Annotated in this window: 52 protein-coding genes and 1 tRNA gene (1 of these 53 only partly in view); 26 read left to right on the forward strand and 27 right to left on the reverse strand. The window is 74.2% G+C overall.

From position 1 onward, the window contains the following. Window positions 1-112, forward strand: the 3' end of a protein-coding gene (locus O4U47_RS00990) for a TetR/AcrR family transcriptional regulator (protein ID WP_270675156.1). 497 nt of this gene lie to the left of the window's left edge; the window shows 112 of its 609 coding nt (coding positions 498-609); the start codon falls outside the window, past its left edge; the stop codon is at window positions 110-112. A gap of 187 nt (window positions 113-299) precedes the next feature. Here O4U47_RS00990 and O4U47_RS00995 read toward each other — a convergent pair whose 3' ends face one another. Beyond that, entirely contained in the window at window positions 300-1289 is a 990-nt protein-coding gene (locus O4U47_RS00995; protein ID WP_270675158.1) for a malate dehydrogenase, read from the reverse strand. Window positions 1290-1623: 334 nt separating this feature from the next. On the opposite strand from O4U47_RS00995, the gene O4U47_RS01000 reads away from it, so the two are divergent. Next, window positions 1624-1697, forward strand: a tRNA-Met gene (locus O4U47_RS01000). Between the two features lie 107 nt (window positions 1698-1804). Here the strand turns inward: O4U47_RS01000 and O4U47_RS01005 are convergent. From O4U47_RS01005 to O4U47_RS01015, 3 genes are all read right to left on the reverse strand, one after another. Continuing rightward, on the reverse strand, window positions 1805-3238 hold the full coding sequence (locus tag O4U47_RS01005; protein ID WP_270675160.1) for an outer membrane protein assembly factor BamB family protein: 1434 nt from the start codon (window positions 3236-3238) through the stop codon (window positions 1805-1807). A 99-nt stretch (window positions 3239-3337) separates the two neighbouring features. Continuing rightward, complete coding sequence (locus O4U47_RS01010) at window positions 3338-4210, reverse strand: DUF1963 domain-containing protein (protein WP_270675162.1); 873 nt, start codon at window positions 4208-4210, stop codon at window positions 3338-3340. Window positions 4211-4318: 108 nt separating this feature from the next. After that, entirely contained in the window at window positions 4319-4807 is a 489-nt protein-coding gene (locus tag O4U47_RS01015) for a MarR family winged helix-turn-helix transcriptional regulator (protein WP_270675164.1), read from the reverse strand. A gap of 109 nt (window positions 4808-4916) precedes the next feature. Between O4U47_RS01015 and O4U47_RS01020 the strand changes: the two genes are divergently transcribed. After that, window positions 4917-5768: an NAD(P)H-binding protein gene (locus O4U47_RS01020; protein WP_270675166.1), complete on the forward strand. Its 852-nt coding sequence runs from the start codon at window positions 4917-4919 to the stop codon at window positions 5766-5768. A gap of 13 nt (window positions 5769-5781) precedes the next feature. Here O4U47_RS01020 and O4U47_RS01025 read toward each other — a convergent pair whose 3' ends face one another. Next, window positions 5782-6300 (reverse strand): O-acetyl-ADP-ribose deacetylase, encoded by a 519-nt coding sequence (locus O4U47_RS01025; protein ID WP_270675168.1) that lies wholly within the window; start codon window positions 6298-6300, stop codon window positions 5782-5784. A gap of 146 nt (window positions 6301-6446) precedes the next feature. Here O4U47_RS01025 and O4U47_RS01030 point away from each other — a divergent pair, with 146 nt between their 5' ends. Then, window positions 6447-7766, forward strand: a complete 1320-nt coding sequence (locus tag O4U47_RS01030) for a phytase (protein ID WP_270675170.1) — start codon at window positions 6447-6449, stop codon at window positions 7764-7766. Between the two features lie 106 nt (window positions 7767-7872). On the opposite strand, the gene O4U47_RS01035 is transcribed toward O4U47_RS01030, so the two are convergent. After that, window positions 7873-8052 carry a hypothetical protein gene (locus O4U47_RS01035; RefSeq protein ID WP_270675173.1) on the reverse strand — a complete coding sequence of 60 codons (180 nt, stop codon included), beginning with the start codon at window positions 8050-8052 and terminating at the stop codon, window positions 7873-7875. 118 nt (window positions 8053-8170) lie between these two features. Here O4U47_RS01035 and O4U47_RS01040 point away from each other — a divergent pair, with 118 nt between their 5' ends. Both O4U47_RS01040 and O4U47_RS01045 read left to right on the forward strand, forming a co-directional pair. Next, window positions 8171-9280, forward strand: a complete 1110-nt coding sequence (locus O4U47_RS01040) for an Rv2578c family radical SAM protein (protein WP_270675175.1) — start codon at window positions 8171-8173, stop codon at window positions 9278-9280. Window positions 9281-9395: 115 nt separating this feature from the next. Then, window positions 9396-10202, forward strand: coding sequence for an SAM-dependent methyltransferase (locus O4U47_RS01045; RefSeq protein ID WP_270675177.1), 807 nt, complete (start codon window positions 9396-9398; stop codon window positions 10200-10202). A 46-nt stretch (window positions 10203-10248) separates the two neighbouring features. Here the strand turns inward: O4U47_RS01045 and O4U47_RS01050 are convergent, their stop codons facing one another. The 6 genes from O4U47_RS01050 to O4U47_RS01075 all read right to left on the reverse strand — a co-directional run bounded on the left by O4U47_RS01050 (window position 10249) and on the right by O4U47_RS01075 (window position 15564). Next, on the reverse strand, window positions 10249-11070 hold the full coding sequence (locus O4U47_RS01050; RefSeq protein ID WP_270675179.1) for an alpha/beta fold hydrolase: 822 nt from the start codon (window positions 11068-11070) through the stop codon (window positions 10249-10251). A 169-nt stretch (window positions 11071-11239) separates the two neighbouring features. Then, window positions 11240-12037: an SDR family oxidoreductase gene (locus O4U47_RS01055; protein WP_270675181.1), complete on the reverse strand. Its 798-nt coding sequence runs from the start codon at window positions 12035-12037 to the stop codon at window positions 11240-11242. 388 nt (window positions 12038-12425) lie between these two features. Continuing rightward, entirely contained in the window at window positions 12426-12713 is a 288-nt protein-coding gene (locus tag O4U47_RS01060; protein ID WP_270675183.1) for an SKG-like transmembrane protein, read from the reverse strand. Between the two features lie 80 nt (window positions 12714-12793). Then, a complete protein-coding gene (locus tag O4U47_RS01065; RefSeq protein ID WP_270675185.1) occupies window positions 12794-13783 on the reverse strand; it encodes an LLM class flavin-dependent oxidoreductase in 990 nt (329 codons plus the stop codon). 135 nt (window positions 13784-13918) lie between these two features. After that, window positions 13919-14356 (reverse strand): RidA family protein, encoded by a 438-nt coding sequence (locus tag O4U47_RS01070; RefSeq protein WP_270675187.1) that lies wholly within the window; start codon window positions 14354-14356, stop codon window positions 13919-13921. Between the two features lie 380 nt (window positions 14357-14736). After that, entirely contained in the window at window positions 14737-15564 is an 828-nt protein-coding gene (locus O4U47_RS01075) for an NAD(P)-dependent oxidoreductase (protein ID WP_270675189.1), read from the reverse strand. 58 nt (window positions 15565-15622) lie between these two features. Between O4U47_RS01075 and O4U47_RS01080 the strand changes: the two genes are divergently transcribed. Together O4U47_RS01080 and O4U47_RS01085 are read left to right on the forward strand one after the other, a co-directional pair. Next, entirely contained in the window at window positions 15623-16552 is a 930-nt protein-coding gene (locus O4U47_RS01080; RefSeq protein WP_270675191.1) for a LysR family transcriptional regulator, read from the forward strand. A 548-nt stretch (window positions 16553-17100) separates the two neighbouring features. Next, window positions 17101-18972: an SGNH/GDSL hydrolase family protein gene (locus tag O4U47_RS01085; protein WP_270675194.1), complete on the forward strand. Its 1872-nt coding sequence runs from the start codon at window positions 17101-17103 to the stop codon at window positions 18970-18972. 241 nt (window positions 18973-19213) lie between these two features. Here the strand turns inward: O4U47_RS01085 and O4U47_RS01090 are convergent, their stop codons facing one another. Next, complete coding sequence (locus O4U47_RS01090; protein WP_270675196.1) at window positions 19214-20119, reverse strand: helix-turn-helix domain-containing protein; 906 nt, start codon at window positions 20117-20119, stop codon at window positions 19214-19216. A gap of 307 nt (window positions 20120-20426) precedes the next feature. Next, window positions 20427-20696: a DUF397 domain-containing protein gene (locus tag O4U47_RS01095; RefSeq protein WP_017627179.1), complete on the reverse strand. Its 270-nt coding sequence runs from the start codon at window positions 20694-20696 to the stop codon at window positions 20427-20429. Window positions 20697-21250: 554 nt separating this feature from the next. Here O4U47_RS01095 and O4U47_RS01100 point away from each other — a divergent pair. The 5 genes from O4U47_RS01100 (at window position 21251) to O4U47_RS01120 (ending at window position 25760) form a co-directional block, all read left to right on the forward strand. Further along, complete coding sequence (locus O4U47_RS01100) at window positions 21251-21799, forward strand: ATP-binding protein (protein ID WP_270675199.1); 549 nt, start codon at window positions 21251-21253, stop codon at window positions 21797-21799. 314 nt (window positions 21800-22113) lie between these two features. After that, window positions 22114-22773 (forward strand): response regulator transcription factor, encoded by a 660-nt coding sequence (locus tag O4U47_RS01105; RefSeq protein WP_270675201.1) that lies wholly within the window; start codon window positions 22114-22116, stop codon window positions 22771-22773. Window positions 22774-22835: 62 nt separating this feature from the next. Next, window positions 22836-24023, forward strand: coding sequence for a Rossmann-fold NAD(P)-binding domain-containing protein (locus O4U47_RS01110; RefSeq protein ID WP_270675202.1), 1188 nt, complete (start codon window positions 22836-22838; stop codon window positions 24021-24023). Further along, on the forward strand, window positions 24010-24369 hold the full coding sequence (locus tag O4U47_RS01115) for an NAD(P) transhydrogenase subunit alpha (RefSeq protein WP_270675203.1): 360 nt from the start codon (window positions 24010-24012) through the stop codon (window positions 24367-24369). The genes O4U47_RS01110 and O4U47_RS01115 overlap by 14 nt, the downstream gene beginning before the upstream one ends. Further along, window positions 24366-25760, forward strand: a complete 1395-nt coding sequence (locus O4U47_RS01120) for an NAD(P)(+) transhydrogenase (Re/Si-specific) subunit beta (RefSeq protein ID WP_270675204.1) — start codon at window positions 24366-24368, stop codon at window positions 25758-25760. Before O4U47_RS01115 ends, O4U47_RS01120 begins: the two co-directional genes overlap by 4 nt. A gap of 11 nt (window positions 25761-25771) precedes the next feature. Here the strand turns inward: O4U47_RS01120 and O4U47_RS01125 are convergent, their stop codons facing one another. After that, a complete protein-coding gene (locus O4U47_RS01125) occupies window positions 25772-26563 on the reverse strand; it encodes a glycerophosphodiester phosphodiesterase (protein WP_270675205.1) in 792 nt (263 codons plus the stop codon). Window positions 26564-26878: 315 nt separating this feature from the next. Here O4U47_RS01125 and O4U47_RS01130 point away from each other — a divergent pair, with 315 nt between their 5' ends. Next, window positions 26879-27649 (forward strand): DeoR/GlpR family DNA-binding transcription regulator, encoded by a 771-nt coding sequence (locus tag O4U47_RS01130; RefSeq protein WP_270675207.1) that lies wholly within the window; start codon window positions 26879-26881, stop codon window positions 27647-27649. A gap of 131 nt (window positions 27650-27780) precedes the next feature. On the opposite strand, the gene O4U47_RS01135 is transcribed toward O4U47_RS01130, so the two are convergent. Both O4U47_RS01135 and O4U47_RS01140 read right to left on the reverse strand, forming a co-directional pair. Then, complete coding sequence (locus tag O4U47_RS01135; RefSeq protein ID WP_270675209.1) at window positions 27781-28191, reverse strand: VOC family protein; 411 nt, start codon at window positions 28189-28191, stop codon at window positions 27781-27783. A gap of 238 nt (window positions 28192-28429) precedes the next feature. Next, entirely contained in the window at window positions 28430-29653 is a 1224-nt protein-coding gene (locus O4U47_RS01140) for an MFS transporter (RefSeq protein ID WP_270675211.1), read from the reverse strand. A 530-nt stretch (window positions 29654-30183) separates the two neighbouring features. Here O4U47_RS01140 and O4U47_RS01145 point away from each other — a divergent pair. Continuing rightward, window positions 30184-30912: a PhzF family phenazine biosynthesis protein gene (locus tag O4U47_RS01145; RefSeq protein ID WP_270675213.1), complete on the forward strand. Its 729-nt coding sequence runs from the start codon at window positions 30184-30186 to the stop codon at window positions 30910-30912. Window positions 30913-31095: 183 nt separating this feature from the next. On the opposite strand, the gene O4U47_RS01150 is transcribed toward O4U47_RS01145, so the two are convergent. Then, window positions 31096-31770 carry a class F sortase gene (locus tag O4U47_RS01150; protein ID WP_270675214.1) on the reverse strand — a complete coding sequence of 225 codons (675 nt, stop codon included), beginning with the start codon at window positions 31768-31770 and terminating at the stop codon, window positions 31096-31098. Next, window positions 31760-32293, reverse strand: coding sequence for a hypothetical protein (locus O4U47_RS01155; RefSeq protein WP_270675216.1), 534 nt, complete (start codon window positions 32291-32293; stop codon window positions 31760-31762). The genes O4U47_RS01150 and O4U47_RS01155 overlap by 11 nt, the downstream gene beginning before the upstream one ends. 399 nt (window positions 32294-32692) lie before the next feature. On the opposite strand from O4U47_RS01155, the gene O4U47_RS01160 reads away from it, so the two are divergent. Further along, window positions 32693-34249 (forward strand): sodium-dependent transporter, encoded by a 1557-nt coding sequence (locus tag O4U47_RS01160; protein WP_270675218.1) that lies wholly within the window; start codon window positions 32693-32695, stop codon window positions 34247-34249. After that, window positions 34249-34377, forward strand: a complete 129-nt coding sequence (locus O4U47_RS01165; protein ID WP_270675220.1) for a methionine/alanine import family NSS transporter small subunit — start codon at window positions 34249-34251, stop codon at window positions 34375-34377. The genes O4U47_RS01160 and O4U47_RS01165 overlap by 1 nt, the downstream gene beginning before the upstream one ends. A 119-nt stretch (window positions 34378-34496) precedes the next feature. On the opposite strand, the gene O4U47_RS01170 is transcribed toward O4U47_RS01165, so the two are convergent. After that, window positions 34497-34934: an Lrp/AsnC family transcriptional regulator gene (locus O4U47_RS01170; RefSeq protein WP_270675222.1), complete on the reverse strand. Its 438-nt coding sequence runs from the start codon at window positions 34932-34934 to the stop codon at window positions 34497-34499. A 168-nt stretch (window positions 34935-35102) separates the two neighbouring features. Between O4U47_RS01170 and O4U47_RS01175 the strand changes: the two genes are divergently transcribed. From O4U47_RS01175 to O4U47_RS01185, 3 genes are all read left to right on the forward strand, one after another. Continuing rightward, window positions 35103-35969, forward strand: coding sequence for a tryptophan 2,3-dioxygenase (locus tag O4U47_RS01175; protein ID WP_270675224.1), 867 nt, complete (start codon window positions 35103-35105; stop codon window positions 35967-35969). A 47-nt stretch (window positions 35970-36016) separates the two neighbouring features. Then, window positions 36017-37264: a kynureninase gene (gene kynU, locus O4U47_RS01180; RefSeq protein WP_270675226.1), complete on the forward strand. Its 1248-nt coding sequence runs from the start codon at window positions 36017-36019 to the stop codon at window positions 37262-37264. 534 nt (window positions 37265-37798) lie between these two features. After that, window positions 37799-38818: a hypothetical protein gene (locus tag O4U47_RS01185; RefSeq protein WP_270675228.1), complete on the forward strand. Its 1020-nt coding sequence runs from the start codon at window positions 37799-37801 to the stop codon at window positions 38816-38818. Between the two features lie 162 nt (window positions 38819-38980). Here the strand turns inward: O4U47_RS01185 and O4U47_RS01190 are convergent, their stop codons facing one another. From O4U47_RS01190 to pdhA, 3 genes are read right to left on the reverse strand one after another with little or no spacing between them, the layout of a single operon-like run. Beyond that, the gene (locus tag O4U47_RS01190) at window positions 38981-40549 is read right to left on the reverse strand and encodes a dihydrolipoamide acetyltransferase family protein (protein WP_270675230.1); all 1569 of its coding nucleotides are present in this window, start codon (window positions 40547-40549) and stop codon (window positions 38981-38983) included. After that, window positions 40546-41565 carry an alpha-ketoacid dehydrogenase subunit beta gene (locus O4U47_RS01195; protein ID WP_270675232.1) on the reverse strand — a complete coding sequence of 340 codons (1020 nt, stop codon included), beginning with the start codon at window positions 41563-41565 and terminating at the stop codon, window positions 40546-40548. Before O4U47_RS01195 ends, O4U47_RS01190 begins: the two co-directional genes overlap by 4 nt. A 3-nt stretch (window positions 41566-41568) precedes the next feature. Next, the gene (gene pdhA, locus O4U47_RS01200) at window positions 41569-42666 is read right to left on the reverse strand and encodes a pyruvate dehydrogenase (acetyl-transferring) E1 component subunit alpha (RefSeq protein WP_270675233.1); all 1098 of its coding nucleotides are present in this window, start codon (window positions 42664-42666) and stop codon (window positions 41569-41571) included. Between the two features lie 134 nt (window positions 42667-42800). Between pdhA and O4U47_RS01205 the strand changes: the two genes are divergently transcribed. Next, window positions 42801-43250: an Lrp/AsnC family transcriptional regulator gene (locus O4U47_RS01205; protein WP_017625813.1), complete on the forward strand. Its 450-nt coding sequence runs from the start codon at window positions 42801-42803 to the stop codon at window positions 43248-43250. Between the two features lie 69 nt (window positions 43251-43319). Here O4U47_RS01205 and O4U47_RS01210 read toward each other — a convergent pair whose 3' ends face one another. Then, window positions 43320-43658 (reverse strand): hypothetical protein, encoded by a 339-nt coding sequence (locus O4U47_RS01210; RefSeq protein WP_270675236.1) that lies wholly within the window; start codon window positions 43656-43658, stop codon window positions 43320-43322. Window positions 43659-43918: 260 nt separating this feature from the next. Between O4U47_RS01210 and O4U47_RS01215 the strand changes: the two genes are divergently transcribed. Further along, window positions 43919-44293 (forward strand): hypothetical protein, encoded by a 375-nt coding sequence (locus tag O4U47_RS01215; protein ID WP_270675238.1) that lies wholly within the window; start codon window positions 43919-43921, stop codon window positions 44291-44293. Between the two features lie 53 nt (window positions 44294-44346). On the opposite strand, the gene O4U47_RS01220 is transcribed toward O4U47_RS01215, so the two are convergent. Further along, a complete protein-coding gene (locus O4U47_RS01220; RefSeq protein WP_270675240.1) occupies window positions 44347-46425 on the reverse strand; it encodes an acyltransferase family protein in 2079 nt (692 codons plus the stop codon). A 176-nt stretch (window positions 46426-46601) separates the two neighbouring features. On the opposite strand from O4U47_RS01220, the gene O4U47_RS01225 reads away from it, so the two are divergent. After that, window positions 46602-46985, forward strand: a complete 384-nt coding sequence (locus O4U47_RS01225) for a VOC family protein (RefSeq protein ID WP_270675242.1) — start codon at window positions 46602-46604, stop codon at window positions 46983-46985. A gap of 33 nt (window positions 46986-47018) precedes the next feature. Here O4U47_RS01225 and O4U47_RS01230 read toward each other — a convergent pair whose 3' ends face one another. Continuing rightward, entirely contained in the window at window positions 47019-48323 is a 1305-nt protein-coding gene (locus O4U47_RS01230; RefSeq protein WP_333563626.1) for a TrkH family potassium uptake protein, read from the reverse strand. Window positions 48324-48735: 412 nt separating this feature from the next. Here O4U47_RS01230 and O4U47_RS01235 point away from each other — a divergent pair, with 412 nt between their 5' ends. From O4U47_RS01235 to O4U47_RS01245, 3 genes are all read left to right on the forward strand, one after another. After that, window positions 48736-50520, forward strand: coding sequence for an ABC-ATPase domain-containing protein (locus O4U47_RS01235; RefSeq protein WP_270675245.1), 1785 nt, complete (start codon window positions 48736-48738; stop codon window positions 50518-50520). A gap of 631 nt (window positions 50521-51151) precedes the next feature. Continuing rightward, window positions 51152-52069: a proteasome assembly chaperone family protein gene (locus O4U47_RS01240; protein WP_270675247.1), complete on the forward strand. Its 918-nt coding sequence runs from the start codon at window positions 51152-51154 to the stop codon at window positions 52067-52069. A 379-nt stretch (window positions 52070-52448) separates the two neighbouring features. Beyond that, on the forward strand, window positions 52449-53612 hold the full coding sequence (locus O4U47_RS01245; protein ID WP_270675249.1) for a quinone-dependent dihydroorotate dehydrogenase: 1164 nt from the start codon (window positions 52449-52451) through the stop codon (window positions 53610-53612). Between the two features lie 613 nt (window positions 53613-54225). Here O4U47_RS01245 and O4U47_RS01250 read toward each other — a convergent pair. Next, window positions 54226-54897 (reverse strand): DUF6461 domain-containing protein, encoded by a 672-nt coding sequence (locus O4U47_RS01250; protein WP_270675251.1) that lies wholly within the window; start codon window positions 54895-54897, stop codon window positions 54226-54228. Between the last annotated feature and the right edge of the window lie 274 nt (window positions 54898-55171).

Consider the following 55171-nt stretch of genomic DNA (forward strand, 5'->3'; position numbering starts at 1 on the left):
GCACGTCGCCGTGAACGTGTGGCAGGGGGCGGTGGAGGAGCGGGACATCTCGCTGGTCCTGTCCGAGGCGTTCGACGGCGTCGAGCGGGGCCTCACACCTCCGCCGGAGTGAGTCGGCAGGAGCGCTGTTCGGACGTGTGCACCCGCGTGAACGGCCTCCCGCACCTCCTACGCCTTCCACGGCACCGCGTGAGCGCACCCGCCGCGCATGCCCCTGCCCACCGGCCCCTGGAGACGCGAAAAGGGCGCGCCCCCTGGGGGACGCGCCCTCGAGCCCTAAGAACGAGAGCCGTGCCGGGTCAGACCAGGCCCAGCTTGCGCACCGCCTCGCGCTCCTCGACCAGTTCCTGGACGGAGGCGTCGATGCGCTCGCGGGAGAACGCGTCGATCTCCAGCCCCTGGACGATCTCCCACTCGCCGTTGCGGGAGGTGACCGGGAAGGAGGAGATGATGCCCTCCGGGACGCCGTAGGAGCCGTCCGACGGGATGGCCGCCGAGGTCCAGTCGCCCTCGGGGGTGCCGTTGACCCAGTCGTGGACGTGGTCGATGGCGGCGTTGGCGGCGGAGGCGGCCGAGGAGGCCCCGCGGGCCTCGATGATCGCCGCGCCGCGCTTGGCGACCGTCGGGATGAAGTCGTCGCGCAGCCACGCCTCGTCGTCCACCGCCTTGGCCCCGGTGGTGCCGTTGACTTCGGCGTGGAAGATGTCGGGGTACTGGGTCGCCGAGTGGTTGCCCCAGATGGTCATCTTCTTGATGTCGTTGATGCTCACGCCCAGCTTCTTGGCGAGCTGGGTCAGGGCCCGGTTGTGGTCCAGGCGCGTCATGGCGGTGAACCGCTCGCCCGGGACGTCCGGGGCGTGCGCCTGGGCGATGAGCGCGTTGGTGTTGGCCGGGTTGCCGACCACCAGCACGCGCACGTCGTCGGCGGCGCCGGCGTTGATCGCCTCGCCCTGGGGCTTGAAGATCCCGCCGTTGGCCTCCAGCAGGTCGGCGCGCTCCATCCCCTTGGACCGCGGGCGCGCGCCCACGAGCAGGCCGACGTTGACGCCGTCGAAGGCCTGACGGGCGTCGTCGAAGATGTCGATGCCCTTGAGCAGCGGGAAGGCGCAGTCGTCCAGCTCCATCGCGGTGCCCTCGGCGGCCTTCACGGCCTGCGGGATCTCCAGAAGGCGGAGCCTGACCGGGGTGTCGGGACCCAGCAGCTGCCCGGAGGCGATGCGGAACAGCAGCGCGTAGCCGATCTGGCCGGCGGCACCGGTGACGGTGACATTGACGGGTACTTGGGCCATGACCTTCTTCTTCTCCTGGTGACGTGTGTGCGACCCGCGATGCTATCTCGCGGCCCGCCGCCCCGCCCGGCCGCCCCCGGCCCGAACGGCCGGAACACACCCGCGGGCGCAGGACCACCCTATTGCCCACGGTCGCGGCACGTATGCGCCCCCGCCCCGCGCCGCGCCCGTCCCGCCGTCCCGCCGGTCCAGCGGACCGCGTGCCGGAAAGCCCGGCGGAGCGGGCCGTCCGGCGGTCCCGTCGCTGCGGTCGCGCAGCGACGCCCTGTAAGATGACGGCGCGCGGAGGCCCTGAGGCCCCGGAACCGGTGGACCGGCCGTCCGGCGGGAACACGGGGAGGTAGCTCAGCCGGTCAGAGCAGGGGACTCATAATCCCTGGGTCGCGGGTTCGAGCCCCGCCCTCCCTACGACCGCGCATCGAGGAACCCCAGGCCATGGGTGTTGTGTGCCATGGTGCTGGGGTTTCGCGCTTCGGGAGCCGGGCCGGGGGGGCGACCGGTGGCCCGTCGGCCGCTTAGATGCCGTAGTCCACCGCGAACAGCCGTGGGGACGTGCACTGCTCGGTGGCGTCGATGTCGCCTCGGTCCACCGCCTTCAGGCCGTCAGGGGCGCAGGCCAGAAAGACCCCCATGACACTGCCGTCCTCGGTGTAGGAGGTCAGGAACCGCGTCCCCAGCGCAAAGTCGACGAGGAACTCCTCCCCGCCCCACAAGCCGGGGCCGGTCGCCTGCAGCGGGGCCGACAGTCGCTCCTGCCTGTCGGGGCGCGTGTCGGACCACAGGAATCGCGACCCGGTCCGGACGGTGTCCCTGGACCCGAACACATGGGGGAGATGGCGGGGGGCGACGGCGGTGTCGACCTCTTCACCGGTCTTCGGATCCAGCGCGAAAGGGGCGCCGTCCAGGCCCTGAACGAAGACGGTATCTCCGTGCTCGCCGCCTTCGAGGGCGATGAAGATCGCCTCCTCGTCGGACCCTTCGGAACGTTCCCAGAGCGGTTCGCCGGTCCGCGGATCGAGCCCCCAGAGCCCTCCCGGAGACGAGCAGGGGGTCGCCTCGCAGTTTCCGGTGGATGCGAGGAGGACTTCGGAGTTCGCGGCGACCAGCGCGGCGTTCGTGGGGATGTCGACGCCGTCCCCGAGCTCGATCGTCTCGGCCAGTTCGCCCGTACCCGTGTCCCATCGAAGGATCCGGGTGAAGTGACCCCTGACCGGCATTCTCGTGAAGGTGTATGCGGCATCGTCCGTGATGGCGGCCGATTCATCGGAAAGGACCTCGCTGGCGCCGTCGGTCTCTTCGAAGTACCCCGACCATGCGACGGAACCGTCGTCCACGTCGACGATGAGGTTTTCGCCGACGACGCTGGGCTTCACGAGAACATGCGTGCCGTCATCGCGGAGGAACGGGTCGGAGTAGTAGCGCGACGAGATGTCGACGCGCTGCCACCCCGCGGAGCCGGGGTCGACGACGTACATGAGGTCGTCGACCCCGGCGTCGTCGTCGTTTTCGTGGAGCTTTTCGGCGACGAGAATGATGTCGTCGCCGACCATGTGCGGGTAGGAGATGTCTCCCGCGCGGTCCGGGTCGATCGCCTCGGTCCACAGAACGGCCGGTCCGGCGGTGTCGACAGCGGTGATGCGGTTCCCTTCCGTGAAGTAGAAGACGCCCTCGCCGTAGGCCCCGCTCACGTTATCGGGGTCGGAGGAAGCGAAGATGGAAGGCGAACTATTATTGCGCCAGTACAGGAAGTAGTCACCTTCCAGAGGCAACGACCAACGCACCGCGCCGGGCTCGTCGCAGGCGTCCGCTCCGTCACAGGCGAAGGGCTTGTCAGGGCTGATCGCCGTCGCTTCGAAGTCGAGGTTCAACGGTTCTTCGAAGAAGGAGCAGGCGCTGAGGGGGATGAGGAACGTAAAGGCGGTCGCCAAGGCGATCCCGTGCCGTGCCATGCGGGGATTCTATGGGGGTTTCGGGGGGATTCGCCTCAACGGACAGCGGGCAGGTTCCTGGGCCGACCTGAAGCGGGGGATCCGCTTCCCTCGCTGCCCTCACCATCCGTCGACGTAGGCGGCGGCTTCGGTGTAGTCACCGGCGGCCAGGTCCTCGCCGGGCAGGACGATGTGGACGGAGCCGCCTTCGGACCAGCTCCACAGGTCGTTGGTGGACAGTTGGAGCAGCGGGCGGTCCCGGCCGCCCTTGGTGTACGCACCGGACATGGTCCGCGGCCACCCGAAGGCGATCGCCGAGCTCGGGCCGTGATCCTCGCCGCTGCCGTCCGGCCGCACGAGGCGGCCCGGCCCGCGGCGGAAGTGGCGGGACAGGAAGAATTCCGGATAGTCCCGTTCGAACTCGCTCGCCGCGGCGAACTCGGGTATCGCGTGGAGGTCCAGGTGTCCCAGGGCGTCGTCCCACTCGTCCGGAGTCATCAGCATTGGCGCGGCGTGCTGCGGGGTGGAGGGGAAGACCGTGGCCATCTCCGGGGTCTGGGCCTCCTCGGCGCGCTCCGGGCGGGCGGCGATCACCGCGCACGACGCCTTCGCGTCCTCTACCCGCGGATCGGCCCAGCTCTCCCACGGAGACCACCGCGCCGGGCGGAACGAGTCGTCGGGGGTCTCGAAATAGAAGATGTTGAGCAGCCTCGGACCCGGTCCGTGGTGTTCGCCCGGCCAGTGGGCGAGCGCGCCGGTGTCCAACACGGCGAACAGGCTCAGCGGCACGCCCTCGTGCTCCGGCCACACCGTGCCGGGCTCCAGCAGGGCGGGCCCGCCGAACCGGCAGGATCCCGTCCGGGGGCGGTCCGGGGCGGCGTCGGTGAGTTCGAAACCGGGCGTGGCCATCGCGGCCAGGCTCCCCCCGATGGCCTCCCCGAAGTCGTCCACGCACTGTTGCCGCAATACGGCGGCGGCCTCGGTCATGTCCATGCCGGGATCCGACCAGAGCGCCGGGACACCCCGCAAACGACGAGGATCCGAACACGGCAATGAATCGGGCGCCCGAAGCACCGTTTCGGTTCCGGGCGTCGTCCGCCGTCAGCCCTCCCGGGCGACCTCGCGCTCGTAGGTGAGCAGGGTTTCGACCACCGTTCGGCGTTCGGCGGGGCTCAGCGGTTCCAGGGCCGTGTACCAGGCGCGGGCGCCGACGGCGAGCCAGTCGTCCACCGCCTTCCGGTTGCCCTCGGCCAGGGACACGATCGTCCTCCGGCGGTCGGCCGGGTCCTCCCCCCGTTCCACGACGCCCTTCTGGGACAGCTCGCCGACCATCAGGCTGACCGTCGTGGGGGCCAGTTCCAGCCGCGCCGCGAGCGTGTTGACGGTCAGGGGCCCCTCGAAGAGCAGGAAGGCCAGCAGCGACAGGTGCCGCGGCGCCAGGTCGAGGGAGCGGAGCGCCTCGGGGACCGGCGTGCGCTTGGCGCGGCCCACCAGGCGGGGCATCAGCAGCAGCATGGTCCGCACGCCTTCGTCGGCGGTGAGGCCGTTCTCCCCGGGGCGGTCCGATCCGGTGCCGTGCTCCGTTGACAATGTCTTTGCTCCCAAAGTAGTTTTGCTTCTAAAGCAAAAGTTTTCGATGCGCGCACGAGTCTATCGGGGCCGGCGCCGCCGTCGCGGCGCCCGGCGGAAGGGACGTGCAATGACCGTGCTGGTCACCGGGGCCCGGGGGAGCATCGGCCGACGGGTGGCGGGAACGCTCGCCGCGGCCGGGCACCCCGTCCGGGCATCCGCCAGGGACACGGGCGCGCTCGCGGCGCCGCCCGGAGCCGAGGCCGTCGAGCTGGACGCCGCCGACCCCCGGAACGCCGACGCGGTGCTGAAGGGGGTGCGCACGGTGTTCCTGTACGCGGCCGCCATACTCAGCGGCGACCTGCGCGCATTCCTCGAGCAGGCGCGCCGCGCGGGGGTCGAACACCTCGTACTGCTGTCCTCCCCGGCCTCCTACGAGGCCGGGGAGCACGACCGCGTCATCGGCCGTGCGCACCGCGCGGCGGAGGAGGCGGTCGAGGAGGCCGGGCCGCCGTCCACCGTGCTCTATCCGAGCTGGCTCGCGGGCAACGCCCAGCGCGACTGGGCCGGTCAGATCAGGGGCCGCGGCCGGGTGGCGCTGCCCTACCCGGACGCGCAGGTCAACCCGGTCCACCTCGACGACGTGGCCGAGGTCGCGGCGGACCTCCTCACCCGTGACCGGCACCGCGGCCGGTTCCAGGTGGTCACCGGCCCCGAGTCGATGCGCCTGCGCGACGCCGTGGACCGCGTCGGCGACGCCCTGGGAACCCCCCTCCCCATCGACGTCCCGAGCCGGGAGGAGGCGATGGCGCGGCGCGAGGAGTGGATGCCCGCCGGGGTCCTCGACGTGCTCTTGGACGTCGAAGCCGCCGCTGTCGGAGTCCCGGCGCCGGTCACCAACACGGTCGAGCGCATCACCGGCCACCCGGCGCGCCCGTTCGGCGAGTGGGTGCGGTCCCATCGTGCGGACTTCTCCCCGTGACGGGAACCGGGCCTCACCCCCGCGCGTCCGCCAGCGCGCGCTCGAACGCCGCATAGGCCGGGGCGTCGAACAGGACGAAGCGGCACCTCCGCACACCGGTCGAGGCGCCTTGCACCGCCTCGACGGCGATGCGGGCCGCGTCCTCCATCGGCCAGCGGTACACGCCGGTCGAGATCGCCGGGAAGGCGACCGTCGTCGCCCCCAGTTCGTCGGCGACTTCGAGCGAGCGCGTGTAGCAGGACGCGAGGACGGCGGACCGGTCCTCGGAGGTGCTGTACACCGGGCCCACGGTGTGCACGACCCAGCGCGCGGGAAGGCGGCCCGCGGTGGTGGCGACCGCCTGTCCCGCGGGCAGCCCCTTCCCGTACCGGGTGTCCCGCAGGCGGCGGCACTCGGCCAGGATCTCCGGGCCGCCCCGCCGGTGGATGGCCCCGTCGACGCCTCCGCCGCCCAGTAGTGACGAGTTGGCGGCGTTCACGACCGCGTCGACAGGCTGCTCGGTGATGTCGCCTTGCACCAGTTCGATGTCCACACGGGGTTTCTACCGCATTGGGAGGGGCTGTCTCAGGCGTTCGGCCGGTCCCGTGGTCGGGCGGCCCGTTCGCCTCGGGGACACGGCGGGTTCACCCCGGCTCCCTAGCATTCCCGGGTCCCGATCCCCGTCCCCCGGAGGAGTCCGTGATCCGCCCCCTTTCCGTGGTCTGCGCCTCGGTGCTCGCGTCCCCGCTGCTCCTCGCCGGTGCGGCCGCCCACGCCGCGTCGGCGGCCCCCGCCGCCCCCTCCTCTCCCGCCGACGGGGTCCCCGTCGTCGAGGCCGAGGACCGCACCCCGACCGTGTACGACGACGAGGAGGGCGGAGAGGCCGACGCCGACGACCCGGCCGTGTGGGTCCACCCCGACGACGGCGACGACGGCCTCGTCATCGGAACCCTGAAGAACGCCGGCCTGGACGTCTACGACCTCGACGGCGACCTCGTCCAGCACATCGGCGCCCCCGCTGCCGAGGGCGACCGGCCCGCTGGGCGCTTCAACAACGTCGACATCGTGCGCGGCTTCACGGTCGGCGGGCGCACCACCGACCTGGCCGTGGTCAGCGACCGCGGGCAGGACCGCATGCTCCTCTTCGCGATCGACGCCGACGCCGCCGCGGACGGCCGCCCGCCGCTGCGCGAGGTCACCGACCCCGGCGTGCCCACGGTCTTCTCCGCCGACGACGCCGGGGCCGCCGATGAGCGCACCGCCTACGGCCTGACCGCCTTCACCGACGGGGGCGCGTCCTACGCCGTCGTCAGCCGGGCGGACGAGACGACGCTGGCCCTCCTGCGGCTGACCGCGAGCGGCGGCGGGGTCGGCTACGAGCACGTCGACACCGTCGACCTGCCCTCCTCCTTCGCCCTCTCCGACGGGACCGAGTGGGCGCCGTGCACCGACCCGGACGAACGGCCGCACGTGGAGGGCATGGTCGTCGACGTGTCGGCGGGCGCCCTGTACGCGGGGCAGGAGGCGGTCGGCCTGTGGCGCATCGGCCTGACCGGCTCGGGCTTCGGTGAGACCGAGCAGGTCGACCGCGTCCGCTCCTACGGCGTGCCCTGGACCTACGACGCCGACCTCGACGAGGAGTGCGTCCTGGACTGGAACGCCGACCCGGGCGAGGGCGGCGACGTGCTCACCGCCGACGTCGAGGGCGTCACCCTCCAGCGGGAGGACGGCAGGCGGGGCGGAGACGAGGAGGGCCACGTGATCGCCTCTAGCCAGGGGAGTGACACCTTCGCCCTGTACGACCGGGAGGACGGCGCTTACGCGGGCTCCTTCTCCGTGGAGGGCGTCGAGCACACCGACGGCCTGGACGTGGTGAGCCGCCCGGTCGGGGACGACTACGACGAGGGCATCCTCGTCGTCCAGGACGGCGAGGCCGAGCCCGCCCCAGGGCGCGGCGACGCCACGGGCTTCGCCTACGTGGAGTGGGAGGACGTCGCCGAGGACGTGCTGGACGACTGATGACCGGCGACTGACGGCGCCGCGCGTGACAAAGGCGCGACAAGGGCGCGCCGATGAGACGGCCGCCCGGGCGGGAGACCCGCCCGGGCGGCCGTTCCGCGTCCGTTCAGCCGATCAGCTCGAAGGCGGCCACGGCCAGCGCGATCAGCACCAGGCCCGCTCCGAGGATCATGCACCCCACGTTCCCGGTGCCTCCCGGGTCGCGGGTGGGGCCGCGGTGGATCTCCGTCGAACCCTTGCCGCCCCTGCCCTTGCGGGGCCTGCTCTTCTTCTTGCGTCCGCTCATCGCGTCCTCAACGTCGCTCTCCGAGGGGTCGTGCACCAGTCATAGGGGGCGACCGCGCTCTCGGGCAAGGAGGGCAACGGACTGGACAATCTCTCGAAAACATGTTCGAATCACGGGCATGCGCTGGGAGGATCTTCGAGAGGGCCAGGACGGCGAGGCCCTGTTCGACCGAGAGGACATCGCCCCCGTACCGGAACGGGGCACCGGCCGCGCCGGACTGGCCGCGCCCGGAGGCGGCCCCGTGGCCGGCGGCGACGGCGAACCCGTGGCGGTGGAGATCCGCGCGCGCTCGATCATCAACCGGGTGCCCGGCGAATCCCCCATGTTCCGCTGGACCCTCAACCCCTACCGCGGCTGCGCCCACGCCTGCGTCTACTGCTTCGCCCGGCGCAGCCACACCTACCTCGACCTGGACGCCGGGCACGACTTCGACACCAAGATCATGGTCAAGGTCAACGCCGGGGAGCTGCTCCGCGCCGAGCTCGCCCGCCCCGCCTGGCAGGGCGAGCCGATCGCCATGGGCACCAACACCGACCCCTACCAGCGCGCGGAGGGCCGCTACCGGCTGATGCCGCAGATCATCTCCGCGCTGCGGGACGCCGCCAACCCCTTCTCCGTGCTGACCAAGGGGCGGCTCATCCTGCGCGACGCCGACCTGCTCGAACAGGCCGCCCGCGTCACCGACGTGCGGCTCGCGGTGTCCGTCGGCGCCGTCGACGATCCGCTCGCCCGCTCGGTCGAGCCCGGCGCCCCCACGCCCCGCGCCCGCCTGGACACGGTCCGGGCCCTGGCGGACCGGGGGCTGGGCTGCTCAGTGCTCATGGCGCCGGTGCTGCCGGGGCTGACCGACTCGCCGGAGGCCGTCGACGCGGCCGTGTCCGCCATCGCCGACGCCGGGGCGAGCAGCGTCACCCCGATCGTCCTGCACCTGCGCCCCGGCGGGGCACGGGAGTGGTACGCCGCCTGGCTCGCGCGCGAGCACCCGCACCTCGCCCCGCTCTACCGGGAGCTGTACGGGAAGGGCTCCTACGCGCCCGCCCACTACCGGGAACTGGTCGCGGCCCGCGTCCGCGAGGCGGCCCGCCGGTACGGGGTCGGCGGCCGCTCCGCGAGGCAGGAGAGCGGCGGGGAGGCCTCCGGCAGGGGGCCCGGCGACCACCGGCAGCGGACGCCTGCGGGCGGTAGCGCGGACCGGGCCGGGGCGACCCGGCAACTGCGTCTGCTGTGACCTGCCGACGCCTGCCGAACGCACGAGAAGCCCTGGGGCGTGGGGGATTCCGCCTCTCCGAGGGGTAGTGTCCAAAGGGTCCGACATAGGCGCTGGAAACGGAAAGCGACCCCCCATGGCCGAGACCCCTGCCGACCCGCCCGCCCCGTCCGGAGTCGACACCACCGTGGCGCACTCCGCCCGGGTCTGGAACTACTGGCTCGGAGGGCGCGACAACTACCCCGTCGACCGCGCGCTCGGAGACAGCATCATCGAGACCTTCCCGCAGATCGTCGAGGGGGCCCGCGCCGACCGGGAGTTCCTCCGGCGGTCCGTCGCCCACCTGGCGGGAACCGAGGGGATCCGGCAGTTCCTCGACATCGGGACCGGCCTGCCCACCCACGACAACACCCACGAGGTGGCCCGGCGCGTCGCCCCGGACGCGCGCGTGGTCTACGTCGACAACGACCCCATGGTGGTCGCCCACGCACGGGCGCTGCTGGCCGGCGACGCGTCGGCCTCGTTCGTCGACGCCGACCTGCACGACCGCGACCGGGTGCTGCGGGCCGCCGCCGAGGAGCTCGACCTCGACCGGCCGGTGGGGCTGACCGTGCTCGGCACGATGGGCCACGTCACCTCGTATGAGGAGGCCCGTGACATCGTCCGCGGGTACATGGACGCGCTGGCCCCCGGCAGCTTCCTGGCCCTGTGCGACCTGGTCCTGCCTGAGGGAGAGGCCGAACAGGAGGCCCTGCGGCGCTGGAACGAAGGGGCGGCGCTTCCGTACCGCGCCCACACGACCGAGGAGATGGCGGGCTACTTCGACGGCCTGGAGCTGCTTGAGCCGGGCGTCGTCAGCGCCACCCGCTGGCGCCCGATCCCGGCCGAGGTCGGCGAGATCCGCGACGTGGAACAGTACTGCGGAGTGGCCCGGAAGGCCTGACACGCCGGAGCCGCCCCCTTTCGGGCGCGACCACCGGTCCCGCTGCTCAGCCCGTCTCCGGCGGCAGCAGGGAGAGCAGCGCCTCCGCGAAATCCTCCGGGTGGGACGTGTAGCCGAGGTGGCCGCCGGGGAACTCGGCTGCCGGGTGGCCGACCAGGTCGCCCAGGCGTTCCGCAGGGCGGGCCGGGAGGCGGCCTCGGGTGGCCTCGCCGTGGGCCGGGACGAGGCGGCCGGACGCGCGCAGCGCCCCGGTGTCGGGCACGAAGCGGGTGAACCGGGGGACGATCCGGTCCAGGAAGAACGGCATCCCGGCGTGCATGCGGGCCATCGCCTCCGGGCCGGGCGCACGTGCCGGGGCCTCCGCAGGGGCGTCGAAGCCCTCGGCCATCACCCCGACGGCGGCTTCCACGCCGCCGGACTTGAACGCCCGGTGGACCTCGTCGAACATGCGCCGGTGCCGTTCGGCGTCCGGCAGTACTTCGACCACCGGAGGCTCGTGGGCGACCGTGCGCCGTACCCGGTCGGGGCGGCGCGCCGTCAGGGCGAGCGCGGTGATCGCCCCTGAGCTGGACCCGAACACGGACGCGGGGGCGTCGGGTGACAGCAGGTCCAGGAGACGCAGGGCGTCGTCGGCGTGCTCCTCGGGGCTCTGTTCCGCATCGGGGGCGTCGAGGGGGCTGCGCGGGGCGCCGCGCGGTTCGAGGACGGCGACGGTGAACTGTGCGGCCAGCCGCTCGGCCATCCCGTCGAACGGCTCGGCGACACCGGATCCGCCGGGGATCATCAGGAGCAGGGGGCCGTCCCCGCGGGTCTCGTAGTGCAGCGCCGCGCCGGGGACGCGGAGCGTGCCGGGGGAGGGCTCGTCCATGGTGACGACTCCTGTGCCTGTGGTGGGTGGATGCGGTCCGGACACGACGAACCCCCTGAGCGGGAGCGATGCGCTCCGCCCAGGGGAGGGGGAGGTCGTGGCGGATCGGAAGCCTATTGCGTGCGTCCCCCGCGTTCCACTGGTTTTCCGGGCGGGAGGGCGCGCGGTCCTAGAGGCCGTGCTTGCGGTAGACCATCCGCTCGACCGCCGCGCGGGGGAGTACCCGCCGCAGGGCGAACACCAAGGGCGCGTTGCTGCCGACCGCGTACAGCGGCTTGGGGCGGGGCGCCTCGACCGCCTTGATCACGGTCGCGGCGACGTCCCCGGCCGGGATGCCCTTCGCCTCGTTGGCGTTGAGCGCCGTGAGCATCGTCCGGTACTCCTCCGCGTACGGGGAGTCCACCGCGATGTACTGGGTGCGGCGCTCGCTGATGCCGGTGCTGATGGACCCCGGCTCGACCGTCGTCACGCCGACCCCGTACGGCGCCAGCTCGCGCCGGGAGGCGTTCGCGAAACCCTTCAGTGCCGCCTTGGAGGCGACATAGGAAGAGCGGAACGCCAGTGGGAAGCTGGCCAGCATCGAGCCGACCATGACGATCCGGCCCTGGCGCCGCTCGCGCATCCCGGGGAGGACGAGCTGGGTCAACCGCACCGCGCCGATGACGTTCACCTGGAAGAGCCGTTCCAGGGCGGCGCGCGGCAGTTCCTCGATCGGGCCGCTCTGGCTCTCCCCGGCGTTGTTGACCAGGACGTCGATCTCACCGGCCGCCTTGGCGCACGCCGCGATCGATGCGTCATCGTCCAGGTCGAGCGGGAGGTACTCCACCCCGGGGACGGGGTCGGACAGGGCGCCGGGATCGCGGCTGGTGCCGAAGACCCGGTAGCCGCGGGCGAGGAGGAGTCGGGCGACCGCCTTGCCGATTCCGGATGATGCGCCCGTGACAAGGGCTGTTCTCTGGAGGGGCATGGCGCCTCAGCCTAGACGGTCGGCGGGACCCGCCGCGGGGGCGGCTTGAAGACGGCAGGCGGGGCGGCCCAGGCGATCAAGGGGTTGCCGGCGTTCCGCCATGCTGACGCTCCGCCCGACCGCCGCTGAGGACCTGCGCCGGCCCGAAGAATGGGAGAGCGGGCAGGACACCTCGGCATGGCTGGGAGAGACGGGGCGGCGTGGCACACCCGGGCCCTGCCCCACCCCGATGTCGAACATGTCATCGCCCTGGAAGCGGTGGATGGAGCGCAGGGCGTTGGCGAAGGTCGCTCAGACCGCAGTGCCCTGGTTCCGTTACACATGGCCCAACCCGCGCGGACAGGCCTCGCCGGTCTCGGAGCGACCGGCGTCGAATCCGCGCGAGTTCTCACGACCGCCCGCGCCCGTCGCCTCCGCCGTCGTCCCCATCGTCGTCCGGTCCGGTCCCGCCGTCGTCCGGCTCGGTTCCGTCGTCCGGTCCGGGCGGCCCGTCCTCCCCGTCCTCCCCGGCCTCCGTGCCGCCGTCCTCGGGCTCCGGCCTCCCTCCCCGGCGCTCGGCGTCGCGCCGGGCGTACGTCAGCAGCCCCACGACCAGGAGAATCACCCCGACCGGGATCGCCACCGCCGCGATGACGGAGACCAGCCAGGGCAGCCAGGACAGTCCGAGATCCTCCACGGCGGACACCCCCATCGCCTGGTCCCCCGGGTCTACCCGCGCGGCGGCCGGGCGGAACGCGCCCGCCCGGCCCGCACCGGTCAGGCGTTGCCCGTGGCCTCGGCGGTCAGCCGCATGGAGCGCAGCCGGGCCTCGTCGTCCCCGGCCTGGAGGGCGACGATCAGCTCGTCCGCCTGCGCGTGCGCGGCGAAGTCGTCCAGGTACGCCGCGACCTCGCCCGGGTCGCCCACCGCCGAGTAGGTGCGCATCTGGTCGATGTGCCGCCCGGCGGGGGAGGCGAGCGCCGCGTCGGCCTCCTCGGGGGTGAGGGTGCGCCCGCGCGCCAGGAGCTGGGCGGCCATCCGGCGCCGCGCCTGCTGGGCCTGCTCCTGGGCCTCCTCGGAGGTCTTCGCGGCCGTCACGTTGACACCGGCGATGACGTAGGGCTCCGAGAGCTGCTCGGACGGGGTGAACTCGCGCCGGTACAGCGCGACGGCCTCCTCCAGCGCCCCGGGGGCGAAGTGGGAGGCGAAGGAGTAGGGGAGCCCCAGGGCGGCGGCCAGCCCGGCGCCGAACAGCGAGGAGCCGAGGATGTAGAGCGGGACGCCGGTGCCCTTGCCCGGGGTGGCGTCGACCCCGTCGATGACGGAGTTCCCGGTCAGGTAGCCCTTCAGTTCGACCACGTCGTCGGGGAAGGTGTCGGCCGAGGCCGGGTCCCGGCGCAGCGCGCGCATGGTCTTCTGGTCGCTGCCCGGGGCGCGCCCGAGGCCCAGGTCGATCCGGCCCGGGTGCAGGGTCTCCAGAGTGCCGAACTGCTCGGCGATGGTGAGGGGGGCGTGGTTGGGCAGCATCACTCCGCCCGCGCCGAGCCGGATGCGGCGGGTGTGCGCCGCGATGTGCGCGATGAGCACGCTGGTGGCCGAGGAGGCGATGGTGGCCATGTTGTGGTGCTCCGCGTACCAGATCCGCCGGTAGCCCAGCTCGTCGGCGCCTTGGGCCAGGGCGACGCTGGCCTCCAGGCTCTCCCGCGGGGTGCTCCCCTCGGGAATGTGCGCCAGGTCGAGGATGGAGAGCGGCAGGGGTTCGGACACGGCGGGCGGCCTTTCTCCGAGGCGGTGGTCGGTGGGCCGCCGCCGGGGGACCGGCGCGGCCGGGCGGCCCGTGGGCCGCCCTTCGCCCAACCGACCGTCCGGCCTCCTTATTTCGCCGCGGAGGAGTCCCGTGGGTCACTCCGCGGCAGGGGCATCGGGGCGGGCAGCGCGCGCGGGGATCACGGCGACGGCCTCCGCCTCGATCACGGCGCCCGGTGTGAACAGGGCGCTCACCGCGACGGTCGTGCTGGTGGGCGGGGTTCCGGGGAAGCGGCGGCTCCGGGCGGCGGCATAGGCGGGCAGGGCGTCCATGTCGGTGACGAAGGTGCGGACGTTGAGCACGTCGGCGAGGGTGCCGCCTTCGGCGCGGACGAGGGCTTCGATGGCGTCGAGGACCGCCTCGGACTGGGCGGCCATGTCGCCGGGGGCGGTGACCGGCCCGTCCGGGGCGACGGCGACCTGCCCGGAGACCATGAGCAGCGTCCCCGCGGCCCCCAGGGGGACGCGGGCGACCTGCGAGTAGGGCCCAGAGGGCGGCGGCGCGCCTGCGGGATCGGCGAGTTCGGCTCTCACGGATGGGCTCCTTCCGTTGTGGGGCGAGGCGGTACGCGGTCGGTCTGTACATGGGGCAGTGGGCAGTGGGGTTCTTGCTGGGGCCGGATGAGTCGGCCCCAGCAGGAAGGCGGGGCGCGTCTCTTGGAGTGGCGCGACGATCGTCCGGTCGGCCGGGTCGGCCCGACGGGGGCAGGGGTCCGGGCCGGGTCCGGTCCGTCGCCGGTCCCCTGACCGCCGCCCCGTCTTCCGGCGCGCGGCCGGAGGGGCGGGGCGCCGAAGGCGGTCATGGCCGAGGAAGGCTCTGACGCCGCTCGATCCGCTTCCGGCCGGGACCGGATCCGGCGCCTTCAGCACGGCGCCGGCGGGTGCCCCGCCCCTTCACGCCTCTCCCCGCCTCTTCACGCGGTGGCCGGCGCCGCCTTGAGCAGGGCCGACAGGTCGTCGTTCCCGATCGACGGGTCGGCGGCCAGTGCGGCCCCGACCGCTTCGAGGACCGGTAGGTGCGCGGCCCCGGTCGCCAGGCGTACGTCCTTGGCGGCCAGGCGGACGGCGAAGTCGGCCTCCTGCGACGTCGCCCGCGCCAGCGCACCGGCCATAGGGGTGGCCGCCATCGCCTCGGCGGCGCGCCCCCGCGGCACCCCGAGGGCGTCGGCGAGCTCCATGGCCTCCGCGACCACGGCGACGCCGCCGATCAGTGCGTTGATCAGGACGAGCTTGAGCGCCGACCCCGACCCGAGGGGGCCGCATCCGCGCACGGTCCCCAGCGCCTCCAGGGCGGGGCGGACCTTTTCGACCGGTCCTCCGGCCAGCACGGACAGCGCCCCTTCGGCGGCGCGGTCGACGCTCCCCATCACCGGGGCGTCGACCAGGCGCACCCCTTCGGGAAGGCGGGCGGCGAGCCTGTGCACGCCCTCCGGGCCGATGCCGGACATCTCCACGAGGACCGCCCCCGGCACGAGCGCGGGGAGCAGGGCGTCGGCGACCTTCGCGACCGCATCCGGGCCGGACAGCATGGTGATGACGGTGTCCGCGCCGTCGGCGGCCTCGGCGGGGGAGGCGGCGACGCGGGCGCCCTCGGCGGCCAGGGGGGCGGCCTTGGCCGCGGTGCGGTTCCAGACGGTCACGTGGGCGCCCTGGGCGAGTAGGCGCCGGGCCATCGGCAGGCCCATAGCGCCCAAGCCGAGGAAGGCGATGCGGGCGGAGGCGGTCATGTGCGGTTCGGACATGCCGCTCACGCTAGGCTCCCGCGAGCCATGTGACCAGCGAATGTCTAGCATGGCACCCATGCTTGATCCTCATGGCGTGTCCTTGGCCGGGCTGGCGGTGTTCTGTGAGGCGGCGCGGACCGGGTCGTTGACCGCGGCCGCCGAGCGCCTCGGCTACACCCAGTCGGCGGTCTCGCGGCAGATCGCGGCATTGGAGCGCCAGGCGGGCGCGCCGCTGTTCGACCGGCTGGCCCGCGGGGTCCGGCCCACTGCGGAGGGGCGCACGCTGCTCGGGCACGCCGAGGCGGTGGTCGGCCGCCTCGACGAGGCCCGCCGTGACCTGCGTGCGCTCCGCGACCTGGACGGGGGCCGCCTGCGTGCGGGGGCGTTCCCGACCGCCAACATCGGCCTGGTGCCGCGCGCGCTGGCGGCGCTGCGCGCGCGGCATCCGGGTATCGACGCGACGGCGGAGGAGGCGCGCACTCCGGAGCTGGAGCGGCGGCTGGCGGAGGGGGAGGTGGACATCGCTGTGGTGAGTTCCACGGCGGGGCGCGAGCCGCGCGGGGTGCGGCTGGTCCACCTGGTGGACGAGGGGATGTACGTCGCGGTCGCCGCAGGGCACTCGCTGGCGGGGAGGGACGGCGTCGGTGCGGCCGACGTGGAAGGCGAGGTGTGGATCGCGGGCAGGCGCTCCCCGGAAGGGACCCTGCTGGCCCCGCTCGCCGAGCGCGGACTGCGCCCAGAGGTCGGGCATGTCGTTGCCGAATGGGTGGCCAAGGCCGGATACGTGGCGGCGGGGCTGGGGGTGGCCCTGGTTCCGGCGCTGGCGGCGGAGAGCTTCCGCCGGATGGCCGGTGACGTGGTCCTGGTGCCATTGGAGCGGGGCGAGGTCCCGCCGCGGGCGGTCTACGCGGCGACGGCCGAAGGGAGGACGCCGTCCCCCGCGGCGCAGGAGTTCGAGAGGGCGCTGACGGAAGCGGCCCGCGGCATGGAGGCGGGGCGGGTGTAGGGCCAGGGCGGCCGTCTCGGCCGGGAGGGCGGAGAGACACGGGGCGCATCCGCCGGGGGTGACCTCCGAACACGACGGGGACGCGTCGCGACGGCACACGAGTCGCCCTGATCAAGGCCCCGGTCGCCCCCGCCGGGCAGGGAGCCGGGTGTGGGGCGGCGGCGCGGCGACGGTCGGCCCGCCGGTGACCCCCTAGCCGACTCCGGCGATGGTCATGCCGGTGACCGCCGCGATGGTGGCGATCACGCTTCAGCGAACCGTGCATTGTCGCCCATCGGGCGACGAACGGCCTTATCGGCATGATTCCTGGGCATAATGCTCACATAGTGTCGGTTTGCGGATGCGCAGAGTAATCTTGTCTGGGCCGCCGGAACCCGGCCGAGAAGCGGGTGGTGGGCGGGTGCGCAGGCTCGGGGCGGGTCCCCGCGGTGCTCGGGGTCCGTGCGGGCGCCGTTCCTCCGCGGTTCTCCCGGTGTCCACCGGGGCGGGAGCCGACGGGGAGAGAATGCGGCCCGTCCGCCGCCCGCCCTTCCGGAGAGGACGACCGCATGCCCGCGACATCCCCCAGACCGAGCACGGACACGCCGCCGCCCGGCCGCGCCCGCACCCGCCGCCCCGGCCGGGGCGGCGGGCTCCTCCTGGCGGCCGCCCTGCCGCTGGCCGTGCTGGGCGGCGCCACCGCCCCGCCCCCATCCGCCGAAGCGGCCCCCGCCCCGCCCCTGGCCGAGCTCTACGACAACCGCGGCATCTCCGACGACGCCGATCCCGGCGCCGCCGACCTCGACGGCCAGGGCCGCAGCCTGTCCGCGCAGGCGCTCCGCCGCGCCGGATGGGGCCCCGGGCAGGAGCTCACCCTGCACGGCACCCGCCTGACCCTGCCCGACACCCGCCCTGGCGAGCCCGACAACGTCGTCGCCGACGGCCAGTCCGTCCCGCTGCGCGGCAAGGCCGAGGCCGTCACCCTCCTCGCCGCCGCCACCGGGGGAGGCGCCGAAGGCGAGGGCCGCATCGTCTACGCCGACGGCACCCGCCACGACTACACCGCCACCGCCCCGGACTGGGAGACCGGCCCGCTCACCACCAAGGCCGTCGAACTCGACCACGCCAACACCGCAGACGGCACCGTCGGCGCCCCCGTCCGGCTGTACGCGGTGACCGTCCCGGTCGACCGCGACAGGCCGCTGGCCCGCATCGAGCTGCCCACGGTGTCCGGCGGCGCCCGCATGCACGTCTTCGACGTGGCGGCCCGCCCCGTCGAGAGGGGGTGGACCGGGACCTGGTCCGCCTCCACCTCCGGCTATGCCGCCGTCGGCCCCTGGGAGGACCAGACGCTGCGGCTGATCGTCCGCTCCAGCACCGGCGGCCCGGGCGCCCGGATCCGCCTGGACAACACCTTCGCCGCCCGGCCGGTCGACATCGGCGCGGTCTCGGTGGCCCTGCAGGGCGAGGGCGCCGCGGCCGACGGCGCGCCCGTCCCCGTCACCTTCGGCGGGGAGCGCTCGACGACCCTGCCCGCGGGCGGCCAGGCCTCCTCCGACCCGATCGCCTTCGACGTGCCCGCCGGAGCCCGCCTCGCGGTCAGCGTCCACCTGCCCGGCCGGGTCGAGGCCGCGCCCGTGCACACCGCCAACACCGGCGACAACTACGCCGCCGAGCCCGGCAGCGGGGACCTGACCGGGACCGCGTCGGGGGCGCCCTTCACCCGGCGGATCGACTCCTGGCCCTTCCTCACCGGCGTCGACGTGCCCGGGAACACCGGTTCGGTCGTGGCCCTGGGCGACTCCATCACCGACGGCGTCGGCACCACCCCCGGTACCGACCGCCGGTGGCCCGACGTGCTCTCCGACCGCCTCCGGGACCAGCGCGGGGTGCCCCGCTACGGGGTGCTCAACCAGGGCATCTCCGCCAACCGGGTGGTGACCGACCGCTACGGCGGCGACGGGGTCAGCAGCGACACCGGCGGCGTGGCCGCCGTCAACCGGCTGGACCGCGACGTGTTCGCGCAGACCGGTGCCCGTACCGTCATCGTCTTCCAGGGCGTCAACGACGTGCGGGCGGGGACCGCCCCCGAGGAGCTGGCCGACGGGCTGGAGGAGGTCGCCGAGCGCGCCCGGTCCCACGGGCTGCGGGTGGTGGCCGCCACCATCGCCCCCTGCAAGGGGTGGAGCGACTGCACCGAGGAGGTCGACCGGGACCGGCGGCGGGTGAACGCCTTCATCCGCGAAGGCGCGGGGGAGGACGGGCCCTTCGACGCGGTCCTCGATTTCGACGCGGTGCTGCGCGACCCCGCGGACCCGGCGCGGCTGCTGCCCGAGTACGACTCCGGCGACCATCTGCACCCGGGCGACGCGGGCCTGCGCGCGGTGGCGGAGTCGATCGACCTGGCGGTCCTCGGCGGACGGGGTCCCGATCGAGCCTAGCTCCCGGCCGGCAGAGGGCGGAGGACATCGGGACCGGATCCGGGCCGAGGACGCGTCGGCGTCCGCTGCGGGGCCCCTCCGGACAGAGCCCTGGGCCGGCGGCCTGCCCTTCGGCCGCCGGGTGAACCGCAGGCCGCCGAGGGCCCCACCACTCCAGCGGAGGCCGTCCGCGTCCGCCTGCCGATCATGAAGCGGCCCGCACCCCCCCGGGGTGCGGGCCGCCGGTGGGCCGTCAGGGCCTCTAGGTGAAGTCCTTCAGGATCGCGCCCAGGTAGCGGGCCGTCTCCGAGGCGGGGGAGGCGTCCACGCACAGGCGGTCCATGACCACCATGTACTTGTCGGTCTCCTCCGGCTTGTCGAAGTACACCGCGCTCGCCAGCTGCTCCAGGTACACCACGTCGGGCAGGTCGCCGCCGGTGAAGCGCAGGATCGAGAAGGGCCCACCCGCCGCCGCGTGCCCGCCCTTGGCGAACGGCACGATCTGCAGCGTCACGTTGGGCAGCGTGGACAGCTCGATCAGGTGCTCGATCTGCCGCCGCATCGCCCCGGTCCCGCCGAGCGGGCGGCGCAGCGCGGCCTCGTCCACCACCGCCCAGAACTTGGGCGCGTCGGGTCCGGTCAGCCGCTGCTGGCGCTTCATCCGCAGCGCCACGCGGCGGTCGACCTCCTCCTCGGACGCCTCGCCGTGGCCGAGCATCACCACCGCCCGCGCGTACTCCTCCGACTGCAGCAGCCCCGGTACGAACTGCAGCTCGTAGGTGCGGATGATGGAGGCGGCCTCCTCCAGGCCGACGTAGACCTCGAACCAGCTCGGCAGCACGTCGCTGTACTTGTGCCACCAGCCGGGGGAGTTGGCCTGCCGGGCCAGGCCCAGCAGGCTCTCCCGCTCGTCGGGGTCGGTGACGCCGTAAAGGGTGAGCAGGTCCGCCACGTCGCGCTCCTTGAAGCTGACCTGGCCCAGCTCCAGCCGGCTGATCTTGGCGTGGGAGGCGCGGATCTCGTATCCGGCGTCCTCCCGGGAGATCCCCTGGAGAGTGCGCAGCCGCCGCAGCTGCGTGCCGAGGAGGATCCTCAGGACGGTGGGGCCGCCGTGCGGCCGTGCGAGGACGTTCGCGGCGGGTGACGCCTCTGATCGCGCTGCTTGCATCTGCCCTCCGGGGGAGCGTGCGCGTGGAGTTGTGTGGTGGCCGGTCTCGCGCCGTGGAGCGAGCGTCTCGGCATGCGGACAGCGGACGCGGTCGTCTCCGGCGACAACGGTAACCGGGCGGACGCCGGTGTTCAACGCCGGTTCCCCGGTGTCGCTCCCGTGAAGGGTGCGCCGCGGCGGCGGGGGCGGGGGCGCCGCCCTCCCCGGCGGAGGAGGGCGGCGCCGGTCTCGGGGCGGCAGCGTGAGCGGGGCGACGCTGCCGCCGGGCGGCCGGGTCCGGGTCCGGGGACCGTGGGGCCGCCGTCCCTCAGCGCGGCGCGGTGCACCCGGCGTCGGCCGCCAGGTCGTCGAAGTCGCCGAGCTTGGCCCCCCGCACGAACGCGTCGATCTCGGCCGGCGTGTAGATCAGCGCGGGGCCGTCGGGGTGCCGGGAGTTGCGCACGGCGATGTCCCCGCCGGGCAGCCGGGCCAGTTCGACGCAGTTGCCGCTGGGGTTGCTCAGCGAGCTCTTGCGCCACACGGCGCCCGCGAGCCGGTCGGCCGGCGCGCCGTTGCGTGCCGGGACGGCCTGGGTCATACGTGCCTCCTTCGGGTGGGTGCGGCGGCCGGGGGACCGGCGGTGCCGGGATCAGGGTATGCACGTGCATCCGTGTTTGCATCCGTGCTTACGTCGTCCCACCATAATCTTCGCTTCAACGGAGAAATGCACCGGAGGGCAATAAGTCGGACAGTAACCGGGGAGCCGCCGTCGGTGTCCCGGCCGTGGTCACGGCCGGACGGCGGCCCGCGGCGGGCGTCCGGATCCGGTCGGCCGGATGCGGCCCGCGCCGTGGTGGGCCCCTCCGCGGGCCCGGCCCGGCCCCACCGGAGAACGTGCAGGTCGTTGCGGGTGAGGGCAAAGTGGATGCGGGGGCCCAGGTGGGCCTCCCGGGCCGTTCGGCCCGCTTTCGGTACGTTTCGATAACAAAGCGACCGGGGGGCGACAACCGCCACACGCCTCATTAGACTGCTGGGGTGACTGCGGTCGTGCACGTGCATCCGTGCTTACAGGTGTAATCCACGCCAGGAGCGCCGACGGCCTCGGTCGGACGAGCCGAAAACCCAGCAGCAGCCAGCAGTGCAAGGGACGACATGACCACGCACCCCGCTTACTCAGGCTCCGGAGACCTGTTCTCGGCGGCGTTCGGCGATCGGCTGCAGCCGACCGGCGGCCCCGCCTCCTGCTGGAGGGGCCTGTCCCCCGCCCCCCTGCCCGTCGGCGACCGCATGGTCCGCGGCGCCACAGCGGTCCAGGGACTGGGGTTCCACGCCGCCTCGGTCAAGCAGGCCCGCGACTTCACCACCGGCGTCCTGGACACCTGGGGACTGGCCCGGCTGCGCTCCGACGCGCTGCTGGTGGTCTCGGAGATGGTGACCAACGCCTGCCGCCACGCCGCCCCCACGGTGGGACCGCCCGGCGACTGGTCCATCCAGTTCGGCCTGGTCCGCCGCGGCGCCCGGCTGGAATGCCTCGTCTTCGACCCCAGCAGGGCCGTCCCCGTCCGGGTCGACCCCGACCGGTGCGCCGAAGGCGGCAGAGGCCTCCACCTCATCGACTCCTTCAGCTCCGAATGGGGCTGGGACCTCCTCGACGGCCAGGGCAAGGTCGTCTGGGCCGCCTTCGACGCCAACGCGAACTGACCGCCCGCACCGTCACCGGACCCCGCACCGTCCGCGACCCCCCGACCCCGCACCGGACCCGCGGCAGGCTCCCCCCACAGGCCCCGCGGCCCCCCACACCTCGCCCCCCGCACCCGAAGCCGACCCCGCTCCCTCCCTCCGCCCGGCCGGGCCCACCGCCGCGGATGAAGAACCTCTCATCCCCCCTTCATTCCCGCGTGCGCACGAACGCGCGATGATCGAGCCATGACCCCGCTGATCTCGACGGCGCGAACAGTGCGAACAGCGCGAACGGACGGTCCCCGCCGTCGGCGCACGGCCCCGGGGGGGCGCCCGTGAGCCGCATCCTCATCGCCGAGGACGAGGAGCGCATCGCCTCCTTCGTCCGCAAGGGACTGGTCGCCAACGGCTTCACCGCCACCGTCGTGGGCACCGCCCGCGAGGCGGTCGACCACGCCCTGGCCGGCGGCTTCGACCTGATGGTGCTCGACCTGGGGCTGCCCGACGGCGACGGCTTCGCGGTGCTGCGCCGCCTGCGCGAGACCGGCTCCCCGCTGCCGGTGGTGGTGCTCACCGCCCGCGACGGGGTGAACGACACCGTCACCGGGCTGGAGATCGGCGCCGACGACTACATGACCAAGCCCTTCCGCTTCGAGGAGCTGCTGGCCCGGGTCCGCCTGCGGATGCGCGGCGACCGCGCCGCCGAGACCGGCGTGCTCGCCGCCGGGGACCTCTCCCTGGACCTGCGCACCCGGCGCGCCACCGCCGACGGCACCACCGTGGACCTGACCGCCCGCGAGTTCGCGCTGCTGGAGGTCTTCCTGCGGCACACCGGCCAAGTCCTCACCCGCCAGCAGCTGCTGTCCCACGTGTGGGGCTACGACCACGACCCCGGTTCCAACGTCGTCGACGTGTTCATCCGCTCGCTGCGCAAGAAGATCGGTGCCGACCGGATCCGGACCGTGCGGGGCATGGGGTACCGGTTGGCCGACTGACCGCCCGCGGGCACGGGTAGGACTCCTGCGGGGCCGGTGGACCCCGCGGAAGGAGGCGGCCGATGCCGGAGCCCGCAGCCGGAGTCCTCGGCACCCCCGGGGAGCGGCGCGCGCCCGTGGTCCCCGCCGGGGTCGCCGCCCTGCGCGAGCAGGGGCTGGCCGTCCTGGTCGAGCACGGCGCCGGGGCCGGTGCCCGGTACGCCGACGAGGAGTACGCCGCGCACGGCGCCCGCCCCGCCTCCCGGGACGCGGTGCTCGCCGCGGACCTGGTGCTGTGCGTGACCCGCCCGCCCGCCGCCGACCTGGCCCGTCTGGGCCCCGGCCAGACCCTCATGGGCCTGCTCCGTCCCGATGAGGACCCGGAACCGCTGCGGGCGGCGGCCGCCGCCGGAGCCACCCTGGTGGCCCTGGAAGGGGTGCCGCGCACCCTCAGCCGCGCCCAGACCATGGACGCCCTCTCCTCCCAGGCGAGCGTCGCCGGGTACAAGGCCGTCATCGAGGCGGCCCGCGCCTACGACGGGTACCTGCCGCTGCTCATGACCGCCGCCGGGGTGGCCCGCCCGGCCCGCGTGCTGGTGCTCGGCGCCGGGGTCGCCGGGCTCCAGGCCATCGCCACCGCCCACCGCCTCGGCGCCGTCGTCACCGGCTACGACGTGCGCCCCGAGGCGCGCGAGGAGATCGCCTCGGTCGGCGCCTCGGTGCTGGAGGCCGACGGTCTGGACGCCGGGGGCGAAGGCGGCTACGCGCGCGCACTCACCGGGGACGAGCGCGCCGCCCAGCGCGCGGCGCTGGCCGGGGCCGCCGCCGGGTTCGACATCGTCATCTGCGCCGCACTGGTCCCGTCGGGTCCGCCGCCCCTGCTGCTCACCGCCGAGGCCGTGGACCGGATGCGCCCCGGCGCGGTCGTGGTCGACCTGGCCTGCGGGGCCCGTGGCGGGAACGCCGAACCCGCCGTCCCCGGGACCGAGATCCGCACGCCCGGCGGGGTGGCCGTGATCGGCGCCGGCGGCCTGGCCGCCACCGTGCCGCGCGCCGCCTCCGAGGCCTACTCGCGCAACATCACCGCACTGGCGGCGCACCTGCTCGACGGCGGGCGCGTCGCGGTCGACCTGGACGACGAGATCCAGGCGGGCGTCGTCGCCGCGCACGGCGGCCGGGGGCGGCACCCGGCCCTGTCCGGTCCCGGCGCGCCCTCCGCCCACGGCGCGGCCACCGCCGCCGGCCCCGGGGAGGACCATGGAAGCCCTTGACGACCTGACCGTGTTCGTCCTGAGCCTGCTGGTGGGCTTCGAGGTCATCAGCAGGGTCCCCGCCACCCTGCACACCCCGCTGATGTCGGCGGCCAACGCCGTGCACGGCGTGGTCCTGGTCGGCGCGGTGCTGATCGGCGCGAGCGCCCACACCCCCGCCGGGTACGCGCTCGCGTTCCTGGCGTGCGTGTTCGCCGCGGCCAACGTCGTGGGCGGCTACGCCGTCACCGACCGGATGCTGCACATGTTCCGCCCGCCCGCCGAACGCGCCGGACGCGCAGGCGCGCCCGGGACGCCCGGGGACGCCGACGGGCCGGGGGACGGCGGCACGGGGGCGGCCCGGTGACCGCCCTGGAGGCCGCGGTCGGCGCGGTCTACCTCGGCGCGGCCGCCTGCTTCGTCCTCGGCCTGCACCTGATGAACGCCCCGCCCACCGCGCGGCGCGGCAACGCGCTGTCCGCCGGGGGCATGGCCGCCGCCCTGCTGGCCACCCTCGTGCTCGTGGCCGCCCGGGGCGCCGCCCCCGCCGCCTGGGCGGTGATCGCGGCGGGCACCGCGATCGGCGCCGGGGCCGGGCTGTTCGCCGCGCTGCGGGTGCGCATGACCGCCATGCCCCAGCTCGTCAGCCTGTTCAACGCCGTCGGCGGCGGGGCGGCGGCGCTCATCGGCGGCTACGAGTTCGGGGCCCGCCCCGACCCCGGCACCGCGGTCGCCGCCGTCATCGCGGTGGACGTGGTGATCGGCACGGCCGCCTTCTCCGGCTCCCTGGTGGCGGCGGGCAAGCTCGACGGCCGCCTGCCCGGCCGCCCGGTCCTGCTGCCCGCCCGCGCCGTGCTCACCGCCCTGCTCGCCCTGACCGCGGCCGTCGGCGCGGTGCTGGTGGCCGCCGGGACCGGCGGCGCGGTCCCGCTGGCCGTGGCCGCCGCGGCCGCCCTGCTGCTGGGGGTGGCCGGGGTGCTGGCCATCGGCGGCGCCGACATGCCGGTCGTGGTGTCGCTGCTGAACGCCTGCACCGGCCTGGCCGTCGCGATGGCCGGGTTCGCCCTGGACAACTCCATGATGGTGATCGCGGGGGCGCTGGTGGGCGCCTCCGGCGCCATCCTCACCAAGCTCATGGCCGACGCGATGAACCGCCCGCTGAGCGCGGTGGTCGCCGGGGGCTTCGGCACCGGCGACGGCGGCCCGGCGGCCGGCGGGGGAGGGGACGTGCAGCGGATCGGCGCCGACGACGCGGCGATCCGCCTGGCCTACGCCGCCCGGGTGGTGATGGTGCCCGGGTACGGGCTGGCCGCCGCCCAGGCCCAGCACGAGCTGCGCGAACTGGCCGACCTGCTGGCCGAGCGCGGGGTGCGGGTCGACTACGCGGTCCACCCGGTGGCCGGGCGCATGCCGGGCCACATGAACGTCCTGCTCGCCGAGGCCAAGGTGCCCTATGAGCGGATGAAGGAGATGGAGCAGGCCAACCCCGACTTCCCGCGCACCGACGTGGCGCTGGTGGTGGGCGCCAACGACGTGACCAACCCGGCGGCCCGCCGCCCGGGGACGGCGATCTCGGGGATGCCCATCCTGGACGTGGACAAGGCCGAGACCGTCATCGTCATCAAGCGCTCGCTGGGCCACGGCTACGCCGGGATCGACAACGAGCTGTACACCGCGCCCGGGACCCGGATGCTGCTGGGCGACGCCAAGGAGGCGCTGGCGTCCCTGACGGGGGCCGTGAAGGCGCTCGTGGGGTAGCGCGCGGGCGCTCAGGCGCTGTGGCGGCCGCGCGGCCGCCCGGCGTCGGGGCCGGCGGCGGCCCCCGCGGGCGCGGCGGCGCCCGCTCCCGCCCCGGCGGGCTCCGGGGCCTGTGCCCCGTCGGCGGTCAGCGGCGCCAGCTCCTCCACCCGCTCGGTGGTGACGGCGTCCACCCCCATCCCGATCAGCCGCGCCATCTCCGGGAAGTCGTTGACCGTCCAGGCGCCCACCCCGTGGCCGCGCCGGTGCGCCTCGGCCACCAGCTCCCGGGTGACCAGGTCGGCGCGCACGTCGACGTAGCGGGGCCGGAGCCCGCGCCACAGCTCGGCCGGGGGCAGCCCCTCCCGGTCCCAGGAGACGACCGTGGCCGCCCCGGGGCGGCGCGCCGCCACCGCGTGCAGCGCCTCGGCCGCGCCGGTGTACCAGACCCGGTCGGTGTAGGAGTGGTCGGCGGCGACCGCCTCGGCGGCCAGCGCCGCCTCCGCGGAGGCGACCCGGAGCAGCAGGGTCGCGGGGCGGGGGTGGCGGGCCTCGGCCACCACCTCCATCAGGGTCGGCACGCGGTGTCCGCCGTCACTGGTGACCGCGGCGATCTCGGCCAGGGACAGCTCCCCGGGCGGCCGCTCCAGCCCCCACACCTCGCGCGCCGCCTCCTCGCGGAGGAGCACGGCGTGGCCGTCGGCGGTCAGGGACAGGTCGACGGCGAGGGCGTCGGCCCCCTGGTCGATGGCCGACCGGAGGGCGGGGATCGTGTTCTCCCGGTGGGGTGAGGTGTCGCCGCGCAGGGCGATCGCCAGCGTCATGGGGGTTCTCCCGGTGTCGCGACTGCAGGTCGCAGGGGTACTGGAGACCAGAGTGCCATCGCCGGGGCGTGTGTGTGGGGAAGTCGGCGAAAACCCCGAAAAGAGGGGCCCCTGTGAGCGGGGCCGGTCCCCCGTGCGAGAGGACTCACGTGCGAGAGGACTCACGTGCGCCCTCCGGGCGTGGCGCCGCCCCGGGCTGGGAAACTGTTGGTCGAGCCCGTACGTTCATCACAGCACTGCACACGACCGTCCCGGGCGGCGCTCGCGCCGATGTCCGCGCACCGGGCCCCGACGAGAAGGCGAAAAAGGCGAAAGATGATCCCCGACCAGCGTCGCGAGCACATCCTCAAGCTCCTGCAGGAACGCCATGTGCTGAGCATCAACGAGCTCACATCGCTGCTGTCGGTCTCGCACATGACCGTGCGGCGCGACATCCAGGCGCTGGAGAACGACGGCAAGGTGCTGTCGGTGACCGGCGGGGTGCGGCTCGCCGCGCGCCTGAAGAGCGAACCGTCCTACCTGGCCAAGGCCCAGCTCGAAGTCCCGGCCAAGCGCGCGATCGCGCGCGCCGCCGCCGAGCTGGTGCGGGAGAACTTCACCGTCTTCCTCGACGCGGGCACCACCATGCTGCAGATGGTGCCGATGCTGACGGACAAGGCGGGGCTGACGGTGATCACCAACGACTTCAACGTCGTGGGCCACCTGATGGAGTACCCCAACATCGAGCTGGTGCACACCGGGGGTGTCGTCTCGCACACCGACCACTCGTCGGTGGGGCAGTTCACGGCCGACTTCCTCAGCCGCGTCAACGTTGACCTGGCGTTCATCGCCAGCAGCTCCTGGGACGTGGACCGGGGGTCGACCACGCCGTCGGAGGCCAAGGTGGTGGCGAAGCAGCAGCTGCTGCGGATCGCCTCGAAGAGCGTGCTGGCCGTGGACAGCACCAAGTACGGGAAGTTCGGCACGTTCCGGGTGGCGCGGCTGGAGCAGTTCGACACCATCATCAGCGACGACCGGCTGCCCCGGTCGGCGGTGGAGGACATGCGCAGCAGGGACGTGCGGCTGCAGCTCGTCCCGCCGGAGTAGGCACGCGCCGGGGCGGCCGCGGCCCGAGGGCGCCGGGCGGCGCGGGCCGCGGTGTCCTGGAGGGGGCGCTCCGCACGGAATCGGCGGGCGGCCCGTGGGGCCGGGACCGTCGCCGGGCGGGGCGGCGGCGGTCAGTCCTCGTCGTCGCCCAGTTCGGCCGGGGCGAACAGCTCGATCTGGAAGCCGTCCGGGTCGTGGAACGACAGCATGGAGCCGCCGTCGCTGTGGACCACGGGCGAATGGTCGATGTCCAGATCCAGCAGGCGGTCCTCCCACGCCTCCAGCTCGGCCACCGAGCCGACCTGGAAGGCCACGTGGTCGACACCGGCGCGGCGGTGGTCGAACAGGGCCTTGAAGCAGTCCCGGTGCTGGGTGAAGCACAGGACCACGCCGCTCGGGTGGCGGCACTCTGTCTGGAGCATCCTCTTGCCGTCCCGGGTCTTGTGCTCCTTGAAGCCGAGCACGGACCGGTAGAACTCGATGCTCTCGTCGCGGTCGCGCACCGAAAGGGTGATGTGCGCGATCCCGGTCACCTGCGGCACGGATACCTCTTTTCGGCGGGCCGGCGTCCGTAGTTTCCGGGGTGGGAACAGCGTAAGCACGTTTTCCGAGCCTAAGCCCCCTTTGCGGGTGCTCTGCACTGCGTTAACGGCCCTTTAACGCAGCCATTGCCAGGCATATTCCACAGCGCCCGCGCGGCGCCTCTCGGCGGGTCTGAGAGGGGGGCCACGGCGGACGGCCGCCCCCCGGTGCGGGGGGCGGCCGTCGGTGTGCGGGCCGTCAGGCGGCGGCGGGCGCCGGGGCGGGGTCGGAGCCGGAGTACCAGCGTGAGCGCACCGCCGAGGCGGCCACGAGGAACGCCCCCGCGGCGGCGGCCAGGGTGAGCAGGAACGCGCCGCCGAACCCGAAGCGCTCGGCCAGCGCCCCGGCGGCCATGGACCCCAGCGACTGGCCCACGATCAGGCAGCTCACCACGATGGTCATCGCCTGGCCGAGGCGCGCCGCCGGGGCCGCCCGCTCGGCCAGCCCGAAGATGGTCACGATGTGCGGGCCGATGCCGCAGCCCAGCGCCAGCATGGCCGCCGCCAGGGCGAGTGGGCCCGGAGCCAGCAGCAGCACGGCGGAGAAGACCGCCATCGCCAGCGCGGCCACCCGCAGCCGGGTGGTGAGCCGCACCGACGCCGGGACCGAGGCCATCATCAGCCCGGCCGCGGCGCTGCTGACGCCCATCACCGCGTACATCAGCCCGGCGAGGTCGCCGTGGCCCATCTCCTGGGTGAAGGCGGTGACGCCGGTGGAGGTGGCGCCGAAGAAGAGGCCCTGGCAGAACATGGGCACGGTGAGCACCAGCAGCCCGGCGCGGGCCAGCGGTGCGCGGGAGGCGGCGGCGGGGGCGCCGGGCAGCGCGGTGGGGTGCAGCGCGAACACCGACCCGAACACGCCGATGAGCACGGCGGCGCCGAGGACGGCGGCGACCGGGTCGAGGACGACGGCCAGCACCCCGACCAGGGCGGGGCCGACGACGAACCCGGTCTCGTCGAGGACGCCTTCGACGGAGAGCGCGGCGGCGACCGACCGTTCCCGGTCGGGGCCGCGCCGCCCGGCCAGCGCGATCCAGCGGGACCGGGCCAGCGGGCCGATCTGCGGCATGAACAGCCCGGCCACGGCGGCCAGGGCGGCCAGCGCGGGCACCGGGGCACCGGCGTTCACCCCGGCGACCAGGGCCGCGATGAGCGCGGCGTCGAGGAGGGAGGTGGCCAGCACCACCGGGCGCTGGCCGCGGCGGTCGGCGAATCGGGCGATGACCGGGCCGCCGACGGCCTCGCCGAGGGCGAGGGCGCCGGAGACCAGGCCGCCCGCGGCCACGCTGCCGGTACGGGCGGTGACGAGGGTGAGGGTGCCGATGAGCACCATCGACACCGGGAGGCGGGCCAGGAAGGAGGCGGTGAGAAGGGGGGCGCCGGCGATCGCGTGCATCCGGCGCAGAGTGGCCAGCGGTGACATGCGGCTCCTGCTATCTGCGACGTGGACCTGTGCGCTGACGGGCGCGGCGGCCACGACGCGGGACCGGAGACGGTCGCCGCGTCCGCCGCTCTCGTCGGAGGGGCCGGGAGGCGGCCCCGCCGGCGGGCGCGGGGATGACGATGAAAGATCCCATCATCAGCTAACTACCGAACAAAAATACTACTCCGGGCCTTCCCGTGGGGCCGCCGTACGGGCGCGGGGAGGAGGGGGAGGCGGCGTGCTCCCGACCGCGGAGCGCGGCGGTCGGCCGGACCGGCGGCGGCCCGGGAAGGGGTGGTGAGCAGGCGCCCCCGGGCGGGGGCCTCGGCCGGACGCCAGGGCGCAGGGGAGGCGGCGACGGCACGACCGGCATCCCCCGCCGGCCCCGAACCGGGCAGCGGGCGTGTGCATGGTCACCGTGAACAGAGGGGGTCCCGGGAGGTGGAGAGTGAGGTGTGTAAGTGTTACTTAGACATACCTGAAGTAGAAATAAGTAGTGCTTTCATTGATGCGGTGGCAGAGTACGGGGCATGAGCGAGACCACCGCTCCGGCCACGGTGCCGGAGACCGCGACCCTGTATGTGCTGAGCGTCTTCCTGGGCGGCGACGCGTCCGCCCCGACCGGCGGGAACGCCCTCGGCGTGTTCCTGGACGCCCCCGGCCTCCCCCCGGCCCTGCGCCAGCGGATCGCCGCCGACCTGGGCTTCTCCGAGACGGTCTTCGTCGAGGACGCCGTCACCGGGCGACTGCACATCCACACCCCCGCCGTCGAGCTGCCGCTGGCGGGCCACCCCCTGGTGGGGACCTCGTGGCTGCTGGACCGCCGCGGTGCCCGCCCGGCCGCGCTGCTGCCGCCCGCAGGGGCCGTTCCGACCTGGGGCGACGGGGACCTGACCTGGATCCGCGCGGACCCGGGTACGGCGCCCGAGTTCGTGGTGCGCCGCTTCGACACGGTCGCCGAGGTGGACGCCCTGGACGGCGGTGCGGAGGGGGTGAACACGCGGGTGTGGGCCTGGGAGGACGAGGAGCGCGGCCTGGTGCGCGTCCGTGTCTTCCCGCGTGCGATGGGCATCGACGAGGACGAGGCCACCGGGGCGGCCGCCCTTCGCCTGGGCACGGAACTCGGCCGCCCGCTGTCCATCCGCCAGGGGGTCGGCTCGCGCATCGAGGTCCGCCCGGCGCCCGACGGCCTGATGGACGTCGGCGGACGCACGGTGGCGCTTGAGGAGCGCGAGTACCGCCTGCCCGTGGCGGGGTAGGCGCCTGCCCGCCGGTGAGCCCGGCGGGGGCGCGGCCGCCGTATCCCCGCCGCATCCCCGCCGGGCTCACCGCGCTGGGGCGGAACCCGTGCGTCACCAGTGGTGAGGAGGCCGGTGCCGTGGGGGCCGTGAGGTCCCCGTCCCCGTCCGTGTCCCGGCTCCGGCCGCCGTCCGCCCGGTGGCTCAGTCCACCATCCGGCCGAAGACGATCAGGTTCTCCTCGTAGTGCCCCGTCACGGAGTCGAAGGCGCCCGCGCAGGTGATCAGGCGGATCTCCGGGTACGGGGTCGGGCCGTAGACCCGCTCGGTCGGGAACCCGTCCTTGTCCGCCCGCTGCGTGCGCTCGACCTCGAACTCCGGTGCGCTGCCGTCCTCCCGGGCCACGGTGAACCGGTCGCCGGGGCGCAGCTCCTCCAGGCGCACGAACACCGATGGCCCCTCGGCGGTGTCCCGATGGCCGGTGATCACCGCGGGCCCCGCCTCCCCGGGGCTGGGCCCCAAGGCGTACCACCCTGCCGCCCCGGAGTCCTCCAGCGGCGGGTCCTCCAGCGACCCGTCGTCGCGTAGGCCCAGCTCCAGCAGGCGCGCCCGTACCCCGATCGTGTCGATGGACAGGTCCACCGGCGCGGAACGGGGGAGAGGCGCGGGGACGGCCCCTTCGCGGCCGGACGGCCCAGACGGTTCAGAGGCCCGGGAGGCCCCGGAGGGCCCAGACGCCTCAGGCGACCCGGACACCCCGGACACGGGCGAGCGCCCCCGGTCGGGCGACGGCTCTTGGGCCCCGGTCAGCGCCAGGGCCGCCGCCGCCGCGACGGCCGCCGCCGCGACGGCGCCGGCGGTCCGGAGTTCACCCGGCATTGCGGCGCAGGCGGCGGTGGACCACCGCGCCCAGCAGGGCGAGGGCTGCGAGGACGCCGACGGCCGCGCCCGTCGGACCCCGCGCCGCGTCGGCGGCGCCCGCGCCGACGCCCCGGTCGGCGGTGCCCCCTCCACCGGTCTGCGGCGCCCCGGAGGGGGTGGGGCCGTCGGTCACCGTGACCGTCCCCTCCACCGTCTCCCGCCCGGTGGCCGACCCCCCGGTGCAGGTGCCCGTCACCGTGTACGCACCGGGCCGGGCGTCCCCCCTCACCCTCGCGGTGGTGCTGCCGAACGTGTTGACCAGCGGGGCCTCCGCGGGTCCGGCGAAGGCGGCGGAGGTGAACTCCAGGCGCTCGGCCGGGCCCTCGCAGGAGGATTTGACGGTCACGCCCTCCCCGGGGGCGGCGGACGCCGGGAAGACGACGACCTCCTCCCCGGCCGCGGCCGCCGGGGGCGCCCCCAGAACCAGGGCGCCCGCCGCCAGGAGGGCGGTGACGGGTCCGGCGGTGGTCAGTGTCTTCATCTCGGTCGACCCCTCGGCAGGCGGAAGCGGGACCGCTCCGCGCACGGGTGGCTGGGCCCGGCCGTACGGGGAACGGGAAGCATGTCACTGTATGTATTGACTATACTTACAGTAAGTAATCAGCTTCTGCCCTCTTTTTCCCGGACCGCGGGCCCGGCTTGACCCGTACCCGCGCGCCCGAGCACCCCGCGCCCACCCGTCGCCCCCGACGCGCCCGCACGCGGCGCACCCCCTCCGGCCGCCCGCCCTTCAGCTCAGGAACCGCAGGTCGGCACCGCCGCTCCGGGGAGAACGCCATCCGTGCCGGAGGAGATCACAAATGCTCGATCGCGATTAGTGGTGCTACGGTCGTGCCTCAAGATCCACTTCAGTTCCGGTTCACTGGAAAGAGTTCCCGACATGCCAAAAGCACACCGCGAGCAGTGGGCGACCCGATCCGGGTTCCTGCTGGCGGCGATCGGGTCCGCGGTCGGCCTGGGGAACATCTGGCGCTTCCCCTACGTGGCCTACGAGAGCGGCGGCGGGGCGTTCCTGGTCCCCTACCTGGTCGCCCTGCTCACGGCGGGAATCCCGCTGCTGATCCTCTCCTACACGATCGGCCACCGCTTCCGGGCCTCTCCCCCCGTGGCGCTGCGCCGCCTGTCCCGCCCGGCCGAGGCGATCGGCTGGTGGCAGGTCCTCATCAGCTTCTTCATCGCCATCTACTACGCCGTCATCATCGCCTGGGCGATCCGCTACGCCGGGTTCTCCATCGGCCAGCAGTGGGGCGCCGAGCCCGGCCCCTTCTTCGAGTCGACGTTCGTCGGCATCACCGAGGCGGGTGACTTCGGCACCTACAACATCGGCGTGGCCGTCCCGCTGGTCGCGGTGTGGATCATCGTGCTGCTGCTGCTCGGCTTCGGCGTGCGCCGCGGCATCGAGGTCGCCAACAAGATCTTCATGCCGCTGCTGCTGGTCCTCTTCGGCGCGCTCGTGGTGCGGGCGGTGACCCTGGAGGGCGCCGGCGAGGGCCTGGACGCCCTGTTCGCGCCGGACTGGTCGGCCCTGGGCGACGGATCGGTCTGGGTGGCCGCCTACGGGCAGATCTTCTTCTCGCTGTCCATCGGCTTCGGCATCATGATCACCTACGCCTCCTACCTGCGCCGCAAGGCCGACCTGACCGGCACGGCGCTGGTCGCCGGGTTCGCCAACAGCTCCTTCGAGCTGCTCGCCGGGATCGGCGTGTTCTCCGCGCTGGGCTTCATGGCCGTGCAGAGCGGCGGCGAGGTCCAGGACGTCGCCGCGGGCGGGATCGGGCTGGCCTTCGTCGCCTTCCCGCAGATCATCTCCCAGATGCCCGCCGGGGACGTGTTCGGCGTGCTCTTCTTCGTCTCGCTGGTGGTCGCCGGCCTGTCGTCGCTGATCAGCATCGTGCAGGTGGTCGTCGGGGCGGTGCAGGACCGCTTCGGGGTCGGCCGGGTGCCCGCGGTGGCCGTCGTCGGCGGCGCCACCGCCGTGGTCTCCATCGCGCTGTTCCCGGCCGGGCAGGGCCTGATCCTGCTCGACACCATCGACCACTGGATCAACCAGTACGGCATCGCCCTGGCGTCGCTGGTGCTCGTGGTCGTCGTGGCCTGGGCGCTGCGCTCGCTGCCCACCCTGCAGCGCTACACCGACACCATCTCCTCGGTGCCGCTGCGCGGCTGGTGGGTGGTGACCCTCGGGGCGATCACCCCGGTGGTGCTGGGCTACATGATGTACGACAGCCTCAAGGCCGAGCTCAGCGCGCCGTACGAGGACTACCCGCAGTGGTTCCTCAACGCGGCCGGGTGGGGCGTGGCGGGCGGCGTCATCGTCCTGTCGGTCCTGATCACCGCCGTGCTGTGGAAGCGTGACGTCGGAACGGCCGAGGACGACCTCGAACGCGAACGCCAGGAGTCGGCCGCCGGGCAGGCGGCCGGGGAAGGAGACGTCTGATGTCGACCGGAGCCGTCGTCATGCTGGTCGTGGCCATCGTCATCATCTGGGGCGGCCTCGCCGCCTCGGCGCTGTGGCTGCGCGCGCACCCCGACCCGGAGGACGCCGCCCGCCGCCAGGCGCGCTGACCTCTCTGCGCACGTACCGAGGCGCCCGGCCCCGAACGGGGCCGGGCGCCGTCGCGTCCGGCCGCCCCGCCGCTTTCCGATCGCAAGGCGCGGGGCGGCGGCCGTGCCCGGGACCGGCCTCAGGGCGGCGCCACCGGCCGCCAGGGCACCGGGGTGGACAGCACCATCGTGCTGGAGGGCCGGCCGTGCTCGGCCAAGCGGTCGATCAGGTCCTCGAACCGCTCCATCGAGCGCACCGCCACCAGCAGCACGCAGCAGGCGTCCCCGGTGACCCGGTGCAGCTGCAGGATCTCCGGCCAGGCCATGGCCTCCTCGTCGCGCAGCAGGCAGCGCGCCCCGAAGCACTCCATGCGCACCAGCGCGGTCACCGCCAGCCCGGCCGCCGAAGGGTCCACCCGGGCGTGGTAGCCGGTGATGATCCCCCGGTCGGTCAGCCGCCGCACCCGCTCGGCCACGGCGGGCGAGGACATCCGCACCCGCCGCGCCAGCTCGTTGTACGACAGCCGCCCGTCGGCCTGGAGCTCGGCGAGGATGCGCCGGTCGACCCCGTCCAGCATCGCCTTCCCTCCGCCAGGTGAACGCCGGAAATCCATTATGACCGCAAAGTCGGACACCGTGGCCGATAGGCGCCGTCCATTCTCATTCGGTGTGATCTGCTGCATGCTGAGGGATCGGGGACGCTCCGGCGCCGGGCCGGGGCCTGATCAGCGAAGAGGTGGGCGACGATGCCGATCCCGTCCGCGGCCGAGCGCAGACGTGAGAAGCGGGCCGCACGCACCGGAGGCGAACCGGAACTCGACATCGCGGGTGACACCCCCTACGCCCGCTACGGCGCCATCGACACGCTGCTGGACCTGCAGCGCCCGCGCACCGACGAGCCGTCCGAGACCTCCTTCATCATCGCCACGCAGGTGATGGAGCTGCTGTTCACCCTGCTCGCCGGGCACTGGGAGCGGGCCCGCGACGCCATGGAGGAGGACGACGTGCCCGCCGCCCTGGCCGAGCTGCGCCGGGGCGCGCACGTCCAGGACGTGCTGGTCTCCTCCTGGGACCTGCTCGCCGACCTGAGCCCCACCGAGTTCTCCCGCTTCCGCGACGCCCTGGGCGACGCCTCGGGCTTCCAGTCGCACACCTACCGCCGGCTGGAGTTCCTGCTCGGGAACACCTCCGAGCCGATGGTCCGCCCGCACAAGGGCTCCCCGCGCGCCCGCGCCGAGCTGGAGCGCGCGATGTCCGAGCCCGGCCTCTACGACGCCGCCCTGCGCCTGCTCGCCCGGCGCGGCCTGCCCGTGCCCGAGGAGGCGCTGGAGCGGGACCGCGCCCGGCCCTACGCCGAGCACGACGGGGTGCGCGCCGCCTGGGCCCGCGTCTACGCCGACGACACCCCGGGCAACGACCTGTTCACCCTGGCCGAGGCGCTGCTGGACACCGCCGAGCGGGTCACCCGGTGGCGGCAGCGGCACCTGGCCGCGGTCAAGCGCTCCATGGGCGCCAAGCCCGGCACCGGCGGCTCCAACGGGCTGCGCTGGCTGGCCGCCAACGCCGCCGAGGACGTCTTCCCCGAGCTGTGGTCGCTGCGCACCGAGCTGTGAGAACCACCACCGCAATCCGTGAGCGGACACGAGAAGGGAACCGCCGCATGGCGCCCGTGACCCGAGAAGAGTGCGCGAAGCGCGACGCCGAGGACCCGCTGGCCGCATTCCGCGGCGAGTTCCGGCTCCCCGAGGGCGTGATCTACCTGGACGGCAACTCGCTGGGCGCGCTGCCCGCCGCGGTGCCCGGCCGCGTCGCCGACCTGATCGAGCGCGAATGGGGCGAGGGCCTCATCGCGAGCTGGAACGACGCCGGGTGGTGGGACAAGCCACGCGAACTGGGCGCCATGCTCGCCCCGCTGCTGGGCGCCGCCGGGGACGAGGTGGTGGTCGGCGACGGCGTCTCCGCCAACATCTTCAAGACCCTGGTGGCGGGGCTGCGCCTGAACCCCGGGCGCTCCGTGCTGCTGGGCGAGGACGGCAACTTCCCCACCGACCTGTACATCACCCAGGGCGCCGCCGAGATCACCGGTGCCGAGGAGCGCCGCGCCCCCGCCCGCCCCGACGCCCTGGAGGAGGCGCTGGCCGGGGGAGACGTGGCGGTCCTGCTGCTCAGCCACGTGGACTACCGGACCGGTGAGCTGCGCGACATGGCGGCGATCACCGAGCTCGCGCACCGCCACGGCGCCCTGGTCGTGTGGGACCTGTGCCACAGCGCGGGCGCGGTCCCGGTCGACCTGGACGGCTGCGGGGCCGACTTCGCCGTCGGCTGCACCTACAAGTACCTGAACGCGGGCCCCGGCGCCCCCGGCTTCGTCTACGCCGCCCGGCGCCACCAGCCCCACCTGCGCCAGCCCCTCAGCGGCTGGCACGGGCACGCCCGCCCCTTCGACTTCGAACCCGACTACCGGCCCGCCGACGGCGCCTCCCGCCTGCTCAGCGGCTCCCAGCCGCTGGTCGCCGACGCGGCGCTGGAGGCCAGCCTGCGGGTGTGGTCGCGGGTGGACATGGAGCAGCTGCGGACCAAGAGCCTGGCCCTGACCGACCTGTTCATCACCATCGCCGCCCCGGGCGGCACCGGGCCGGGCGGGCTGCGGCTGGTCACCCCCGCCGAACCGGAGCGGCGCGGCAGCCAGGTGTCGCTGGCGCACCCGGACGGCTACCCGATCGTCCAGGCGCTGATCGCGCGCGGCGTCATCGGCGACTTCCGCGCCCCGGACGTGCTCCGCTTCGGCTTCACCCCGCTTTACCTCGGCTACACCGAGGTGTTCGACGCGGCGACGGCGCTGGTGGAGGTCGTGGAGTCCGGCGAGTGGCGCGATCCCCGCCACTCCAGGCGGTCCCAGGTCACCTGACCGGCCCCGGGCGGCGCTCCCGCGGCCCGGCGGCGGTCGGCCGAGACCAGGGCCGCACGATGGTGTGACGAGCACCGCTTTTTTACCCGATCGAGATGCGAGAGCCCCTGCGGCGCGGGCGGTCCCGACGCCGCAGGGGCTCCCCTGTGGCCTCGTTGACCTGCGTTTTTACCTGTAGTCCCATCGCATTTTACTTTTCCGTGGGTTACAGTCCTTCGTGACCGGTTCGTGACCTAGGTGTTTCACGGGCCGGTGTCCTTCCCGGCCGCGCACCATGTGGGCCGGGCAGAACGAGGCCCCCGATCTTCTCGGGGACCGGAGTGGCCGGCGTGCGAGCCGGACTCCTCTGGCGGCGCCGCCCCCGCGGCGCTCGGGGTCCCACCCCCCGCAAAACGCCGGTCCCCGCCCACGCGACCACGGGCAGCCGCCCATGTGCCGTCGCATGCACCGGATCCGCCGCGCCCTTGAACCGCCGTGCCCGGATTCCCCTGTGCCTCGTTCGGTCCTGTCTCCGACCCCAGTGGGTTTCACTCAATGAGCTCTGACAGTCCGATCCAGTACGGCAAGGTGAAGTCGTCCTACTTCTGGGACGACGGTTCCGGCATCAACGGAGACACCGGCGCCCCCGCATCCGGCGAGCCCATGCAGAAGGGCCTCGCGGCCAGCCCGAGCTGGCCGCTGGGCACCGAGGGCTACGTCCTCTACGAAGGCAAGAAGGCCGAGTTCTTCATCGGCGACCGCGGCCCGGGCGACCCGGCCGAGGGCTGCAACGTCCTGCTCGACCTGGACGGCAAGACCTTCGCCGAGCTCACCGGGGAGTCCTGGAACGACTCCAGCTACACCGTCTCCGGCGGCAACGGCCACATCGACGTCGAGTACGTCATCACCAAGTGGGGCGACGGCCACGGAACCGAGGGCGCGCCCCGACCGATGAGCGGCTCCACGGTGTGCGACAGCGCGGTCTCCGCCATCCCCGACGACCTCCGCTCCGACGAGGAGAAGAAGGCCGACGAGCAGAAGAAGAAGGAAGAGGAGGCCCAGAAGAAGGAGGAAGAGGCCCAGAAGAAGAAGGAGGAGGAGCAGAAGAAGGCCGAGGAGAAGGCCGAGGCCGAGGCCGCCGAGAAGAAGGCCGAGCAGACCGACGAGGAGCTCGCCGCCCACAGCCGGGGCGACTCCGGCGGCGGCTCGTCCACCGGCACCGAGGCCCAGACCGCGGCCAACAGCATGAACGGCTTCACCCTGGCCGGAGCCGACCTGCCCCTCGCGGCGGGCGCGCTGACCCTCGCGGTCCTCCCGGCGCTGCTCATCGCGCTCTTCTTCGCCCGCCGCCCCGCGGCCTCCTACGCGTCCGAGGGCAGCGGCCTGCTGTCCCGGGTCGCCTCCCGCCTGCCCGAGCCGTGGGTGGCCAAGGCCGCCGACGCCGGAACCCGGGTGAAGGAGTCCTCCGCCTACGCCAAGGCCGCCGACCTGGCCGCCAAGGCCGGCACCGCCGCAGGCACCGCCCGCGACAACGTCGTGGAGCGCCTGCGCTCCAGGGGCCGCCACGGCGCCTAAGGGCCCTCCCGCCCCCTCACTGCGGCGGGTTCCTGCTCCGTCCCTCCGGAGCAGGAACCCGCCGCTTCTTCATCCGCGTTGATCTCGGGAAATTCGACCCTAAAACCGCGCCGGTAGCGTCCTTTCTCCCGAGATCAACGCCGTAGGACGCTGGGGCCGCCCCTACAGCTCTCCGAGGAGCAGCTCCGGGGACTCCACGCGGTCGGCGACGAAGCGGAGGAAGCCCCCGGCGGTGCCGCCGTCGCAAACCCGGTGGTCGAAGGCCAGGGTCAGCTCCGTCACCGGGCGCACGGACAGCTCGCCGTCCACGACCCACGGGCGGTCGATGATCCGCCCCATGCCCAGGATCGCCGCCTCCGGGTGGTTGATGATCGCCGCCGACCCGTCGACGCCGAACACCCCGTAGTTGTTCACCGTGAAGGTGCCCCCGGACATGTCCTCCGGGGACAGGGCGCCGTCGCGGGCCGTGCGCGCCGTCTCGGCGATCGCCGCCGACACCTCCCGCGCGTTCATCGCCCCCGCGTCCGTGACCACCGGCACCACCAGGCCGCGCGGCGTCTGCGCGGCCACGCCCAGGTTGATCCGGGAGAACCGGACCAGCTCCCCGCGCTCGGTGTCGACCTGGCTGTTGAGGTCGGGGAAGCGCTGGAGGCCCAGCGCGCAGAACCGCGCGAGCAGCCCCAGCAGGCTCACCGGCCGGCCGGGGTCGGCCGCGTTCAGGCGGGACCGCAGACCCACCAGCCCGGAGGCGTCCACGTCGACCCACACCGTCGCCTCGGGGATCTCCCGCCGCGAGCGGGACAGCCGCTCGGCCATGGCGGCCCGTGCCCCGCGCATCGGGATCCGCTCCTCGGGGCCGCGCGGCCCCGGGCCGGTGCCGGGAGCGGCGGTGCCGGGAGCGCTTGTGCGATCGCCGGTACCGGGTGCTCCGTTCTCGCTGGGCCCCCCGACGGCCCTGGCCGCGGGGCCCGTCACGCCCGTCACGCCCGTCGCGCTGGTGGCGCCCCTCGTGCCCGCGGCGTGCCCGCCGTCCACCGCGCCGGGCGCGGTCGGCCCGTGCAGTGTGCGGACGGCCGCCTCCACGTCGCGCCGCAGCACCAGGCCGCCCTCGCCGCTTCCGGCGACCTGCGCCACGTCCACGCCGTTCTCCCTGGCCAGCCGCCGCACCAGCGGGGAGACCACGGGCGGGACCCGGCTCGCGCGCGATTCCGGGCCGGAGGGCGGCGCGGCGGCCGGGGACACCGTCGTCCCCGGCCGGCGCCGCCCCCGGCGGGGCTGGGCCGCCCCGGTCCCGTACCCCACGAGGACCGCGCCCGAGCCCTGGCCCTGCTGCGCGGCGCCGTTGCCGCGCGAACCGGTCTCGGGGGAGGTGCGGGCCTCGGGGACGACGGTCCCCGGTTCGGTGAAAGCCTGCCGGGGCGCGGAGGGCTCCACGGGGGACCGCCCGGAGTCCGGCTCCTCAGGGGCCGCCGCCTCGGCGGAGCCTTCGGCGGCCACGGTGACCAGCGGCGCCCCCACCGGAACGGTCTGCCCCGGGTCGGCGTGCAGCGCGGTGACGGTCCCCGCGAACGGGCAGGGCACCTCCACCGCGGCCTTGGCGGTCTCCACCTCGGCCACCGGCTGGTCCACCGTGACCGTGTCGCCGACCGCGACCCGCCACTCCACCAGCTCGGCCTCGGTCAGGCCCTCGCCCAGGTCGGGCAGGGCGAAGTCGCGCCCGTTTGCGCTCATGCGCCCACCTCCGCCGGGGCGGGCGCGGAGGTCCAGGTGCGCTCCCACTGCAGCCGGTCGAAGGCGTCCAGGATGCGGTCCACCGACGGCAGGTGGTGCTCCTCCAGGCCCGGCGGCGGGTAGGGCACGTCCAGCCCGCACACCCGCAGCACCGGCGCCTCCAGGTAGTGGAAGCACTGCTCGGTGAGGCGGGCCGCGACCTCCGCGCCGTACCCGGCGAACCCGGAGGCCTCGTGCACCACCACCGCCCGGCCGGTGCGCCGCACCGAGGCGGCCGCGGTGGCGTCGTCGAACGGCGACAGGCTGCGCAGGTCGACCACCTCCACCGAGGTGCCCTCCTCGGCGGCGGCCGCGGCGGCCTCCAGGGCGGTCTCCACCATCGGCCCGTAGGCGAGCAGCGTCACGTCGTCGCCGGAGCGGCGCACCACGGCCCGGTCCATGGGGGCGGTGCGCACCGGCAGCACCGCCTCCTCCTTGGTCCAGTAGCGGCGCTTGGGTTCGAGGAACACCACCGGGTCGGGCGAGTCGACCGCCTCGCGCAGCATCGAGTACCCGTCGGAGGGGGTGGCCGGAGTGACCACCCGCAGGCCGGGGGTGTGCGCCCAGTACGCCTCGGAGGAGTCGGCGTGGTGCTCGACCGCGCCGATGCCGCCGCCGTAGGGGATGCGGATCACCATCGGCAGCTCCAGGCGGCCGCGGGTGCGGTTGCGCATCTTCGCCACGTGCGAGACGACCTGTTCGAACGCCGGGTAGGAGAACGCGTCGAACTGCATCTCCACCACCGGCCGCAGCCCGTACATGGCCATGCCCACCGCCGTGCCGACGATCCCGGCTTCGGCCAGGGGCGAGTCGAAGCAGCGATCCTCGCCGAACTCGGCGGTCAGCCCGTCGGTGACGCGGAACACCCCGCCGAGTGGGCCCACATCCTCGCCGTAGACGACCACCGAATCGTCGGCGGCCAGCGCATCGCGCAGCGCCCGGTTGAGCGCCTGCCCCAGGGTGACGGTCCCGGCCATCGCTCAGCCCTCCCGGATCTCGGCCAGCAGGTCCCGGCGCTGGCGCTCCAGCTGCGCCGGGATCGAGTGGTACACGTGCGCGAACAGCTCCTCAGGCGCGGTCTCGTCCTCGCCGGAGTAGCGCTCCCGGACGGCGGCGGCCGCGTTCTCGGCCTCCTTCTCAAAGCCGTCCATCGCCGTGTCGTCCAGGGCGCCCTCCGCGCGCAGCAGCGCCTCAAGGCGGGTGAGCGGGTCGCGGTCCTCCCAGCGCGCGCGCTCGGAGTCGTCCCGGTAGCGGCCCGGGTCGTCGGAGTTGGTGTGCGGGTCCAGACGGTAGGTGCGCGCCTCGATGAGGGTCGGCCCGCCGCCGTCCCGGGCCGACGCCAGGGCCTGGGAGACCGCCGCGTACACGGCGGCGGCGTCGTTGCCGTCGATGTGCGCCCCGGCCATGCCGTACCCGACGGCCTTGTGCGCCAGGGTCGGCGCGGCGGACTGCTTCTCCACCGGGACGCTGATGGCCCACTGGTTGTTCTGCACCAGGAACACCACCGGCGCCTTCCACACGGCGGCGAAGTTGAACGCCTCGTGCGCGTCGCCCTCACTGGTGGCGCCGTCGCCCATCATCACCAGGGCGGCGGTGTCCTCCCCGGCGCGGCGGGCCGCCCAGGCGAGCCCGACCGCGTGCGGGGCGCTGGTGGCCAGCGGTGTGCACTGCGGGGCGCACCGGTGGCGGCGGGGGTCGTAGCCGCTGTGCCAGTCCCCGCGCAGCAGGGTGAGCACCTCGACGGGGTCGACGCCGCGCGCGACCAGGGAGACGCAGTCCCTGTAGGTGGGGAAGAGCCAGTCGCGGTCCGCCATGGCCAGTGCCCCGCCCACCTGGCATGCCTCTTGGCCGCGGGAGGAGGGGTACACGGCCAGGCGGCCCTGGCGGGCGAGCGCACTGGCCTGGCGGTCGAAGCGGCGGCCGATGACCATGCCGCGCAGGAGGGCGAGGAGGGTGCCCGGTTCGGGAGTGTCGTAGGCGGTCCCCTCGGTCCTGCGGCCGGTCGGGTCGACCAGCCCGGTGGGCTCCACGGAGGGGAGCGGTGGAGCCGATCCGCGTGCGTCATCGCTGCGCTTCATGTCTTGAATATGTGCTTCGTCACCCCATACTGTCCATATCCGGCGGACGACCGCGGACGAACGGACGCCGTGGGCGGGAATGTGCGGCCGGACGTCCAGCCGGTCCACGATACGGACGGTGTGAGGTGAGACACATGGCCGCGGCCCTCGACGACGTGGACCGGAGGATCATCGCCCTTCTGCGCGAGGACGGCAGGATGTCGATGCGCAGCGTGGCCGAGCGCGCGCACATCTCGCGGGCGAACGCCTACGCGCGGCTGGACCGGCTTCGCTCGGAAGGGGTCATCAAGGGGTTCACCGCGGTGGTCGACCCGGAGAAGTGCGGGTACGGGCTGGCGGCCTATGTTTCGGTGGGCATCCGGCAGGAGTCGTGGAAGGCGTTCCGCGACCTGCTGCGCACGATCCCGGAGGTGCACCACGCGGCGCTGGTGTCGGGGGATGTGGACCTGTTGCTGCTGGTGCGGGTGGCCGACGCGGCGGCGCTGCGCACGTTCGTGCTGGAGCGCCTGCAGCGTATCCCGGAGGTGGTGAGCACGCGGACACTGTTCGTGCTCGACGAGATGGACGTGGCGCCGGCACTGTGACACGGGGCGGGGGCGCCCCCGGTGAGGGGCGCCCCCGTGGCTCGCAGCCGGATGGTGGAACGACGCGGATCAGCTGAAGACCCTGTAGCTCCGAGTGGGGAAGCCGACCGCCTCGAAGGGGTCAACGATCGGGCCGGGTCCGGCGCAGTCGGGGCCGAAGTGCAGAGCCACGGCGTCCACGGTCTGGTTTTCAAAGACGATCGTCGGGGCGGCGTCTCCGGCGGCGATGGTGTAGCAGCCAGGGGTGGGGTTGTCGTGGTTGTGCCACTCCGCGTGGTTGAACGTCCACCTGAGCTGTCCAGGGGCGGCCGACGCCGGGGCGACGGCGGAGAGGGCGAGGGCGGCGGACGCGGCGACGGTGGCGGCGGCCAAGGGGATGCGCTTCATGGCACTCCGATCGAGGTTCATTCACTGACGGTGCTGTGACCGGAACCGTTCGTGTCCGAGGCCGGAGGGGCGGAAACCCGCGCGGTGCGGCGAATTCGCCGACGGCATCGAGACCTGTCGATTGATGCGGGTATGAGTCGCGAATTCGACCGTCGAATCGCTTGTGACATGCCGCTTTCCCGAGCGATACGTCGGATCCGGGGTGGCCGGTCGATGGTCGGGGCAGGTCCGAAAAGACCCCCCCTTGACTTCGAGTTAAGGTGAACTTCGAGGATGGCCGCATGACCGACACACACGACGACGTGGTCCTGTTCCACAACACCATGCGCATCCACGACGGCCACCTGGAGGGGTTCAGGCGTGCGGTCGCCCGCGCCCTGGACTTCGTCCGCGAGCACGGCCCCCAGCTCATGGTCGAGGTCTTCATCGACGAGGAGCGGATGCTCGCCCACTCCTTCCAGCTGCACACCGGTTCCGACTCGATCCGCGCGCACATGGCGATGTCCGACCCCTTCATCAGGGGGGTGATGGAGCACTGCGAGGTCGCCGACTTCCGGGTCTACGGCGACGTCGAGGACGGCATCGCCGCCCTGCTTCCTGAAGGCGCCACCGTCCTGCCCCGCTTCACCGGGTTCACCCGCATGCCGGTCGGCTGACCCCCCTCACGGCACGGGGAGCCCTGCCCCGCGCCCGGGGGATCCCGCGCCCCTCAAGGGTTTCCGTCCGCCCCGGCGGAGCCGTCCGCCGGGGCGGCGAGTCTCCCCGGGTCCTCCGGCAGGGCCTCCTCCAGGGCCGGGGCCAGCGACCGGGAGAACGTCGCGGTCATGTGGTCGTCGTCGCCCATCACCAGCACGTTGCCCATCACCGACGGGCACCGCCCCTCCGGGCACAGGTGCCCGGTCATGTCGACCGGGGCGACCCCGGACGGCAGGCGCCCGCCCGGCTCCTCGAGCGGGGAGCGCGGCGCCAACGTCTCCCGAAGGGCCACCCCGCAGGCCTCCCGGCCCTCGGTGTCCACGCACTCGGGGGCGTCGAAGTCCAGGCGGGGCGTGTCCCGCACCGCGATCACGCCCACGCCCAGGCCGCCCATCTCCTCCCAGCGCTCCAGGTACCCCTCCGGGACCCGCTCGGCCCCCGGGTCCCCGGCCCGCACGCTGCGCGTGCCGTTGGTGAACACCGCGTCCGGCGGCGCGCTCCGCAGACGCTCACCGACCTGCGCCTTCCACTCCCGGCAGGACGCGGCCGCCTCCCCGCCGCCCGGACGCGGGTCGGTGCTGAACGCGCATCCGTTCTTGGTCATCACCTCGATGCGCCAGCCCCGCCGGTCGGCCACCTCCAGCAGCGCTGGGAACCACTGGCCCACGTGCGAGTCGCCCACCATCGCCACCGTGCGATCGGCCGACTCCGGGCCGAACGCGCACACCACCAGCTCCCGGTCGGTCAGTTCGGCGTTGCAGCCGTTGGTGTGCGTCAGCCACGGGTCCACCGGGTCGGTCAGGTCCGGGTACACCGGCTTCTCCGGCAGGGACGCGGCCAGGCGCGCGTCGTCCACCACCCGGGCGCCCGGGTAGGAGCCGAAGTCCGCCGCCTGCTCCGCCAGGCGCTCCTGCCCGGCCGCCAGCCGGGCCTGCCACACGGGCACCAGCGCCAGTACCGGAACCAGGAACGCCGCCCCCGCGGCCACGGCGAGCCCCGGCCCGGGCCGGGCGGGCAGGCGCCGGAGCACCCTGCCTTCGAGGGCCCACTCCGTGCCCGCCGCCAGCGCGTAGGCCAGCACCAGCACGAACGCGCCGCCGAGCGCCCCGGCCTGCTCCCGCCCGGTCGCGGCGAGGGAGAAGACCAGGATCGGCCAGTGCCACAGGTAGAACGGGTAGGCGAGCGCCCCCAGGCGCCGCAGCGGCGGCAGCTCCAGGAGCGGGCCCACACCGCGCGGCGGCGCGCCCCCGGCGCCCGCCACGACCACCAGGGCCGCGGCCAGGACCGGCCACAGTGCGATCCAGCCGGGGAACATGCGGCCCGCGTCGAGCACGGCCCCGCAGGCCACCAGCGCCGCGACCCCGGTCCAGCCCATCACCGCGCGCAGCCGGGCGTGCGGCCGCACCCACGGCAGCACCGCGGCCAGCAGCGCCCCCAGGGCGAGCTCCCACAGCCGGGCACCGGAGTCGAAGTAGGCCCACCGCTGGTCGGCCGCGGTGGCCTGCACCGAGTAGGCGAGCGACACCGCGGCCGCCACCGCGGCCGCGCCCGCCAGCAGCGGCCGCACCCCGATCCGGCCCCCCGCCCGGGTGCGGGCGGCGGCCAGCGCCGCGAGCGCCGCCACCGCCGGCCACACCAGGTAGAACTGGCCCTGCACGGCCAGCGACCAGAAGTGCTGCACCGGGCTCGCCTGCGACACCGACCCCAGGTAGTCGACGGCGTTGGCGGCCAGCTTCCAGTTCTCGTAGTACAGCGCCGAGGCCGTGAGCTCCTCGGACACCTGCCGCCAGGCGGGGCGCGGCAGCAGCAGCGGCGTCGCGGCCGCCACCGCGAGCAGCACCGCCCCGGCCGCCGGGGACAGCCGCCGCACCAGCCGCGACCAGAACCGGGCGAAGGGCACGCGGCTCTCCCGCTCGATCGAGCGCAGGAGCGAGGCGGTGATGAAGAAGCCGGTGAGGAAGAGGAAGACGTCGACGCCGCCGGACACCCGGGTCGACCACACGTGGTAGACGGCGACCAGCAGCGCGGCCAGACCGCGCAGGCCGTCCAGGTCGGTGCGCCGCTCGGGGGCGGGCGTGCGGGCGTCGGTCATGGCAGGTGCGCGTGGAGAGGGGAAAGGGGCGGAACGGACACGGGCCAGCCTACGCGGCGCCGTCCGCGCCGGACGCCCGGCCCCGAACCGCGCGCCCTTGACCTCAAGCGCACTCGAAGAATTACCGTCGGTGGCATCCGGCCGCGGACGGCGGCGCGACGGACAGGAGGCGGAGCATGGCCATCGAGCTGAATCACACCATCGTCCTGGCGCGTGACAAGACGACGTCCTCGGCGTTCCTCACCGAGCTGTTCGGGCTGCCGCCGGCCACACCGTTCGGCCCGTTCATGGCGGTCGAGGCCGCCAACGCGGTGACGCTGGACTACATGGACACCACGGAGGCGATCGTGCCGCAGCACTACGCCTTCCTCGTGGGGGAGGACGACTTCGACCGGATCTTCGGGCGCATCCGCGACCGGGGGATGCCGTACTGGGCCGACCCGGGCAAGACCCGGCCCGGGGAGGTCAACCGCAACGACGGCGGGCGCGGGGTCTACTTCGACGACCCCGACGGGCACCGGCTGGAGATCATCACGCGCCCCTACGGCAGCGGAGCATGACCCTGCCGCCCCGGGGGCGGACGCGCCCCGCCCTCACCCCACGATCGGGCGCTCCTGCGGGTATTCGAACCTGCGGGTGCGCCGCCGCAGGGCCAGAGCCGTCGCCACGGTGATCGGCCCCAGCCGCCCGGTGAACATCAGCACGATGACGATCACCTCGCCGGGCGGCGACAGGTCGCCGGTGATCCCGGTGGACAGGCCCACCGTGGAGAACGCCGAGATCACCTCGAACAGGATCTGGTCCAGGGTGAACGGGGTGATCGTCATCAGCGCCATCGTCGCGGTGAAGATCAGCCCGATCGCCAGCAGCACCACGGTGATCGCCTGCTGGATCACGCCCTCGGTCAGCCGCCGCCGGGCGATGTGCACGCTCGACTCGCCCCGCACGTTGGCGTAGATGACGAACGCCAGCAGGGCGAACGTGGTCACCTTGATGCCGCCGGCGGTCCCGGCGCTGCCGCCGCCGACGAACATCAGCATGTCGGTCATGAACAGCGTCTGGGTGTGCATGTCGCCGAACGGCAGGGAGTTGAACCCGGCGGTGCGCGTCATCGCCGACTGGAAGAAGCCGGTGAGCGCCTTATCGCCGACCGACAGCGGCCCCATCGTGTCCGGGTTGCGCCACTCCAGCAGCAGGAACCCGGCCCACCCCGCCGCCAGCAGCACCGCCGTGGTCACCAGGGTGATCTTGGCGTGCAGCGTCCAGTGGTGGGGCTCGCGGCGGCGGCGCGCGTGCCGGTAGAGCTCCACCCACACCGGGAAGCCCAGGCCCCCGGCGATCACGGCAAGGGCGACCGGCACGGTGATCCACGGGTCGGTCGCGAACGACTCCAGGCTGTCGCTGTAGAGGGCGAACCCGGCGTTGTTGAACGCCGAGACCGCGTGGAACAGGCCCAGCCGCAGCCCGTGCAGCGGCTCCTCCCCGTGGGCCAGGATCAGCCGCGCCGACAGGATCGCCGTCAGCAGCGCCTCGAAGACCACCGTCACCTGCAGGATGCCCAGCAGCAGCTGGCGCACCTCTCCCAGGGTGACACTCTTGGTCTCGGCCCCGGCGCGCAGCTGCATGCGCAGCCGCACCCGGCGCGTCACCAGCAGGCTCAGCACCGTGGCCAGCGTCATGATGCCGAAGCCGCCGATCTGGAACAGGCCCAGGATCACCCACTGGCCGAACGTCGACCAGTACACCGGCGTGTCCACCACGATCAGACCGGTCACGCACACCGCCGAGGTGGCCGTGAACAGCGCGGTCAGCGGCGGGGCCGCGCCGGGGCCCGCAGCGGCGGCGGGCAGGCTCAGCAGCCCGGTGCCGACCAGGATCACCAGGGCGAAACCGCCCACGAGGAGCTGCGGGGGCTTGGTCCAGGGCCGGTGCGGCACCACCGAGGGGGCGCGCCGCGACCACAGCGCGCGCCTGAGCCGGGACCGCAGCCGCGCGGCCGTCCCGGATCGCCGGGGCGGGGGCGGCCAGATGTCGCCGGGCACGGTGCGCGGACTCAACGGGCTCCTCGGAGGATTCGGTATCGGGACGGCCCGCTTCTTTCGGGCGGCCGTAGCGATCTTAAGCGTGCCCGGGCGGGGCCCAAACGCCGGAGGCGCTGATCAGCGTGTTGGATTCCGGACACCGCAGAAGGGCGGGAACGGCCGATAGCATCCGCAGACGGGGCCGCTCACGGGCCGTGGCGGCCCCGTGCCGGGCCTGCGGACGGTCCGGCACCAGCCAGTACCGGCCACGGAACGAGGGGGCACATCCATGCCGGGACGCTACGGCGGCGACCGCGGAAACGGCGGTCGCGGAGGCGGACGCGGGGGCGACCGCGGAGGCGGCCGGGGCAAGCCCCCGGCGCCCCGGATCACCGGCGTGCGCGACGCGGCCCGGCTCGCCGAGGAGCTGGGCCGGATGGACGGCGCCTCGTACGGGCGCTACAAGTCGCTCGTCGGCGACTGGGAGTTCGACGACTTCACCCTGAGCATCGAGAAGGTGCAGGCCGACCCGTTCGCGCCGCCGTCCCGCATCGCGGTGCGGATCCCGGCCGACGTGGCCGGGCTGCCCGAGCACGCCTGGACCGACCCGGTGCGGCGCCGGGCCACCGCCGACTACCTGCTGCGGGTGGCGCACCGCGCCCTCAAGGGCGCCCGGCTGCGCATCGACGCCGGCGGCCAGCAGGTGCTGGACCGCGCCTCGGGCCGCATCCGCGACGGCGAGGTGCTGCTGCGCCTGGGCATCGAGATGCCCGGGCACGGCCGCCGCATCGACGGCCGGTCGGCGCGCGCCGAGTTCTGCGAGCGGCTGCCGGAGATGGTGGAGGCGCTGCGCTGGGACGCCCTGGACACCGCCGAGGCGACCGCCTTCGCCGACAGCGTCGAGGACTCGGCGGCCCTGCGGGACGCCCTGCCCGGCCTGGGCCTGGTGGCGTTCGTCGCCGACGGGTCGGTGCTGCCGCGGGCCAGCGGGGTCAGCGACCGGCCCATGGAGGGCGACTTCGTGCCGTTCTCCGCCCCGCCCAGCATGCGGGCCTCCGTCCGGCTTCCGCACGCCGGGGAGGTGTCCGGGCTCGGCATCCGCGAGGGCATCACGCTCATCGTCGGCGGCGGCTTCCACGGAAAGTCGACCCTGCTGCACGCCCTGGAGCGCGGGGTGTACGACCACGTGCCCGGCGACGGGCGGGAGCTGGTGGCCACCCGCGCCGACGCGGTCAAGATCCGCGCCGAGGAGGGGAGGCGGGTGGAGCGCACCGACGTCAGCGCGTTCGTGCGCAACCTGCCCACCGGCGCCGACACCTCCGACTTCCGCACCGACAACGCGTCGGGCTCCACCTCGCAGGCGGCCAACATCGCCGAAGCGCTGGAGGCGGGCGCGGGGGCGCTGCTCGTGGACGAGGACACCACCGCCACGAACCTGATGATCCGCGACGCCCGCATGCAGGAGCTGGTGCACGGCGACCGGGAGCCGCTGACCCCCTTCGTCGACCTGGTGCGCCCGCTCCACCGGGACCAGGGCGTGTCCACCGTGCTGGTCATGGGCGGCAGCGGCGACTACTTCGACGTGGCCGACCAGGTGGTGATGCTGGACGGGTACCGGCCCTACGACGTCACCGAGCGGGCGCGGGAGCTGGCCTCCGAGCGCACCGACGCCGACTTCCCGGCCCCGGCGCGGCGGGTGGTCGACCCGCGGTCGGTGGACGCGACGGCGCGCGGCCGGATGCGCCTGAAGCGGCGCGACATGGACGTGCTGACCTACGGCGAGAACGAGATCGACGTGCGGGGCCTCACCCAGCTCGTCGACCCCGGCCAGGTGATCGGCGTGGGCCTGGCGATGCGCACGCTGACCGAGCGGGGCCTGGTCGACGGCCGCGCGACGGTGGCCGAGGCGCTGGACGCGCTCGAGGACCTGCTGGCGGAGGCCGACGGGGACGGCAGCGGCGCGGCGTCGGTGCTGGGCCGGGGATACCTGGGCGACTTCGCGCTGCCCAGGAGGTTCGAGACCGCGGCGGCGCTGAACCGGCTGAGGTCCCTGCGCGTCCGCCGGAGCGGCTGAAGAGGGCGGGCACCGGGGCCGGACGGACCGTACGGCCCGTCAAGACGGTATAGACCGTATAGACGGTACGGGCCGTCTGTGGTCCGACGGAGCGTTTCCCCGGTGCGCTGTCGGCTCGTGGCACGGAACGCGCAAGTCGGTCGGCGGGGATGGACGTCGCCCCCGCCATGCGGGCGGCGTGCGGCCCTCTGCTGTGCCGCCCCTGTGGAAGGCGTCCCGTCAGAACCATGGTGTGGAAGCCATGGCGCGGAAGGCGACACAGCGGGTGCGTCGGCGCTCGAAGAGCCTCCGAGAACACGCACTCGGGGCCTGACCGTGCGCCCCACCGGCGCCCGCCGAACGGACGCCGGGAACGGGGGCACCGGGGCCGCATACGAAATGCGCGGGCGGGGGAGCGGTGTTGGAGGGAGGGACGGCCGTACCCGGCCGGTGGGCCCACGGGCGCACCGATCCGTGCCGCGGCCGCCGCTCCGCACCCGCGCCGTGCCGCCTCCGCGGCGCCGCGCAGGCGACACGGAACCCGCCCGCACCACACGGGCGTGTCGCCCAGTTCGTCTATCCTGGAGCGCGGACCCGGGCCCGGCCAGAGGGCACCGGGCGGCCCCATCCTTCGGAACGGAGATCCCCACTGGTGCCCGACCCCGCAGACCTGTACGAGCTCCGCCCCGGCGCCGAGACCGGCGGGGGATCGGTGATGCTCGTCGTCCTCGACGGCTACGTGGACGCCGGGGCCGTCGGCCGGCAGGCGGCCGAGGCGCTGTTCGCCGAGTCCAGCGCCGACGAGGTCGCGGTGTTCGACGTGGACCGCCTGCTGGACTACCGCTCCCGGCGGCCGGTGATGACGTTCGTGGAGAACGCCTACACGGACTACAACCCGCCCCGGCTGACGCTGTACCGCATGCACGACGCCGAGGGCACCCCCTTCCTGCTGCTGCACGGCCTGGAGCCGGACCGCGAGTGGGAGGGCTTCGTCGCCGCGGTGCGCGGCCTGGTGGAGCGCCTCGGCGTGGACCTGACCGTCGGTGTGCAGGGCATCCCCATGGCCGTGCCGCACACCCGCCCGGTGACCGTCACCGCGCACGCCACCCGCCCCGAGCTGGTGTCCGCGCACAGCCCGTGGCTGGGCCGGGTGCAGGTGCCCGCGGGCGCGGCGTCGCTGCTGGAGTACCGCCTGGGCCAGGCGGGGATGGACGCCACGGGGTTCGCCGTGCACGTGCCGAGCTACCTGGCCCAGTCGGAGTACCCGCGGGCCGCCATCGCCGCCCTGGACTACGTCGCCGGGGCCACCGGCCTGTCGCTGCCGGTGACCCGCCTGGAGGAGTCGGCGCGCGAGACCGACTCCGAGATCGCCGCGCAGGTCGAGGAGTCCGACGAGGTGCAGAGCGTGGTGGGGGACCTGGAGCGCCAGTACGACGAGTTCATGTCGGCGCGCGAGGGCCTGGACGCCCAAGAGCTGCTCGACGGGGAGTCGGCCCTGCCCACCGCCGAGGAGCTCGGCGACGAGCTGGAGCGCTTCCTCGCCGACCGCGAACGCGGAGGAGACGGCTGAGGTACGGCTGAGGCAGGGGGAGACCTGTCGGGGTCCGCACGCCCGGCCCCTCCGTTGTTGATCTCGGGAGAACCATCGGGGTTCGCGGCCGGTGCCCTTGGGGCGCCGCCTGCGCCGGACGTGATTCGCGCGACACGTCCGGGAGCGGGGCGGCCGTGCAAGGCTTGAGGTGCGCTTCCGTCCGTGCTCGGCGTCAGTGCGGTGCGGTGCGCGCGTGGCGGGGTGGGCAGGACGCCGTCGCGCCGTGCCCGGGGCGCCGCCCCGCCTCGGGGCGGGAGGAGACCGTGCCGTTCGCGAAGCGGTGACGAAGAGCGCCGCCGAAGGCCGGGCGGCGAGGAGTGAACGAGGCCGCCCGCCGGGGCGGCGAGGGGGAGAGACCGTGCTGTACCAGCTGCTGTTCCACGCCGTGCTCCGGCGCACCGACGCCGAGTCGGTCCACCGGCTCGCCTCCGTCGGCCTGCGCGGGCTGGCCTCCGTGCCCGGGGCGGCCACCGCCGCGCGTACCGTCCTGGGGCCGCGCGAGCCCGAGCTGACCGTCACCGCCTTCGGCCGGGAGTTCCCCGGGCCGCTGGGCATGGCCGCCGGGTTCGACAAGGACGCCGAGCTGGCGGAGGGCCTGACCGCGGTGGGCTTCGGGTTCGTCGAGGTCGGCACGGTCACCGCCCGGGCCCAGCCGGGCAACCCCGCTCCGCGGCTGTTCCGCCTGGTCCCGGACCGGGCCATCGTCAACCGCATGGGCTTCAACAACCACGGCGCCGCCGCTGCCGCCGACCGGCTGCGGGGGCTGCGCGAGCGCCACACCGCGAAGGGGCGGCGCGGCCCCGTGGTGGGGGCCAACATCGGCAAGACCAAGGTGGTGCCCGAGGAGGAGGCCGCGGCCGACTACGCGGACTCCGCGCGGGAGCTGGCCGGTCTGGCCGACTACATGGTGGTCAACGTCAGCTCGCCGAACACGCCGGGGCTGCGCGGCCTGCAGGCGGTGGAGCACCTGCGGCCCATCCTGGAGGCCGTGCGCACGGCCCTGGACGCCGAGGGGGCGGGCGACATGCCGCTGCTCGTCAAGATCGCCCCCGACCTGGCGGACGAGGACGTCGACGCCGTCGCCGACCTCGCCCTGGAGCTCGGGCTGGACGGGATCATCGCCACGAACACCACCGTCGCGCGGGAAGGGCTGGCCACCGACCCGGAGACCGTGGAGGCCGCGGGCGCGGGCGGGCTCTCGGGCGCGCCGCTGAAGGAGCGCGCCCTGGAGGTCCTGCGGCGGCTGCGGGCCCGGACGGGCGACCGCCTGGTGCTCGTCGCCGCCGGGGGGATCGAGACGCCGGAGGACGCCTGGGAGCGGATCCGCGCGGGGGCGACCCTGGTTCAGGGCTACACCGGCCTGATCTACGGCGGGCCGATGTGGCCGCGCCGCATCCACCGGGGCCTGGCCCGCCTGGTGCGGCGTTCGGGCCTGCTGTCGGTCGGGGAGGCCGTCGGCATCGACGCGCCGCCCGCAGAGAAGGCGTCGTCGGCGGACGCGACGGGACCGGCGGAAGGCTGAGCACGCGCCCCCAGAGCAGCGAGGCGGGCTCGGGAGGCGATGGCACGGCTGGTGCCCCGCTCATGGGCCCCGGGCGGGTGGTGGGCCGCTGTGGTGCCGGGGAGGGGCGGCGACGACGGAGGTCGGCGGTTCCCCTCACTGCGCTGTCGGGCGGCGGGCGTGTGGGCCGGTCACTGTGAAGGGCGGCGACGGGGACAGCTGGTACACCGCTCCGGCCTGCTTGCCGACCGCCGGGTTCCTCGCGGTCCGGGCGGGTGGCGACTCGGCTGGTACCCCGCTGACGGGCCCCGGCCGGGCGGCGGGTTGCCGGGGTGTGAGGTGGAGGGCGGCGAAGAGGAAATGTCGGCGGCCCTTGCGGTGGCGCTGTCGGCCGCCGGGCGGGTGGCCGGTGCCCCTCTTCCCCGCGATGCAGGGGGCGCCCTTGTTGATCTCGGGGAAAACGACGCTACCAGCGCGGTTTTAGCGTCGTTTTCCCCGAGATCATCGCGGAGGGGCAGGGGCCCCGAGGAGTCGTCCCGCTCTGGCCGTCGCTGCCCTTCACGGCGACCGAGCGCACACCCTGCGGCCGACAGCGCCGCGGCAAGAGCCGCCCGCGCTTCTTCGCCGCCGAAGGTCAGCGGGCGGGGAGCGGGACCCCGGTGTCCAGTTCGGCGCCCAGGAGGGGGCCGTCCAGGTGGCTCGGGCGGATCCGTACGCCGGTCACGCGTTCGGCCAGGGCCAGCACCGACGCCGACGGGTCGTCCGGCTCGCCGTTCGACAGGCCCACCGAGCCCATCTCCGCGTCCAGGGCGTCCGGGCGGGTGCCCCGGCGCAGGTGCGGCTCCCGGGCGTCGAAGAAGGTCCGCAGCACGCCGTCGGCCACCCAGCGGAACTCGTAGCGCCGGTCCAGCAGCACGCGCACCGACACCAGCTCGGTCTGGGCCGACAGCGCCCGGTAGCAGTCCGGACGGGTCGCCCGGCAGCCGGTCGGCTCCACCACGACCGCCCAGCCGTTGAGGGTCAGGGCGTGGGCCGTCGGCGGCGGGCCGTCCTCGCAGCACAGGCCCGCCTCCACGGCGTCGGCGAGGGGCAGGGAGCGCAGCCGCTCCTGCGGCGCCCCCAGGCGGCGCAGCGACTCGGTCTTGGTCAGACCGCGCACGTAGGACAGGCAGAACGCCTCGGCCAGGTCGGGCTGGGTCTCCTCGAGCCAGGCGTAGTCTGCCGCGCATGCGCCCATCGACATCTCCGTTCCCCGTGTGCGGGTGGTGCCGTCGCCGGATCCCTTCCCGGTGGGGGAGGGCTCCATAGAAGGGACGATGGGCGCATCGTGCCGAGTTCCCCGGCGGAACACCGGATACCGGGCCACGTCAGGCCACCGCCGCAAGGGCGCCAAAGGGCGCGCTGAGGCGCGCCGACCGGATCTTCTTCACCACGGCGTCCGAGCATACGACCCCTGGGAGGGTGTCGCCGCACGTGGCCGGGGGTCCGGGCCGTCATGTGCGACACAGTGCCGCCGTTGCGGGCCTCGAGGCCGCTCCTCCGCCGCGCGGCATCGGGCGTGGCGCGCGCTGCGGGGGCCT

Source organism: Nocardiopsis suaedae (genome assembly GCF_027706745.1).
GTDB classification, from domain to species: domain Bacteria; phylum Actinomycetota; class Actinomycetes; order Streptosporangiales; family Streptosporangiaceae; genus Nocardiopsis_A; species Nocardiopsis_A suaedae.

Bases quoted from the DNA above. Each gene is read 5' to 3' on its own strand.
- O4U47_RS01020 (WP_270675166.1), top strand. From the start codon at position 4,917: ATGACCGTGCTGGTCACCGGGGCCCGGGGGAGCATCGGCCGACGGGTG.
- O4U47_RS01190 (WP_270675230.1), bottom strand. From the start codon at position 40,549: ATGAGCGCAAACGGGCGCGACTTCGCCCTGCCCGACCTGGGCGAGGGC.
- O4U47_RS01165 (WP_270675220.1), top strand. From the start codon at position 34,249: ATGTCGACCGGAGCCGTCGTCATGCTGGTCGTGGCCATCGTCATCATC.
- O4U47_RS01235 (WP_270675245.1), top strand. From the start codon at position 48,736: ATGCCGGGACGCTACGGCGGCGACCGCGGAAACGGCGGTCGCGGAGGC.
- O4U47_RS01010 (WP_270675162.1), bottom strand. From the start codon at position 4,210: ATGGACATGACCGAGGCCGCCGCCGTATTGCGGCAACAGTGCGTGGAC.
- pdhA (WP_270675233.1), bottom strand. From the start codon at position 42,666: ATGAAGCGCAGCGATGACGCACGCGGATCGGCTCCACCGCTCCCCTCC.
- O4U47_RS01205 (WP_017625813.1), top strand. From the start codon at position 42,801: ATGGCCGCGGCCCTCGACGACGTGGACCGGAGGATCATCGCCCTTCTG.
- O4U47_RS01100 (WP_270675199.1), top strand. From the start codon at position 21,251: ATGACCACGCACCCCGCTTACTCAGGCTCCGGAGACCTGTTCTCGGCG.
- O4U47_RS01035 (WP_270675173.1), bottom strand. From the start codon at position 8,052: ATGAGCGGACGCAAGAAGAAGAGCAGGCCCCGCAAGGGCAGGGGCGGC.
- O4U47_RS01155 (WP_270675216.1), bottom strand. From the start codon at position 32,293: ATGAAGACACTGACCACCGCCGGACCCGTCACCGCCCTCCTGGCGGCG.
- O4U47_RS00995 (WP_270675158.1), bottom strand. From the start codon at position 1,289: ATGGCCCAAGTACCCGTCAATGTCACCGTCACCGGTGCCGCCGGCCAG.
- O4U47_RS01075 (WP_270675189.1), bottom strand. From the start codon at position 15,564: ATGTCCGAACCGCACATGACCGCCTCCGCCCGCATCGCCTTCCTCGGC.
- O4U47_RS01145 (WP_270675213.1), top strand. From the start codon at position 30,184: ATGAGCGAGACCACCGCTCCGGCCACGGTGCCGGAGACCGCGACCCTG.
- O4U47_RS01185 (WP_270675228.1), top strand. From the start codon at position 37,799: ATGAGCTCTGACAGTCCGATCCAGTACGGCAAGGTGAAGTCGTCCTAC.
- O4U47_RS01160 (WP_270675218.1), top strand. From the start codon at position 32,693: ATGCCAAAAGCACACCGCGAGCAGTGGGCGACCCGATCCGGGTTCCTG.
- O4U47_RS01195 (WP_270675232.1), bottom strand. From the start codon at position 41,565: ATGGCCGGGACCGTCACCCTGGGGCAGGCGCTCAACCGGGCGCTGCGC.
- O4U47_RS01090 (WP_270675196.1), bottom strand. From the start codon at position 20,119: ATGCAAGCAGCGCGATCAGAGGCGTCACCCGCCGCGAACGTCCTCGCA.
- O4U47_RS01080 (WP_270675191.1), top strand. From the start codon at position 15,623: ATGCTTGATCCTCATGGCGTGTCCTTGGCCGGGCTGGCGGTGTTCTGT.
- O4U47_RS01055 (WP_270675181.1), bottom strand. From the start codon at position 12,037: ATGCCCCTCCAGAGAACAGCCCTTGTCACGGGCGCATCATCCGGAATC.
- O4U47_RS01085 (WP_270675194.1), top strand. From the start codon at position 17,101: ATGCCCGCGACATCCCCCAGACCGAGCACGGACACGCCGCCGCCCGGC.
- O4U47_RS01170 (WP_270675222.1), bottom strand. From the start codon at position 34,934: ATGCTGGACGGGGTCGACCGGCGCATCCTCGCCGAGCTCCAGGCCGAC.
- O4U47_RS01050 (WP_270675179.1), bottom strand. From the start codon at position 11,070: ATGGACGAGCCCTCCCCCGGCACGCTCCGCGTCCCCGGCGCGGCGCTG.
- O4U47_RS01220 (WP_270675240.1), bottom strand. From the start codon at position 46,425: ATGACCGACGCCCGCACGCCCGCCCCCGAGCGGCGCACCGACCTGGAC.
- O4U47_RS01110 (WP_270675202.1), top strand. From the start codon at position 22,836: ATGCCGGAGCCCGCAGCCGGAGTCCTCGGCACCCCCGGGGAGCGGCGC.
- O4U47_RS01045 (WP_270675177.1), top strand. From the start codon at position 9,396: ATGGCCGAGACCCCTGCCGACCCGCCCGCCCCGTCCGGAGTCGACACC.
- O4U47_RS01130 (WP_270675207.1), top strand. From the start codon at position 26,879: ATGATCCCCGACCAGCGTCGCGAGCACATCCTCAAGCTCCTGCAGGAA.
- O4U47_RS01115 (WP_270675203.1), top strand. From the start codon at position 24,010: ATGGAAGCCCTTGACGACCTGACCGTGTTCGTCCTGAGCCTGCTGGTG.
- O4U47_RS01095 (WP_017627179.1), bottom strand. From the start codon at position 20,696: ATGACCCAGGCCGTCCCGGCACGCAACGGCGCGCCGGCCGACCGGCTC.
- O4U47_RS01150 (WP_270675214.1), bottom strand. From the start codon at position 31,770: ATGCCGGGTGAACTCCGGACCGCCGGCGCCGTCGCGGCGGCGGCCGTC.
- O4U47_RS01140 (WP_270675211.1), bottom strand. From the start codon at position 29,653: ATGTCACCGCTGGCCACTCTGCGCCGGATGCACGCGATCGCCGGCGCC.
- O4U47_RS01125 (WP_270675205.1), bottom strand. From the start codon at position 26,563: ATGACGCTGGCGATCGCCCTGCGCGGCGACACCTCACCCCACCGGGAG.
- O4U47_RS01210 (WP_270675236.1), bottom strand. From the start codon at position 43,658: ATGAACCTCGATCGGAGTGCCATGAAGCGCATCCCCTTGGCCGCCGCC.
- O4U47_RS01215 (WP_270675238.1), top strand. From the start codon at position 43,919: ATGACCGACACACACGACGACGTGGTCCTGTTCCACAACACCATGCGC.
- O4U47_RS01250 (WP_270675251.1), bottom strand. From the start codon at position 54,897: ATGGAGCCCTCCCCCACCGGGAAGGGATCCGGCGACGGCACCACCCGC.
- O4U47_RS01005 (WP_270675160.1), bottom strand. From the start codon at position 3,238: ATGGCACGGCACGGGATCGCCTTGGCGACCGCCTTTACGTTCCTCATC.
- O4U47_RS01225 (WP_270675242.1), top strand. From the start codon at position 46,602: ATGGCCATCGAGCTGAATCACACCATCGTCCTGGCGCGTGACAAGACG.
- kynU (WP_270675226.1), top strand. From the start codon at position 36,017: ATGGCGCCCGTGACCCGAGAAGAGTGCGCGAAGCGCGACGCCGAGGAC.
- O4U47_RS01175 (WP_270675224.1), top strand. From the start codon at position 35,103: ATGCCGATCCCGTCCGCGGCCGAGCGCAGACGTGAGAAGCGGGCCGCA.
- O4U47_RS01040 (WP_270675175.1), top strand. From the start codon at position 8,171: ATGCGCTGGGAGGATCTTCGAGAGGGCCAGGACGGCGAGGCCCTGTTC.